General features: G+C 64.0%; 50 protein-coding genes (1 of these 50 only partly in view). 32 read left to right on the top strand and 18 right to left on the bottom strand.

Annotated elements, in window-relative coordinates:
* The first annotated feature begins 60 nt into the window (after positions 1 to 60).
* Together VMF11_08860 and VMF11_08855 are read left to right on the top strand one after the other, a co-directional pair.
* Entirely contained in the window at positions 61 to 324 is a 264-nt protein-coding gene (locus tag VMF11_08860; GenBank protein HTU70422.1) for a type II toxin-antitoxin system Phd/YefM family antitoxin, read from the top strand.
* A complete protein-coding gene (locus VMF11_08855) occupies positions 321 to 761 on the top strand; it encodes a type II toxin-antitoxin system VapC family toxin (protein ID HTU70421.1) in 441 nt (146 codons plus the stop codon). Before VMF11_08860 ends, VMF11_08855 begins: the two co-directional genes overlap by 4 nt.
* On the opposite strand, the gene VMF11_08850 is transcribed toward VMF11_08855, so the two are convergent.
* Genes VMF11_08850 through rocD form a run of 4 tightly spaced genes read right to left on the bottom strand, consistent with a single transcriptional unit; the run spans position 750 to position 4823 of the window.
* Positions 750 to 1406, bottom strand: coding sequence for a hypothetical protein (locus tag VMF11_08850; protein ID HTU70420.1), 657 nt, complete (start codon positions 1404 to 1406; stop codon positions 750 to 752). The two genes, VMF11_08855 and VMF11_08850, sit on opposite strands and share 12 nt — an antisense overlap.
* On the bottom strand, positions 1396 to 1947 hold the full coding sequence (locus tag VMF11_08845) for an RNA polymerase sigma factor (protein HTU70419.1): 552 nt from the start codon (positions 1945 to 1947) through the stop codon (positions 1396 to 1398). Before VMF11_08845 ends, VMF11_08850 begins: the two co-directional genes overlap by 11 nt.
* 45 nt (positions 1948 to 1992) lie before the next feature.
* Positions 1993 to 3609 carry an AMP-binding protein gene (locus tag VMF11_08840; protein ID HTU70418.1) on the bottom strand — a complete coding sequence of 539 codons (1617 nt, stop codon included), beginning with the start codon at positions 3607 to 3609 and terminating at the stop codon, positions 1993 to 1995.
* Positions 3610 to 3614: 5 nt separating this feature from the next.
* A complete protein-coding gene (gene rocD, locus VMF11_08835; GenBank protein HTU70417.1) occupies positions 3615 to 4823 on the bottom strand; it encodes an ornithine--oxo-acid transaminase in 1209 nt (402 codons plus the stop codon).
* Here rocD and VMF11_08830 point away from each other — a divergent pair.
* From VMF11_08830 to VMF11_08780, 11 genes are all read left to right on the top strand, one after another.
* Positions 4822 to 5715 carry an alpha/beta fold hydrolase gene (locus VMF11_08830; GenBank protein HTU70416.1) on the top strand — a complete coding sequence of 298 codons (894 nt, stop codon included), beginning with the start codon at positions 4822 to 4824 and terminating at the stop codon, positions 5713 to 5715. The genes rocD and VMF11_08830 overlap by 2 nt on opposite strands.
* A 35-nt stretch (positions 5716 to 5750) precedes the next feature.
* Positions 5751 to 7259: a CoA-acylating methylmalonate-semialdehyde dehydrogenase gene (locus tag VMF11_08825; GenBank protein ID HTU70415.1), complete on the top strand. Its 1509-nt coding sequence runs from the start codon at positions 5751 to 5753 to the stop codon at positions 7257 to 7259.
* 10 nt (positions 7260 to 7269) lie between these two features.
* Positions 7270 to 8562, top strand: coding sequence for an NAD(P)-dependent oxidoreductase (locus VMF11_08820; GenBank protein HTU70414.1), 1293 nt, complete (start codon positions 7270 to 7272; stop codon positions 8560 to 8562).
* Between the two features lie 2 nt (positions 8563 to 8564).
* On the top strand, positions 8565 to 9830 hold the full coding sequence (gene preA, locus VMF11_08815) for an NAD-dependent dihydropyrimidine dehydrogenase subunit PreA (protein HTU70413.1): 1266 nt from the start codon (positions 8565 to 8567) through the stop codon (positions 9828 to 9830).
* A gap of 81 nt (positions 9831 to 9911) precedes the next feature.
* Positions 9912 to 11303 (top strand): dihydropyrimidinase, encoded by a 1392-nt coding sequence (hydA, locus tag VMF11_08810; protein HTU70412.1) that lies wholly within the window; start codon positions 9912 to 9914, stop codon positions 11301 to 11303.
* Positions 11304 to 11312: 9 nt separating this feature from the next.
* Positions 11313 to 12197, top strand: a complete 885-nt coding sequence (locus VMF11_08805) for a nitrilase-related carbon-nitrogen hydrolase (GenBank protein ID HTU70411.1) — start codon at positions 11313 to 11315, stop codon at positions 12195 to 12197.
* A 22-nt stretch (positions 12198 to 12219) separates the two neighbouring features.
* Complete coding sequence (locus VMF11_08800) at positions 12220 to 13743, top strand: NCS1 family nucleobase:cation symporter-1 (protein ID HTU70410.1); 1524 nt, start codon at positions 12220 to 12222, stop codon at positions 13741 to 13743.
* Positions 13718 to 15016, top strand: a complete 1299-nt coding sequence (locus VMF11_08795; protein HTU70409.1) for an aspartate aminotransferase family protein — start codon at positions 13718 to 13720, stop codon at positions 15014 to 15016. The genes VMF11_08800 and VMF11_08795 overlap by 26 nt, the downstream gene beginning before the upstream one ends.
* Positions 15016 to 16503, top strand: a complete 1488-nt coding sequence (locus VMF11_08790) for an amino acid permease (protein ID HTU70408.1) — start codon at positions 15016 to 15018, stop codon at positions 16501 to 16503. Before VMF11_08795 ends, VMF11_08790 begins: the two co-directional genes overlap by 1 nt.
* A 10-nt stretch (positions 16504 to 16513) precedes the next feature.
* On the top strand, positions 16514 to 17077 hold the full coding sequence (locus VMF11_08785) for a DNA-3-methyladenine glycosylase I (protein ID HTU70407.1): 564 nt from the start codon (positions 16514 to 16516) through the stop codon (positions 17075 to 17077).
* Complete coding sequence (locus VMF11_08780) at positions 17049 to 17981, top strand: alpha/beta hydrolase (GenBank protein HTU70406.1); 933 nt, start codon at positions 17049 to 17051, stop codon at positions 17979 to 17981. The genes VMF11_08785 and VMF11_08780 overlap by 29 nt, the downstream gene beginning before the upstream one ends.
* A 91-nt stretch (positions 17982 to 18072) precedes the next feature.
* On the opposite strand, the gene VMF11_08775 is transcribed toward VMF11_08780, so the two are convergent.
* Genes VMF11_08775 through VMF11_08765 form a run of 3 tightly spaced genes read right to left on the bottom strand, consistent with a single transcriptional unit; the run spans position 18073 to position 21387 of the window.
* Positions 18073 to 19575, bottom strand: coding sequence for a glycosyltransferase family 39 protein (locus VMF11_08775; protein HTU70405.1), 1503 nt, complete (start codon positions 19573 to 19575; stop codon positions 18073 to 18075).
* A 13-nt stretch (positions 19576 to 19588) separates the two neighbouring features.
* The gene (locus VMF11_08770; GenBank protein HTU70404.1) at positions 19589 to 20341 is read right to left on the bottom strand and encodes a LytTR family DNA-binding domain-containing protein; all 753 of its coding nucleotides are present in this window, start codon (positions 20339 to 20341) and stop codon (positions 19589 to 19591) included.
* Positions 20338 to 21387, bottom strand: coding sequence for a histidine kinase (locus tag VMF11_08765; GenBank protein HTU70403.1), 1050 nt, complete (start codon positions 21385 to 21387; stop codon positions 20338 to 20340). The genes VMF11_08770 and VMF11_08765 overlap by 4 nt, the downstream gene beginning before the upstream one ends.
* A 93-nt stretch (positions 21388 to 21480) precedes the next feature.
* On the opposite strand from VMF11_08765, the gene VMF11_08760 reads away from it, so the two are divergent.
* Both VMF11_08760 and VMF11_08755 read left to right on the top strand, forming a co-directional pair.
* Positions 21481 to 22185: a class I SAM-dependent methyltransferase gene (locus VMF11_08760; protein HTU70402.1), complete on the top strand. Its 705-nt coding sequence runs from the start codon at positions 21481 to 21483 to the stop codon at positions 22183 to 22185.
* Positions 22186 to 22225: 40 nt separating this feature from the next.
* Positions 22226 to 22651, top strand: a complete 426-nt coding sequence (locus tag VMF11_08755; GenBank protein ID HTU70401.1) for a DUF6582 domain-containing protein — start codon at positions 22226 to 22228, stop codon at positions 22649 to 22651.
* 5 nt (positions 22652 to 22656) lie between these two features.
* Here the strand turns inward: VMF11_08755 and VMF11_08750 are convergent, their stop codons facing one another.
* Together VMF11_08750 and aceA are read right to left on the bottom strand one after the other, a co-directional pair.
* Entirely contained in the window at positions 22657 to 24126 is a 1470-nt protein-coding gene (locus VMF11_08750; GenBank protein ID HTU70400.1) for a hypothetical protein, read from the bottom strand.
* Between the two features lies 1 nt (position 24127).
* A complete protein-coding gene (gene aceA / locus VMF11_08745; protein HTU70399.1) occupies positions 24128 to 25438 on the bottom strand; it encodes an isocitrate lyase in 1311 nt (436 codons plus the stop codon).
* Between the two features lie 325 nt (positions 25439 to 25763).
* Here aceA and VMF11_08740 point away from each other — a divergent pair, with 325 nt between their 5' ends.
* Complete coding sequence (locus VMF11_08740; protein HTU70398.1) at positions 25764 to 27698, top strand: S9 family peptidase; 1935 nt, start codon at positions 25764 to 25766, stop codon at positions 27696 to 27698.
* 342 nt (positions 27699 to 28040) lie between these two features.
* Here VMF11_08740 and VMF11_08735 read toward each other — a convergent pair whose 3' ends face one another.
* Positions 28041 to 31280: a S41 family peptidase gene (locus VMF11_08735; GenBank protein HTU70397.1), complete on the bottom strand. Its 3240-nt coding sequence runs from the start codon at positions 31278 to 31280 to the stop codon at positions 28041 to 28043.
* A gap of 73 nt (positions 31281 to 31353) precedes the next feature.
* On the opposite strand from VMF11_08735, the gene uppS reads away from it, so the two are divergent.
* Entirely contained in the window at positions 31354 to 32070 is a 717-nt protein-coding gene (gene uppS, locus VMF11_08730; protein ID HTU70396.1) for a polyprenyl diphosphate synthase, read from the top strand.
* Here the strand turns inward: uppS and VMF11_08725 are convergent.
* Together VMF11_08725 and VMF11_08720 are read right to left on the bottom strand one after the other, a co-directional pair.
* Entirely contained in the window at positions 32058 to 33434 is a 1377-nt protein-coding gene (locus VMF11_08725; protein HTU70395.1) for a glycoside hydrolase family 125 protein, read from the bottom strand. The two genes, uppS and VMF11_08725, sit on opposite strands and share 13 nt — an antisense overlap.
* Positions 33435 to 33442: 8 nt before the next feature.
* Positions 33443 to 34765 carry a serine hydrolase domain-containing protein gene (locus VMF11_08720; protein ID HTU70394.1) on the bottom strand — a complete coding sequence of 441 codons (1323 nt, stop codon included), beginning with the start codon at positions 34763 to 34765 and terminating at the stop codon, positions 33443 to 33445.
* Positions 34766 to 34854: 89 nt separating this feature from the next.
* On the opposite strand from VMF11_08720, the gene meaB reads away from it, so the two are divergent.
* The 7 genes from meaB (at position 34855) to glmU (ending at position 41572) form a co-directional block, all read left to right on the top strand.
* Positions 34855 to 35745, top strand: coding sequence for a methylmalonyl Co-A mutase-associated GTPase MeaB (meaB, locus tag VMF11_08715; protein HTU70393.1), 891 nt, complete (start codon positions 34855 to 34857; stop codon positions 35743 to 35745).
* On the top strand, positions 35742 to 36533 hold the full coding sequence (locus tag VMF11_08710; protein ID HTU70392.1) for a hypothetical protein: 792 nt from the start codon (positions 35742 to 35744) through the stop codon (positions 36531 to 36533). Before meaB ends, VMF11_08710 begins: the two co-directional genes overlap by 4 nt.
* An 81-nt stretch (positions 36534 to 36614) precedes the next feature.
* Positions 36615 to 38234 carry a methylmalonyl-CoA mutase family protein gene (locus VMF11_08705; GenBank protein ID HTU70391.1) on the top strand — a complete coding sequence of 540 codons (1620 nt, stop codon included), beginning with the start codon at positions 36615 to 36617 and terminating at the stop codon, positions 38232 to 38234.
* Position 38235: 1 nt separating this feature from the next.
* The gene (locus tag VMF11_08700) at positions 38236 to 38391 is read left to right on the top strand and encodes a hypothetical protein (GenBank protein ID HTU70390.1); all 156 of its coding nucleotides are present in this window, start codon (positions 38236 to 38238) and stop codon (positions 38389 to 38391) included.
* Positions 38357 to 38773: a cobalamin B12-binding domain-containing protein gene (locus VMF11_08695; protein ID HTU70389.1), complete on the top strand. Its 417-nt coding sequence runs from the start codon at positions 38357 to 38359 to the stop codon at positions 38771 to 38773. The genes VMF11_08700 and VMF11_08695 overlap by 35 nt, the downstream gene beginning before the upstream one ends.
* A gap of 10 nt (positions 38774 to 38783) precedes the next feature.
* Positions 38784 to 40214, top strand: a complete 1431-nt coding sequence (gltX, locus tag VMF11_08690; protein ID HTU70388.1) for a glutamate--tRNA ligase — start codon at positions 38784 to 38786, stop codon at positions 40212 to 40214.
* Positions 40211 to 41572 carry a bifunctional UDP-N-acetylglucosamine diphosphorylase/glucosamine-1-phosphate N-acetyltransferase GlmU gene (glmU, locus tag VMF11_08685; protein HTU70387.1) on the top strand — a complete coding sequence of 454 codons (1362 nt, stop codon included), beginning with the start codon at positions 40211 to 40213 and terminating at the stop codon, positions 41570 to 41572. The genes gltX and glmU overlap by 4 nt, the downstream gene beginning before the upstream one ends.
* On the opposite strand, the gene VMF11_08680 is transcribed toward glmU, so the two are convergent.
* Positions 41562 to 42008 carry a hypothetical protein gene (locus tag VMF11_08680; GenBank protein ID HTU70386.1) on the bottom strand — a complete coding sequence of 149 codons (447 nt, stop codon included), beginning with the start codon at positions 42006 to 42008 and terminating at the stop codon, positions 41562 to 41564. The genes glmU and VMF11_08680 overlap by 11 nt on opposite strands.
* A 29-nt stretch (positions 42009 to 42037) precedes the next feature.
* Positions 42038 to 43468 (bottom strand): pyridoxal-dependent decarboxylase, encoded by a 1431-nt coding sequence (locus VMF11_08675; GenBank protein HTU70385.1) that lies wholly within the window; start codon positions 43466 to 43468, stop codon positions 42038 to 42040.
* A 71-nt stretch (positions 43469 to 43539) separates the two neighbouring features.
* Between VMF11_08675 and VMF11_08670 the strand changes: the two genes are divergently transcribed.
* Together VMF11_08670 and VMF11_08665 are read left to right on the top strand one after the other, a co-directional pair.
* A complete protein-coding gene (locus VMF11_08670) occupies positions 43540 to 44667 on the top strand; it encodes a GGDEF domain-containing protein (GenBank protein ID HTU70384.1) in 1128 nt (375 codons plus the stop codon).
* A gap of 17 nt (positions 44668 to 44684) precedes the next feature.
* Positions 44685 to 45863, top strand: coding sequence for a M48 family metalloprotease (locus VMF11_08665; protein ID HTU70383.1), 1179 nt, complete (start codon positions 44685 to 44687; stop codon positions 45861 to 45863).
* Between the two features lie 3 nt (positions 45864 to 45866).
* Here VMF11_08665 and VMF11_08660 read toward each other — a convergent pair whose 3' ends face one another.
* The 4 genes from VMF11_08660 to VMF11_08645 form a co-directional block, all read right to left on the bottom strand.
* The gene (locus VMF11_08660) at positions 45867 to 46466 is read right to left on the bottom strand and encodes a hypothetical protein (protein HTU70382.1); all 600 of its coding nucleotides are present in this window, start codon (positions 46464 to 46466) and stop codon (positions 45867 to 45869) included.
* Positions 46467 to 46577: 111 nt separating this feature from the next.
* Complete coding sequence (pth, locus tag VMF11_08655; GenBank protein ID HTU70381.1) at positions 46578 to 47168, bottom strand: aminoacyl-tRNA hydrolase; 591 nt, start codon at positions 47166 to 47168, stop codon at positions 46578 to 46580.
* Positions 47165 to 47818, bottom strand: a complete 654-nt coding sequence (locus tag VMF11_08650) for a 50S ribosomal protein L25 (protein HTU70380.1) — start codon at positions 47816 to 47818, stop codon at positions 47165 to 47167. The genes pth and VMF11_08650 overlap by 4 nt, the downstream gene beginning before the upstream one ends.
* Positions 47819 to 47838: 20 nt before the next feature.
* A complete protein-coding gene (locus VMF11_08645; protein HTU70379.1) occupies positions 47839 to 48888 on the bottom strand; it encodes a ribose-phosphate pyrophosphokinase in 1050 nt (349 codons plus the stop codon).
* Positions 48889 to 49037: 149 nt separating this feature from the next.
* Between VMF11_08645 and uvrB the strand changes: the two genes are divergently transcribed.
* The 6 genes from uvrB to VMF11_08615 all read left to right on the top strand — a co-directional run.
* The gene (uvrB, locus tag VMF11_08640) at positions 49038 to 51080 is read left to right on the top strand and encodes an excinuclease ABC subunit UvrB (GenBank protein ID HTU70378.1); all 2043 of its coding nucleotides are present in this window, start codon (positions 49038 to 49040) and stop codon (positions 51078 to 51080) included.
* Positions 51080 to 51976, top strand: coding sequence for an MBL fold metallo-hydrolase (locus VMF11_08635; GenBank protein HTU70377.1), 897 nt, complete (start codon positions 51080 to 51082; stop codon positions 51974 to 51976). The genes uvrB and VMF11_08635 overlap by 1 nt, the downstream gene beginning before the upstream one ends.
* A gap of 225 nt (positions 51977 to 52201) precedes the next feature.
* A complete protein-coding gene (locus tag VMF11_08630) occupies positions 52202 to 53902 on the top strand; it encodes a deaminase (protein HTU70376.1) in 1701 nt (566 codons plus the stop codon).
* 259 nt (positions 53903 to 54161) lie between these two features.
* A complete protein-coding gene (locus VMF11_08625; GenBank protein HTU70375.1) occupies positions 54162 to 56612 on the top strand; it encodes a glycoside hydrolase family 38 C-terminal domain-containing protein in 2451 nt (816 codons plus the stop codon).
* 18 nt (positions 56613 to 56630) lie between these two features.
* Positions 56631 to 57350, top strand: coding sequence for an HAD family hydrolase (locus tag VMF11_08620; GenBank protein ID HTU70374.1), 720 nt, complete (start codon positions 56631 to 56633; stop codon positions 57348 to 57350).
* A protein-coding gene (locus VMF11_08615; protein ID HTU70373.1) for a hypothetical protein crosses the window boundary here: on the top strand, positions 57347 to 57671 show its 5' portion. The gene runs 332 nt beyond the window's last position; the window shows 325 of its 657 coding nt (coding positions 1–325); it begins with the start codon at positions 57347 to 57349; its stop codon lies beyond the right edge, outside the window. Before VMF11_08620 ends, VMF11_08615 begins: the two co-directional genes overlap by 4 nt.

Below are 57671 nucleotides of genomic sequence, written 5' to 3'. Positions count from 1 at the left end.
CACGGCTCCCGCGGGGGTGTCAACGTCGCGCAGCAGCTGGCTAGGTGATAAACTAGCTGCATGAAATCCGTCGGAATTTTTGATGCCAAGACGCGCCTCTCGGAGCTCGTCGCAGAGGCGGAGAAGGGTGAGCGGATCACCATCACCCGGAACGGCATCCCTGCCGCGGTACTCATCCCGGTGGAGGCCGAGGAGGCGCGATTGCAGCGTGCCCGGAGAATTTATGCGTCCATTAGGCGGCGCGCGGAGGAAGTCGCGCAACGCAACGGCGGGGGCATCCCCTGGGAAGAGGTCAAGGCCTGGATCGACGAGGGTCGCCCATGATCGTCGTAGACGCCTCGATTGCGGTTGACTGGTATACCGATCCCACTGCCGCGGTACCGAATGCCGCGTTCTATGAGGCGATCGTGAGCGGAGCGGCTGTGCCGGGAAATTTCCACGGCGAGGCGGTGCAGGCGTTGCTGCGCGCCGTGCGGACAGGCCGTATGCGAGAGGTCGAGATGGAAGCCAACGTTGCGGACCTCGACGGACTGGAATTCGAGGTGGAGTTCCCTCCCCTGGGGATGGTCGCTCATATCGCGCAAAAGCACGAACTGAGCGCATACGACGCTGCCTATATTGCGGTCGCGAAATTCCGCGGAATCAAACTCATCACACGCGATGCGAAGCTCGCGAAAGCTGCGAAGGCGGAGGGCTGTTTATGGACGCCGCCGCCCCCGGAGGAAGTCGAGAAGAAGTTTAGTTTGCTTCTAGCGGGCTAGCGCGAGCATCGCGTGCTTTATGTGCGTCAGTTCGGAGGGCGTGAAGTTATTGTTGCCGATGATCACGTCTTCGCCGCCAACTCTCCACCGGATCGGTGACCCGAACGCAGGGACACCTAGCGCGGGCATGCGTAGCCTAATCTTGCCCGCTGGACTCGTCGACGATTCGGAGACGCTGCTTGGATTCGCGAGCAGGATGAACGTGGGGTGACGAGACGCACGCCGCGCGCCCGGAAGAGCGTAGCCGAGAACGATAGCGCCTGGTCCGGCTCTAAAAACGGAGCTCAATCGCGAGCCCGGCGGTAGACCGGCAGGCAGGACGACCGGGAAGTCGGCGCTTCGCGCGGCCGCGAGCGCGTCTGCAGTCGATGCGTTCCGGAACTTGGCCGTCATCCGGTCCGCCGTGACCAGTACTGCGCCGGAATGGGCGAAGGTAACGTGCGTCTCGTGCCACGCGGCAGCACCAGCGGCGATCGCCGCGAGCGACGCGGCGCCGAGCAGTGCCGCAATCCAGCTTCTCCGGAGCGACCTCCCCTTCGCAGCGGCAGGGCGTTGTGCCGCATCGCGTATGGCATCGAGCGGAACCGCCGGGACGACGATGTGTTCGCGCGCGTCGTGGCACCTCGCGGAGAGTTCAGATTCCATTCGGTTGTACCTCGCGATCCGAGCGTAATGTATCGGGGTCCTCGGCTAGCAGCGGTCGTAAGCGCCGCTTGGCGATCATGAGCCGGAAGCGTACCGTGCCCTCGGGTGCGCACAATATCGACGCGATCTCGCGGCTGGTGAGGCCTTCGAAGTAATGGAGCACCACGACATCGCGCAATGTGCGCGGTAGCGCGGCAAGAGCACGCCAAATATCAATCGTGTCGCTACAATCGGCGTCGCTCGCCGGTTCGGCGACGATCGGCTCGCCGCGAGCGCGCCGCCGTTTGAGCTCCGACGCCCGGCGAACCACGATCCGGTAGAACCAGACGCGAAACGCCGCCGCGCTGCGCAGCGACGAGATCGTGCGATAAGCAACAACGCAGGCCTCTTGCGCGACGTCTTCGGCGCCCGTTCGTTCGCCGAGGATCGCATAGGCCAGCCGATAGGCGTCGGGCCATATCGCTTCGATCAGCCGCTCGATTTCCACCGGTCCGCCGCGCTGGGCGCCCTCGATAAGGTCGTGCGGAGGGATGCTCCTCATGCTTCTATAGAGCGCGCGACGAGCCTAAACTGTTTGCTCGGCGGTTTACAGATAGCCGCTGGCGCGGGTCGCGCCTTTGCGCTCGAGTTCGAGCTGGCGCAGTTCGACGCGGCGAATCTTTCCCGAGCGCGTCTTCGGCAATTCCTTGACGAATTCGATCTCGCGCGGATATTTGTAGGGTGCGGTGACGCGTTTGCAGTGTTCCTGCAGCTCGCGAACGAGCGCGTCGTTTCCGTCGTGTCCGGCGCGAAGCACGACGAACGCCTTCACGATGTTGCCGCGATCCGGGTCGGGGCTGCCCACGACCGCCGACTCCGCCACCGCCGGATGTTCGAGCAGCGCGCTCTCCACCTCGAACGGTCCGATGCGATACGCACCCGAGCTGATCACGTCGTCGGCACGTCCGACGAACCAGAAATAACCGTCGTCGTCGACGTATGCGCGATCGCCGGTCAGATAGAATCCGTTGCGATAGCACTTCGCGGTCTCTTCGGGATTCTTCAGATAGCCTTTGAAAAGCGAGGGCGGTGTGCCGCGCAGCGCGATGTCGCCGGTCTCGTCCGTTTTACATTCGCGGCCGTCTTCGTCGATCACCGTCACGTCGTGACCGGGCGTCGGACGGCCCATCGATCCGGGACGCACGCGATCGCCGTACAGATTGGCGACCAGAAGCGTGTTCTCGGTCTGACCGTAGCCGTCGAGAATCTCCAGACCAAATGCATCCTTCCAGCGCGCGATCACTTCGGGGTTGAGCGGTTCGCCGGCGCTCACGCAGTGACGCAGTTTCGGCAGCTTCCATCGCGAGCCCAGATCGGCGAGCTTTGCTTCGAGGCGGTATTCGGTCGGCGCCTGACAGAGGATCGTCACGTCGAGCGACTGCAGAAGATCCATCCGCACCGGCGGATCGAATGCTCCTTCGTGCAACACGATCGTACTGCCGTGCGACCACGGCCCGAGCAGCACGTTCCATAGCGACTTCGCCCAACCGGTCGAGGCGGTGCACCACACCAGATCCGCCGGCGTGCAATCGAGCCAGAACTGCGCCTGCATGCGCTTGGCATAGGTGTACGCGTGATCGTGAATGACACCCTTGGGATCCTTGGTCGTTCCGCTGGTGTAGACGATGTAGGCCCACTCATCGGCGCGCGTTTCCACGCCGGCAAAGGGTTTCGACCCGGCAGCAAGCGCGTCGAGATCGAGCCATCCGTCGACCGCGCCGCGCACGACGAATCCGGTTCGCACCGTCGCCGCCGCGTCGCGCGCGCCCTGTAGTTCGGTGAGATTCGCCGCGTCGCCGATCATGGCGACGGCCTCGGCGTGATTGGCGCGAAACGTCCAATCTTTTGCGCGCAGTTGCTCCGGCCCGGGAATGGAAACGGCACCGAGCCGGTCGAGCGCGAGCATCGTGAAGATCCATTGCGGAATCTTGGGCAGCGCCACGATCACGCGTCCGCCGCGCTCGACGCCGCGATCGAGCAGTGCGGCGGCGTAACGCTGCGATTGCTCCGCGATTTCCGCGAAGGAATACCAGCGTTTCGCACCTTCGGCAGAGATGAAGAGCAGCCCCGGCCGGTTCCCGAGTGCGAGCCGGTCGATCACGTCCCGCGCAAAGTTGAAGCTCTCCGGAACGGCCCAACGAAACGATGCGCGCGGATCAGCCATGTGCCTTACACCGTGCGGACTGCTTCGCGGTAGTTGGTGAGCAAGAAATCGATCGCGGCGTCGTCGATCACCAGCGGCGGTGCGATGCGCAGCACGTTCTCCTGCGTATCCTTGGCTGCGATGCCGCGCTCGAGCAGCGCTTCGACCAATTTCTTCGCCGGTATCGTGAGCTCGATTCCGATCAGCAGGCCGCGCCCGCGCACCTCCTTGATCGCCGGAGAGGCGGCGGCGCGAATCCCTTGCAGCACCTTCGCGCCGGCATAGCGTGCGCGCGAAGCGAGCTTTTCGTCGACGATGACGTCGAGCGCGGCTTCGCCGATTGCGCACGCCAGCGGATTGCCGCCGAACGTGCTGCCGTGATCGCCGGGTCTGAACAGCGACATGATCGTTTTGTTCGCGAGCACCGCCGAGATCGGATAGTAGCCGCCGCCGAGCGCCTTCCCGAGAATGAGCAAGTCGGGTTTGATATTGTCGAAGTCGCAGGCGAACAGATCGCCGGTGCGACCCAGGCCGGTTTGAATCTCGTCGGCGGCAAAGAGCACCTTGTGCTCGCGGCAGAGGGCCCACGCGCGCTTGAGAAAGCCCTCGCGCGGAACGATGACGCCGCCCTCCCCTTGGATCGGTTCGATGAGAATCGCGCACGTATTCGGGGTGATCGCGCGTTCGAGCGCTTCGGCGTTGCCGTACTCCACGAATACGAATCCCGGCGTAAACGGCCCGAAGTGCCGGCGGTAGCCGGGATTGGTGCTGGCGCTGATCGCGGTCATCGTGCGGCCGTGAAAATTGTTAGCGAAAACGATGACCTCGGCAGCGTCGTCGGGGATGCCCTTCTGCTCGTAGCCCCAACGGCGCGCGAGTTTGATCGCCGTTTCGACGGCTTCGACGCCGGTATTCATCAGCAGCGCGCGATCGAAGCCGGTCAAGGCGGTGAGCTTCTTCAAAAAGCGTCCCATGCGCGCGTTGCGCAAGGCGCGTGAGGTCAAGGAGAGTTTCGACGCCTGCGCAACCACGGCAGCGTAGATTCGCGGATGGCAGTGACCTTGGTTCACGGCCGAATACGCGCTGATACAATCGAGGTAGCGCTTCCCGTCGACGTCGTACAGCCACACGCCCTCGGCGTGCTCGACCACCAAGTCGAGCGGGCTGTAGTTTTGAGCGCCGTATTTCTCGTCGAGATCGACGTACGATTGCGTTGCCTCGGAATTGGTGCGCATGATAGTGGTACACTTTTCTGCAATGCACCGGATATCCGCTCCGACACTCGAGGCAATCGAACGATTGCGCTCCCGCGACCACGATCGCGTGAGCGATGCAGGGCGTACGAAGCTCCTGCTCTATGACGAGGTGCGGCCGCTGGCGGTCGTGCTCTTTCACGGGCTCTCGGCAAGTCCGACGCAATTTACGCGTTTCGCCGACGAATTGTATGCGCGCGGCGCAAACGTCATCGTGCCGCGCCTGCCTCGCCACGGACATCGCGATCGCTTGAGCCCCGCGCTCGCGCGACTGAAAGCCGACGACCTGCGGGACATTGCGCGCGAAAGCGCCGAACTCGCGCAAGGTTTGGGCGAGCGCGTCGTCGTCGCCGGCTTTTCGCTCGGCGGTCTACTGGCGACCTGGGTTGCGCAGCGCTATCCGGTCGATCGCGCCGTCGCCATCGCCCCCTTTTTCGGCATGTGGTGGCTGCCGACGATCCTCACCGCGCCGTTCGCCGAGATTTTACTGAAATTGCCCAATATTTTCGCCTGGTGGAACCCGCTGGTGCGCGAGCGCCAGCAGCCCGAGCACGGCTATCCGCGCTATGCGTCGCACGCGATCGCAGAATCGCTCCGGGTGGCCGGCGAGGTCTTTGCGCACGCCGATGAAGCGTTCGCGGCGCACGAACTGATTCTGGTGACGAATGCCGCGGAAACCGGCGTGAACAACCGCGCCGTCCGCCGTTTGCGAGCTCGGCTGCGCGCGCCGAAAACCGGAAGGCTCGAGCACGTCGTGCTGCGCGGAATTCCGCCCTCCCACGACATCATCGAGCCGCTCCGCCATCGCGATGTCGCGAGCCGGGTCCTCCCCGAATTGCTTGATATACTTACCAGATCGCTTGGTAAATGCTAGCGGGGTACGCTCTCCACGCCCGATAATTCCTTCAGATGGTCGCTTCAACCGCCACTCGCGTAATCCATCACTACATCGACGGCGCCCCGGTCGACGCGCCGGCGGCTCGCTACGGCGACGTCTTCGATCCGGCTCGCGGCCGCGTGCAGGCTCGCGTCGCCTTTGCGGATGCGGCGCTCGTCGACCGCGCGGTGCATGCCGCCGTGGCCGCGTTCCCGGGCTGGCGCGACACTCCGCTCGGCAAACGCGCCGAAACGCTCTTTGCGTTCCGCGAACTCCTTCGTGCGAACACGCAGCGCTTCGCGCAGATCGTCTCCTCCGAGCACGGCAAGATCGTCACCGACGCCGCGGGCGAAGTCGCGCGCGCACTCGAGGTCGTGGATTACGCCTGCGCGCTCACCCAGATGACGAAGGGCGAATTCAGCGAAAGCGTTTCGCGCAACGTCGATACGTATTCGATCCGTCAGCCGCTCGGCGTGTGCGCCGGCATCACGCCGTTCAACTTCCCGATGATGGTGCCGGCGTGGATGTTTGCGATTGCGATCGCCTGCGGCAACGCCTTCGTGCTCAAACCCTCCGAGCGCGATCCCTCCGCGGCAAATCTGGTCGCGGAGCTGTGGACGCAAGCCGGCCTGCCCAACGGCGTGTTCAACGTCGTGCACGGCGACAAGGTCGCGGTCGACGCGATCCTCGCGCATCCGCAGATCGCCGCCGTCAGCTTCGTCGGCAGCACGCCGATCGCGCGCTACGTCTATACGACGGCCGCCGCGAACGGCAAGCGCGTGCAGGCGCTGGGCGGAGCGAAGAATCATCTCGTCGTGATGCCGGACGCCGATATGGACGCGGCTGCGGATGCACTGGTCTCCGCTGCGTACGGCTCGGCCGGCCAGCGCTGCATGGCGATCTCGGCCAGCGTCACCGTCGGCGACGCGCACGAAGCGCTCTTGCCGAAGATTCGCGAACGCATCGCGCGACTGAAAGTGGGACCGGGCGAAGACGCGAGCAACGACATGGGGCCGGTCGTCAACGAACAAGCGCGCGAGCGAATCGTCGACTACATCGCGCAGGGCGATCGTGCCGGCGCGAGTTTGGTCGAAGACGGACGCGCGCTGCGGGTGAGCGGCTGCGAGGACGGCTTCTGGATTGGGCCAACGCTCTTCGATCGCGTCACGCCCGAGATGACGATCTACACCGACGAGATCTTCGGGCCGGTGCTGGTCAACGTGCGCGCGCAGAATTTGGACGAAGCGCTCGAGTTGATCAACCGCAACCCGTTCGGCAACGGCACCTCGATTTTTACGCGTGACGGCGGGGCGGCGCACAAATTTCAACGTGAGGTTCAGGTCGGTATGGTCGGCGTCAATGTGCCAATCCCCGTGCCGGTCGGCTACTACAGCTTCGGCGGATGGAAAGCTTCGCTCTTCGGCGATCTGCACATCTACGGCGAAGACGGCTTCCGCTTCTATACGCGCGGCAAGGTCGTGACCGCGCGTTGGGACGAGAGCAACGCCGGCCTCAACCTCGGCTTCCCCACGCACAAGTGACCTGCAGCAGATGCACGATCTCGGCGCCTCGATCCACAAACCGCTCACCGACTTGGAGGTCAAGCTCGAAGCGAACCGCTGCCTCTATTGTTACGATGCGCCGTGCATGAACGCGTGCCCGACGCACATCGACGTCGCCTCGTTCATCGCCAAGATCGCGCAGGGAAACCTGCGCGGCAGCGCGCGCGATATTCTCAGCGCGAATCCGATGGGCGCGAGCTGCGCCCGCGTTTGCCCGACCAGCGAGCTCTGCGAGGGCGCATGCGTGTATACGAAAGACGATTCGCCGATCCGCATCGGCGATCTGCAACGCTACGCCCTCGATGTGCTGATGCGCAGCGGCGAGCAGCTCTTCACGCCGGGCGAGCCGACGGGCAAGCACGTGGCGATCGTCGGCGGCGGCCCGGCCGGCCTCTCGGCCGCACGCGATCTGCGGCTCGCTGGGCATGCGGTCACGATCTTCGAGGCGCGCGAAATGCTGGGCGGCCTCAATACGTTCGGCATCGTGCCGTTTCGTCTCTCGAACGAGGTTGCGCTGTGGGAGGCACAGCAAATCGTGGAGTTGGGCGTGCACGTGCGCTGCGGTACGCGTGTCGGTCCCGATGTCGCGGTCGAGTCGCTGTTGACCGAGTACGACGCGGTGATTTTGGCCGTCGGCATGGGCAGCGTGCCTGCACTCGGCATCGAGGGTGAAGAGCTCGCGTGGGACGCGCTCGATTTCATCGAGCGCGCGAAGCTCGGAGGCGAGGTCGAGGCGCTCGGCGATCACGTGGCGGTGATCGGCGCCGGCAATACCGCGATCGACGCCCTTACCTGTGCCAAGCGGCTCGGTGCGAAGCGCGTGACGATGTTCTACCGGCGCGGCGAGGAGCACATGACCGCGTACGATTTCGAATACGAATTCGCCAAAGCGGAGGGCATCGAGTTTCGCTTCTACTGTACGCCGTTACGGATCACCGGTTCGAATGGACGCGCCGATTCGGTGACGTTCGTGCGCACCGAGTTGCGAGCCGGACGGCTGACGACGGTCGACGACGTCGAGTTCACCGAACCGGTGACGGTGGTGATCAGTGCGATCGGTCAGTCGCGTTTGGAAGCGACGCTGCGCGCCTTCGGCATCCAGACCGACGGCGGCGTGGTGCGCGTCGACGATGCGCTGCGCACGACGCGGGCCGGCGTCTTTGCCGCAGGCGACTGCACCTATTCCAAGGGCGTGCGCGAAGCGATGGTGGTCGAAGCCGCCGAACAGGGGAAGCTCGCGGCGCGCAGCGTCGATCGCTACCTGCGCGAAAAGGCGGCGTAGCGATGGCCGATCTGCGCAGTACGCTTGCCGGGATTCGAAGCCCGAATCCGTTCTGGCTTGCCTCGGCGCCGCCGACGAACAGCGGGTATCAGGTGATGCGCGCGTTCGAAGCCGGCTGGGGCGGCGTGGTCTGGAAGACGCTCGGAGATCCGATCGTCAACGTCACCTCGCGCTTTGCCGGCCTCGACTACAAGCAGAACAAGATGATCGCGATGAACAACATCGAGCTCATCACCGATCGCCCGTTGGATGAAAATCTGCGTGAGATCCGTCAGTGCAAGACGGCTTTCCCGGATCGTGCGATCGTCGTTTCGCTGATGGAAGCCTGCGAGCAGCATGCTTGGCACGAACTGGTCAAGCGGGCACAAGAAGAAGACATCGACGGCTTCGAGCTCAACTTCGGCTGTCCGCACGGGATGAGCGAACGCGGCATGGGTGCCGCCGTCGGACAGCATCCCGATCTGATCGAGGCGGTGACCGCCTGGGTCAAAGAGGTGGCGCGCGTTCCGGTGATCGTCAAGCTGACGCCCAACATCACCGACGTGCGCGTGCCCGCGCGCGCGGCGGCGGCGGGCGGGGCCGACGCGGTCAGCATGATCAACACGATCAACAGTCTGATGGGCGTCGATATCGATTCCTGGAATCCGGTTCCTCACGTCGACGGCAAGAGTTCGCACGGCGGCTATTGCGGGCCGGCGGTCAAGCCGATCGCGCTCAACATGGTCAACGAATGCGCCCGTGATCCGCAAGTGAACCTGCCGATATCGGGGATCGGCGGTGTGGAGTTCTGGCAGGACGCGGTCGAGTTCTTGCTGCTCGGCGCGAGCAACGTGCAGGTATGCACGGCGGTGATGCACCACGGCTTTCGCATCATCGAGCAGCTCTGCGACGGGCTGAACACCTATCTCGACGATCGCGGGCTCGCGAGCGTCGAACAGCTCGTGGGCGCGGCCAAGAACCGCATCACGACCTGGGAGAATCTCAACCTCAACTATGCGATCGTTGCGCAGATCGATCAAGACACGTGCATCCATTGCAGCAAATGCTACATTGCCTGCGAGGACGCAGCGCACCAGTGCATCGATCGCACCGTCGTCGACGGCACCGCGATCCTCACCGTCGATCAAGATCACTGCGTCGGCTGTAACCTCTGCATGATGGTCTGCCCGGTCGACGAGTGCATTACGATGGTGCGCGTCGAAAACGGCCTCCCGCCGGAAACCTGGAAGGAACGCAGCAGCAAGATCGGCGCCGCTTTGTCATCCTGAGCTGTCGTCATCCTGAGCTGTTGTCATCCTGAGCTGTTGTCATCCTGAGCTTGTCGAAGGACGAAGGACGAAGGAGAATCTTTGGGAACGGTCATCCGCGGCGGTACCGTCGTAACCGCCACCGATACGCAGCGTGCGGACGTCCTCATCGAGGGCGAGCGCATCACCATGCTCGCCGAATCGATCCCGAGCGGCGGTCATGAGGTGATCGACGCGAGCGGCGCCTACGTTTTTCCGGGCGGCGTCGATCCGCACACGCATCTCGACATGCCGTTCGGCGGAACGATCACGGCCGACGATTTCGAGAGCGGCACGCGCGCGGCACTGCTGGGCGGGACGACGACGGTCGTCGATTTCGCGCTGCATACCCGCGGCGATTCGCTCCACAATGCTCTGAAGACGTGGCATGGCAAGGCCGGCGGCAAGGCGTGCGGCGACTACGCGTTTCATCTCACGATCGCGGACGGCCGAGACGAGACGATGAACGAGATTTCCAAAATCATCAACGAGCAGGGCGTGAACTCGTTCAAGGTGTTCATGGCGTACAAGCACGTGCTCTACGTCGACGACGAGACGATCTTCAAAACGTTGCAAGCCTGCCGTGATGCCGGCGGCCTCGTACAGGTGCACGCCGAGAACGGCGATGTGATCGAGGTGATCACGAAGCAGGCGTTGGCCGAAGGCAAGACCGATCCGGTCTGGCACGCGCGCACCCGCCCGGTCGAATGCGAAGGCGAGGCGACGCATCGCGCGATTCGCTTGGCCGAGATCGCCGGCGCGCCGCTCTACGTCGTTCACGTCTCGAGCGCCATGGCGGCCGACATGATTAGCGACGGGCGCAAGCGCGGCCTGCCGATCTACGGCGAGACGTGTCCGCAATACCTCGTATGCGACACCGAGGATTATTTGCGTCCGGATTTCGAGGGCGCGAAGTACGTGCTCTCGCCGCCGATTCGCGATAAGTGGAATCAAAGCGTATTGCTGCGCAAGCTCAAGAACCTCGAGTTGCATGCCTTCGGCTCCGACCACTGCAGCTTCAACCTCTGCGGTCAAAAGGACCTCGGCCGTCACGACTTCTCGAAGATTCCCAACGGCGCGCCGACGATCGAGGACCGTCTCGCAATCCTCTATCATGTCGGCGTCAACGGCGGCGTGATCAGCCCGAATCAGTTCGTCGCGCTCGGCTCGACCAATCCCGCCAAGCTCTTCGGGCTCTTCCCGCGCAAGGGTGCGATCGCGGTGGGCAGCGACGCCGACGTCGTGGTGTGGGATCCGAGCGCCGAGCGCACGATCTCGGCCAAGACCCATCACATGAAGGTCGACAACAGCGTCTTCGAGGGCATGCGGGTGAAGGGCCGTCCGCGCTACGTGTTCTCGCGCGGGCTCAAGGTCGCGCAAAACGACGAATTTACCGGCCGCAAGGGCCACGGAAGATTCGTACCGAGCGAAAAATTCTATCCGGTGGCGGTGTAAGGAGCGTTCGTGGATTCGAGAATTACGATCGGTCTGATTCAGGCTCGTAACGATGTCGACGGCAGCGAGCCGGTCGAGCGGCACAAGAAGGCAGCGATCGACAAACACGTGCGCCTGATCCGCGAGGCCAAGCAGCGCGGCGCGCAGATCGTCTGCCTGCAAGAGATCTTTTACGGTCCGTACTTTTGTACCGAGCAGACGACGAAGTGGTACGATGCCGTCGAACCCATTCCCGACGGGCCCACGACGCAGCTCATGTGCGCCCTCGCTAGGGAATTGGGTATCGTGCTGGTCGTACCGATCTACGAAGAAGAATTCTCCGGCGTCTACTACAACACGGCGGCGGTGATCGACGCAGGCGGTGAATATCTTGGTAAATACCGCAAGCATCACATCCCGCAGGTGCAGGCGGGACCGGCGGGCTGCGGGTTTTGGGAGAAATATTATTTCAGGCCGGGAAATCTCGGCTATCCGGTCTTCGAGACGGCCTTTGCGAAGGTCGGCGTCTACATCTGTTACGACCGGCATTTTCCGGAAGGCGCGCGCGCGCTCGGGTTGGGCGGTGCGGAGATCGTCTTCAATCCGTCGGCGACGGTGGCCGGCCTCTCCGAGTATCTTTGGAAGCTCGAGCAGCCCGCGCACGCGGTGGCAAATGGATATTACGTCGGCGCGATCAACCGCGTCGGCGTCGAGGCGCCCTGGAACATGGGCGAGTTCTACGGGCAGTCGTATCTGGTCGATCCGCGCGGTGAATTCGTTGCGATGGGGAGCCGCGACCGCGACGAGGTCGTGATCGGCGTCATGGATCGGGAGGTGATCCGGACGGTGCGCAACACCTGGCAATTTTTCCGCGACCGCCGTCCCGATAGCTACGAAGCGCTGGTGGCCGAGTAGTGCCCTGCGTTAGGGGCCGCTAGTGCCGTTCACGCAAGAACGCGACGGCGACGTCGTGGTGCTCACGCCTGCGGCGCAGGCGCAGCTCGAACGTAACCACACGATGTGGAACGAGGATCTGCGTCCGTGTACGCTGGCCGAACACTCGTGGCCGGGAACGAAGTTCGCGTCGCTGTGGATCGGCATGTGTCTGTGTTTGCCGACGTACTCGCTGGCCAGCGGGATGATCGCGCTCGGCATGAATTGGTGGGAGTCGGTGCTCACGATCTTGACCGGCTCGACGATCGTCATGAGCGCGATTTTGCTCGTCTCGCACGCCGGTACGAAGTTCGGCATTCCCTACCCGGTGTTTGCGCGGCTCTGGTTCGGAACGCGCGGCGCACATCTGCCCGCGCTTGCCCGCGCGGTGATCGCCGCCGGCTGGTTCGGCATCAACTCGTGGTTCGGCGGCGAGGCGCTCGACGCGATTCTCTCCCGTATCGTGCCGCCGTGGAGCGGCATCGGCGCGCATCTGGCGCTCGCGTTCGCGATCTTCTGGGCGATCAATGTGCTGATCGCGATGCGTGGGCCGCAAGCGATCGGGCGTCTTGCGCAGCTCTCCGCACCGGCGCTGGCGCTCGGCGCGATCGCGCTGCTGGTCTGGGCGCTTCGGCGCGAAGGAGGCTTCGGGCCGATGCTCGCCGCGCCGGCCACGATCCACGGTGCCGCATTTTGGGCCGCGTTCTATCCCTCGGTCGTCGGTGTAATCGCGTTTTGGGCGACGCTTGCGCTCAACATCCCCGACTACACGCGGTACGCGCGCACGCAGCGCGGTCAGATGCTCGGGCAGGCGCTCTCGATGCCGATCACGATGGCGGCATTTTCCTTCGTGGGCATCGCGGTAACGTCGACGACCGTGCTGCTCTTCGGGAAAGCACTGTGGAACCCGGTCGAATTGATCGTGACCTTCCCGACGCCGGTGGTGATCGTCGCCGGCATCTTGGTCATCCTCTCGTCGGTGACGATCAACGTCGGCGCGAACGTGATGGCGCCCGCGCGCGCGTTCCAGAATCTCTGGCCGCAGCGCATCGGCTTTGCGACCGGCGCGGTGCTGACCGGCATCCTGAGCCTGGCGATGCAGCCGTGGTACGTGCTCTCGACCTTCGCCACGTATATTTTCACGTGGCTGGGGACCTACGGCGCGATGCTCGGCTCGTTCGATGGAATTGCGATCGCCGATTATTGGTTGGTTCGCAAAGCGCGGCTCGATCTGGCGCAACTCTACACGCCCGGCGGCCGCTACTCGTATGCCGGCGGCATCAACCCGCGCGCTCTGGTCGCGGTTCTCGTCGGCTGGGGGCTGGCGCTGCTCGGATTTTTCGTGCCGCCGCTGCACTTTCTGTGGAGCGGCGGCTGGATCTTCAGCTTGCTCGGCGGCCTCGTCGCGTACTGGCTGTTGATGCGCACGGAGGCTTCCGTGCTTTCCGAAGCGGAATACGATGCGATAACTGACGGCGAGAGCTCGCACGAGGTGGAACAGCATGGATACGGCTACCAAAAAGTCTAACGCGGAGCGCGCCAAGGCGCATCTCTTCGCCGCCCAGCAGACGTATTACGAGGAACCGCTCACGCTGGTGGACGGCGAGGGAACGCATCTGCGCGACGACCGCGGGCGCGAATATCTCGACGCCTTTGCCGGGATTGCGACCAATACGCTCGGCTACGGCGATACCGAAGTGGCGCAAGCCGTTGCCGATCAGGCGAAGAAGTTGATTCACGCCTCGACGCTCTATCTCACCGAGCAGCAACTCGATTTCGCCGAGAAGATCGCCGCGATCGCGCCGCCGGGCATGACCAAATCGTTCGTGAGCAACTCCGGTTCGGAAGCGAACGAAACCGCGGCACTGGTCGCCCGAACGGCGAAGAACTCGGCGGACTTTCTCGCGCTCGAACACGCCTATCACGGACGTACCGTCTTTACGGTCGCGCTGACCGGGCTCTCGAATTGGCGCAACTACGGTCCCCAAATGCCGCACGTTGCGTTCGTACCGAATCCGTACTGCTATCGCTGTCCGCTCAACCTAACCTATCCTTCGTGCGAGATCGCCTGCGCCCGCTCGGCGAAGCGCGTGATCGAAACGGCGACGAACGGTGCACCGGCGGCGATGATCACCGAAACGATCGAAGGGGTCGCGGGCATCGTCACGCCGCCGCCCGAATATTACAAAGTGCTCAAAGAGACGCTCGAACCGTTCGGCACGCTGCTGATCGCCGACGAAGTACAGGCCGGATGGGGGCGTTTGGGTGACGGGATCTTCGGCATGGTGTCGAGTTACGGCGTCGTGCCGGACATCATCACGTCGGCGAAGGGCCTGGCCAGCGGGTTGCCGATCGGCATCACGATCACGCGCCCGGAGTTGGCGGATGCGTTCAAAGGGCCGCACATCAACACGTTCGGCGGCAATCCGCTCTCGACGCGCGCCGCGAGCGTGACGCTCGAGATGATCGAGAAGAAACATCTCGTCGCCAACGCCAAGCGTCAGGGCGACGCGCTGCTGGCGGGACTGCGCGATCTTCAGAAGCGCTTCCCGATCATCGGGGAGGTGCGCGGGCGCGGGTTGATGATCGGCGTCGAGCTGGTCAAGGACGCCAAGAGCAAAGCCTACGACGCGGTCGCGACGAATCGCATGCTCGAAGCGATGCGCGAGCGCGGCGTGCTGATCGGCAAAGGCGGGCGGTTCGGCAACGTGCTGCGCATCCAGCCGCCGCTGATCTTCAGCAGCGACGACGTCGCGGAGTTTTTGAAGTCGTTCGAATCCTCGCTGAAGACCCTCGGCTGATGCGGGTCAAGCCGCTCGCCCGAATTCTCGCGGAAGGTTCCGACCACGAACACGGGCTGAAACGCTCGCTTGGACCGTGGGCGCTGACGGCAATGGGAATCGGCGCGATCATCGGCACCGGAATCTTCGTCTTGACCGGCGTGGCATCCGCGACGCGCGCCGGCCCCTCGCTCACGATCTCGTTCGTGCTCGCCGGCATCGTGAGCGCACTTGCCGCATTGTGTTATGCCGAGGTGTCGAGCAAGATCCCGATCTCCGGCAGCGCGTACACGTACACGTACGCGACGATGGGTGAGTTTCTCGCCTGGATCGTCGGCTGGGGGTTGGTTTTCGAGTACGCGCTCGGCGCGGCCACCGTCAGCGTCGGCTGGTCGGGCTATTTCACGTTCATTTTGCACACGCTCTTCAACCTGAACATCCCGCAGATGTGGCAGCACAGCCATTGGGACGCTATGCCTGGGATCGCGAATCTGCCGGCCGCCGCGATCATCTTGCTGATCACCGCGCTGCTGGTTCGCGGCACGAAGGAATCCGGTACCGTCAACGCGGTGATCGTGACGATCAAGGTTCTCGTCGTGCTGTTCTTCATCGTGATCGGCGTGCAGCACATCAACCCGGCAAACTACCATCTGCCGCCGGGACCGCAAAGCGGGCTTGGCGGTTACTTTCCGTTCGGCTGGGCCGGCACGTTGGGCGGTGCGGCGTTCATGTTCTTCGCCTACATCGGCTTCGACGCGGTGTCGACGACGGCCGAAGAAGCGCGCAACCCGGCCCGGGATCTGCCGTTCGGCATCATCATGAGCCTGGTGATCTGCACGGTTCTGTACATCGTCGTCGCGGCGATTCTCGACGGTATGGTGCCGTTCTATACGCTCAACGTCGCCTTCCCGGTCGCATTCGCGGCCGATTCCGTCGGCCTCGCATGGGCGGGTGTCATCATCTCGTTCGGTGCGATCGCCGGGTTGACGACGGTGCTGCTCGTCATGATGTACGGCCAAACGCGAATCTTTTACGCGATGTCACGCGATGGGCTCATTCCGCCCAGCTTCACGAAACTGCATCCGGTGTGGCGGACGCCGGTCTTTTCGCAGATCTTTTTCGGCGTGCTCATCGCGGCGGCAGGCGCGTTCTTTCCGATCAGCATCCTGGGGTCTGCCACCAACATGGGCACGCTCACGGCGTTCGTGCTGGTGGCCGTTGCCGTGCCCGTGCTGCGCAAGCGTCATCCCAATCTGACCGGCGCGTTCACGCTGCCCTTCGGGCCGTACCTCATTCCGGTATTCTCGGCTCTCTCGGCGCTCGTCTTGATCTATTTCCTGAAGGTCGGCAACCCGCTGGTGTGGGGGTTCTTCCCGCTGGTGTGGCTCGCGTTTTTGACCTGGCTCGTCATCGGGCTCATCTTTTATTTTTCGTACGGACGCAACAAGAGCACGGTCGCGCTCGAGGAGGTCGAAGGCCTCGCACCTGCGCAGCCTCGCGTGAATTGAACGCAGTCCGATGAGCAAACGCTGTTCGTGGGCGACGACGGAACTCTCGATCGCCTATCACGACACGGAGTGGGGACGTCCGGTGCATGACGACCGGACGTTCTTCGAATTCCTTACCCTCGAAGGCGCGCAGGCGGGTCTGAGCTGGGAGACGATCCTGCGCAAACGCGATCGCTATCGCGAGGTCTTCTACGATTTCGACCCGGCGCGCGTGGCCCGAATGACGCCGGCGCGGATCGAGAAAGTTCTTACCGATCCCGGTATCGTGCGCAATCGCGCCAAGGTCGCGTCGACGGTGAGCAACGCCAAGGCGTTTCTGAAAATTCAGAAGGAGTTCGGGTCGTTCGATGCCTACGTGTGGCGTTTCGTCGGCGGAAAGCCGATCGACCACCGCGTGAAACGGCTCGAGGATCTTCCCGCCGAGAGCGACGAATCGCGTGCGCTCAGCAAGGACCTGATCGCGCGCGGCTTCCGATTCGTCGGGCCGACGATCATGTACGCGTTCATGCAGGCGACCGGTCTGGTCGACGATCACGTCATCGGCTGTGCGCGGCATACTCCTGCCTCCCGCTAGTTCGCCCGCTGCGTCCTACGATGAGGGCCGCTCGCGCGCGCACGCGATCATGGCGTTGGATGACGCATCGATTGCACCGACCGCGCGCACGGTGTTGCTCGAAGGCGGAAGCCGTACGCCGTGGTGCGTCGTGCTCTTGCACGGCCTCACCAATCACCCGGGTCAGTTCGTCGAATTCGCTCCGCAGGTCCACGCCTTGGGCGCGAACGTGTTCGTACCGCGCATGCCGTTCCACGGATACGCGGATCGCATGACCAATTCGATCGCCGGGTTGACCGCCGAAATGCTGCTGGAGAGCACGTACGGTGCCGTCGACGCTGCCGCCGGGCTCGGCGAGCGCGTTGCAGTGCTCGGCATCTCGATGGGCGGTCTGCTCTGCGCGCATCTTGCGCAATATCGCGCCGACGTTACGACTAGCGTGCCGGTCGCGCCGGACTTCGGACTGCTGGAATTCTCGCGGACGATAACCGATCTGCTCACGACGCTCCTGCTGCATCTGCCGAATGTTTTTCTCTGGTGGGATCCGCGGATCAAAGCCGCGCAGCGGCCGGCCACGGCATATCCGCGCTTTGCGACCCACGCGTTGATGCAAACCTTGCGCATCGGCAACGCGGTGTATACGGCGGCGCGCACGATGCCGCCGGTCGCGGCCCGCATCGCAACCATCGTGAACGCGGCCGACCCGGCGGTGAACAACGCCGAAACCTTGGAGACGGTGACGCGCTGGAGAGCGCGGCGCGCCGACGGCATCGACTACCTCGAGCTGACGAATCTCCCCGAGAATCACGACATCATCGATCCCGATAACCCGCTCGCCCGCACCGATCTCGTCTACCCGAAACTGATCGAGATACTCGCTTTGTCGTCCTTCGACTCCGGCGCTTCGCGCCTACGCTCAGGATGACGAGGTTCGACTCCGGCGCTTCGCGCCTACGCTCAGGATGACGAGGTTCGACTCCGGCGCTTCGCGCCTACGCTCAGGATGACAAGGTCCGTCACTCATAATTCTTCGACTCGGCCCAGAGCTGCGCGACCGGGATCTTCAAACCGCGGCAGATGTTGACCGGAATGTGATTCTCGTAGGCGATCGCCCATCGCGAATCGATCGCGGCCGCGATCGTGCGCGACGCGAAGTAGTGCTCCTTGGCCCAGCACGTTCCGTTCACTTGGACCATCACGCGGCCGTCGTACGCGCCGGGTCCCCACAGCCAATACTGGTTGTGCGTACTGATCACCGGAATGCCCGGCGCGAAGAATTGCACCGCCGCGGCTTCGCCGTAGTTGCCGGCGAAGACGACGGCGACGGCGCGATCGCCCGGCGGAAGCGAATCGTAGACCCGCTTCACGGTCGCGGCCATCTCGGGCCAGCCGTGCATATCTGCCCAATCGCCCGGCAGCACCGAGGTCTCGCGATTGTACTCGGTCGCCAGCACGCGGTTCGAGGTGTGGAATAGCGCGTCGATCCGCGATTGGTAAGCAACGAACGACGGTTCCGAGAGAATCGGCAGCGAGAACGGAACGAAGACCGGGCCGAGCACGAGCGTGTACACGAGCATCGCGGCACGCGCCGGCCATACCGTGCGCGTCCAGGCCTCGAGCTGCACGCCCCCCGCCGCGATCAGGATCGGATAGACGTCGGCCGGGTAGTAGTGCTTGCCGTGAAAGAGCATCATCTCCGCGATGAGGATCACGTAGGCGTAGCCCAAGAAACGATACGCGCTGTTGCGCAAAAGCCAGTAGAGCCCGATCACCCACACCGGAAACAGAAACACATTCGTGATCAGGATTTCCTGGAGCAGATAGACCAGCGGCCCGACGATCACGTTCTTACCGTTTTGACCGTTGCGCAGCAGCTGCCACATCGGAAAGTCGTAATGCGCCTGCCAGAGAAAGTTCGGCAGCGCGATCAGCAGCATCAGCGCCGCGCCGACGACGAACCACCGGTCGGCGAGCACGCGGCGCTGCGGCGTGAAGAGCAGCCCGATGAACAGCGCGGCGAGGAAGAACAGCACCGCGTACTTGCTCTCGATCGCGACGCCGCCGACGAATCCGGCAGCGAGCCAGAGCCGTGGATCACCGCCGCGGACGATGCGCGCGACCAGCAGCGCGATCAGCGGCCAGGCCCACAATCCGATCTCGTCGGGACCGACCTTTTCACCGAAGCTCAACAGGACGCCCGCGAAGAGAAACGCCAGCGACGCCATCACCTGCGCGAAGACGCCGCCGCCGAATTCCAACACGAGCAGGCACGTCACGTACACGCCGGCCGCGGCGCAGAGCGCCGGCACGAGGCGAAGCAAAAAGAGCGAGTGTCCACCGAGTTGCGTGAACGCCGCCAACAACGGCACGACCGGTGGCTGATCGACGTAGCCCCACTGCGGGTGGAAGCCGCAGATGATGAAATAGAGTTCGTCGCGGAAGAATCCGTAGTGCGCGTTGCCGAGCGCGTGCACGAAGAAAACGACCGCGGCCGCAAGCCACGCGATGCGTTTGGTCACGTTGGTAATTCCTTTACTTGAGCAGGTCGGGCCGTTGCGATGCGTAGCGGCGGCTCCAAGCGATCTCGGTGCCGTCGCGCATGAGAATCTTGTAATCACCGTGGAACCAGGGATGGATCTCCGCGATCTCGTCGATGTTGACGACGTGGGCGCGATGCACGCGCGCGAAGTGCGCCGGATCGAGCCGGCCTTCGAGCGACTCCAGCGTCGCGCGCAAGCTATGCGCCCCGCGCGGCGTGTGCACGGCGACGTTATTTCCGTCGGCCTCGAGCCGCGCGATCTCACGCGTGGCGACGAAGAACGAGCGGCCGTCGTTGGGTATCAGCAGCCGGCGTACGTAGCGCTCCTCGTTGCGGATGTGCGCCAGCATATCGGCGAGTTTCTCATTATCGGGTTTGGTCTCGAACGAAGACCGCGCTTTGGCCAACGCTCGCTCGAAACGCTCGCGATCGTAGGGTTTGAGCAGATAATCGAGAGCGCTGACCTCGAACGCCTTGACCGCATAGTGATCGTACGCCGTCACGAAGACGATCGACGGGGGCGCATCGCTGCGAACCAGCGTCTCGGCGACGCCCAAGCCGTCCAGATCCGGCATGTGGATGTCGAGGAAGACGAGTTGCGGTTTGGTCATCGCGATGAGATCGACCGCGTCGATACCGTTGGCGGCCTCGGCGACCAGTTGCACGTCCTCGTGTTCACTGAGGAAGCGCGCCAGCTTGCGCCGCGCCGGCGTCTCGTCGTCGGCGATCATGACCGTCAAGCTCATGCGCCGCTCGTCTCGCGTGCGGGCAGGTTCAACGTAACCAGCGTGCCGCCGCCGTCGCGTGCGCGAATCGCGAGCGACGCGTCCGTACCGTACAGGTGCTGCAAGCGCGCGGCGACGTTGGTAAGGCCGATGCCGCGCGGCGCCAAGGGGTCGAAGCCGATGCCGTTATCGCTCACCTCGATCACCGTCGAGCCGTTGCGGCGGACGACGCCGATGCCGAGCGCAAGCGCAACGCGCGCCGAGCCCATGCCGTGGCGTATGCTGTTCTCGAGCAGCGGCTGCAGCAGCATGAACGGAACGCTCATGCCGCGCGCGTCATCCGCCACGGCGACCTCCAGCGCCAGATTCCGTTCCAGCCGGGTCTTCATGATATCGACGTACATCCGTTCCATCCGCAGCTCCTCATCGAGCGGAATCTCCTCGACGCCGCCGGAGGCGAGAACCAAGCGCATGAAATCGCTCAGCTGCGCCAGCATCCGGTCGGCTTTGACCACGTCCTCGTACATCACCGCCGAGATCGCGTTGAGCGTGTTGAAGAGAAAGTGCGGCTGCAGCTGCAGACGCAAGTTCTCGAGCTGCGCCTTCGCAAGCTTGGCCTCGAGGTCGCGCGCCGCGAGCGCATGCCCGATGAGATAGAGCGGTACGGCGATGAAGCAATAGTAGACCAGATCGCTCGGCGCCTCGGAGATGTACGTTGTCCGCGCCATGACGGCGAGGGAGTGGTGCAAGCCGACCATGGCCTGGAGAGGAAAGCGGAGCAGCAACTCGACGCTGCTGTGCAGCAGCGTGTAAATCGCGGCGCCGGCCAGGTTGGCTGCCAGGGCGCGAGCGATCGTCGCGCGCGTAAACGGAGCGGCGCGCGTGAGCCACGCAATCGCGGGCACCCACACCATCGCGGCGTACGCGCCGGTCATTTCGTAATAGAAGTGCTGTGAAAGCGATGCACCCGATCCATCGCTGAGATACGCGTGAAGCGAGAAGAAGATCCCGATCGCCGTAAAAATGACGAAAAGCCAGAACCATGCCACCGGACGCCGAAAGGTCATAGTCCCCTCATACCGCGCGGCGGCCGAGCGGGTCAACCGTCCGGTGACGAGCGGGACCAATTCATAGACCAGCGGACCGGAGGGCCGCGAGGTATGTCCCTCGAGAACGACCTCTACACCGATCCGAAGCTCGCCCGGGTCTACGCGTCGGTGAGCGCCGGGAACGTCTGTAACGCCGAGTACGAACGGCCGGCGATGCGTGGCGCGGTCGGTGACCCGCGCGGGCTGGCCGTGCTCGATGCCGGCTGCGCAGCCGGCGAGCACGCCGCGTGGCTGGTCGGGAACGGCGCGCAAGTGACCGCCGTCGACGCCAGCCCGGCGATGGTCGCGCTGGCGCGCGAGCGGCTCGGTGACCGCGGCCGCGTCCTCCAAGCCGATCTGGCCCAACCGCTGCCCTTCGAGAACGCCAGTTTCGATACGATCTTCTCCTCGATGACCTTGCACTATCTTGCATCGTGGACGAACGCGCTCGCCGAGTTCGCGCGCATCCTGCGCCCCCGCGGGCGGCTCGTCTTTTCGACGCACCACCCGTACCTCACCATCGACCCGGAAGCCGACTATCACGCGGTGCGGCTCGTTCGTGACCGCTGGACCGGCTTCGGTCCCGACCCGATCGAGGTGCAGTTCTATCACCGCCCGCTCGAACGGATACTGAGCGACGTGGTCGCGGCGGGTTTCTCGATCGTACGTCTCATCGAACCGCTGCCGACCGCCGACGCGCCGAATCGTGAATCCGATTTGGGCCGGCGCTTGCGTACGCAGCCATGGTTCCTCATCGTCGACGCGGTATTGCAATAGGCAGATTTGGGAATTAGTATCGTCGAGCGAGGTATTTTCGATGCGAGCTACGTGGAAGCCACATGAGAAACACGGCGAGCTGACCGAGCGGGGCGATCTACCCGACAGCGTCTTCGCCTACCCCAAGGAACGCAAAGAGCCGCTGACCGACGAAAAGCACGTGCGCAATGCGATCGCGCGCTTCGATCAAACGACCGGCGTATCAGCGAGCGAGCGCGAACTGGCCTTCGCCAACATCAAGAAGGCAGCCGAGTACTATGGCGTCCATATGAACGAATCGTCGGTGAGCGACCTAGGCACGCGACCGAAGACCGGCCGCACCGCCGCCGACCGCAAGCGTTCGGCAAAGAAAGCCGCGGCGACACGGAAGAAACGCGGGACCGGCACCGGATCGACGCCCGCGCGTAAGCGCGGTGCAAAGCGAGCCGCCGCGACGCGGAAAAAGAAGGCCGCCCAGAAGCGCTGAACCGTCTATTTCGGATCGAACGCTCCGGTCAGAATCATCTGCTCGGAGAGTTCGCGCGCGTGCCGGTACTCCGGCCCGAGCCGTTCCAATTCTTCATCGAAGATCGCGCTGAGCGATGCCGGCGTGTACGGCCCGGGGTGGCGCATGCGTTGCGCGATCATCAGGCGATAGATCCGGTCGGTCGCGAGATCTTCCATGTAGCCGTCGAGTAGGCTCGCGCCGCGGCCCTCGAGCACGCCTTGACGATAGCGAATGACGGTGCGCACCGCGGCGCGCGTGCCCTCGAGCGTCGTCGTCCCGACGCCCTTCGGCGCGGGCCGCAGATCCGGGTGCGGGGTCGCCAGCTTCGGCCGCTTCTCCACTTGATTCGGAAAGGGAAATTGCGCGACCGCGATCGTGTTTTGATCGGGGTGGCCGGTCCAGGCGCCGTCCATGAGGCAGCTCGCCTCGTTTTTTTTGTCCCGCTCGAGCACATCGAGCGCGCGCGCGTTGAGCTCCGGGTTTTCGCGATCCGGAAAGAGCGCGGTCATGCCGCCGATCGCGAGCGCGCCGTGCTTGTGCGTGATCTCGGGCATCAGGTTGCGCAAATTCTGGAAGAACGGGACGTCGATGGGGATCGTGTTGCGATCGGGCAAGACCCAGTTTGGATCTTCCAGATTGAAATGGATCAGGCTCGCCATGTAGTCCCAGCGCCCGAGATTCAACCCGAGGATGTACTCGCGTAAATTGAAGAGGAACTCTTCCATCTCGTAGGCGACCGGAAAGGCTTCGATCAGCGCCATCGCCTTGATCGACCCCGGCTTCCACCGCTTCGCCGCCACGATCGCGTCGAAGAGGTCGTTCCACCAGAGCGCTTCCTCGGCCGATTCGGACTTTGGAATGTAGATGCACAGCGGATGTTTGAGGCGGTCGTACTCGAGGCGGTACGTGAGCAGCGCGGCGTCGAAGAGCGAGGCGCTGGTCACTTCGCCCGGCACGATCCCGGCCTGCGACATATGCAGACCGCGCACGCGATTCCAGACGACCGTCGTGCTCGGAGCGATGCCGATCGTCGCGCCGCGTTTGCGATCGTCGTACGTGAGCTCGCCGTAGAGCGCGGCGATGAGATTCGCATGGCCGAGCATCAGGTGCTCCCAGGTGTTGGCCATCGAATCTTCGAGATCGAGCATCACGCCGGGCGCGCCGGAGTTGAGCATCTTCACGACCAGTTCCGCATCGTCGGCGGGACCGGTCATTTGGTTACGCTGATCTTGGCACCACGCGGGCAGCTCGATCCGCCACGGCGTCGTCGTGGCCTGCGAGGGCGCGCGATATCCCGGCCGCTCGCCTTGGTGCGCGCGCGCAAGGCGTTCGGCGCGCACCGCGGTCAGCCGCTGCTGCGCCGGCGTAAAGCGCTGGTGGAGCGGGAGAAAGAACTCCGCGAATCCCGGCGGCAGGTCTTGCTCGAGCGCGAACCCTGCCGGGGCTTCGTTCATACTAGGCACGCAGGACTTGTTCGACGTGCCCGTTACCGTAGAACTGCTCGGCCTCGGTCGAGCCTTCGAGCGCGGTCGTCGAGGATCGACCCTCACTGATCGTCTGCGTCACTTCGTCGAAGTACCCCGTTCCGACTTCGCGCTGGTGGCGGGTGGCCGTGTAGCCGAACTTCTCGGCGGCGAATTCCGCCTGTTGGAATTCGGCGTACGCGCTCATCCCGCGCTTCTTGAAATCGCGGGCCAGCTCGAAGAAGCTGAAGTTGAGCGCGTGGAAGCCCGCGAGCGTGATGAACTGGAACTTATAGCCGAGCGCGTTGAGCTCGTCGCGGAATGCCGCAATCGAGGCGTCGTCGAGCTTCTTCTTCCAGTTGAACGAGGGCGAGCAGTTGTAGGCGAGCAGCTTGCCGGGGAACTTCGCGTGAATTGCGTGGGCGAATCTGCGCGCTTCTTCGATGCTCGGTTCTGAGGTCTCCATCCAGATCAGATCGGCGTAGGGCGCGTACGCAAGTCCGCGGGCGATGCAGACCTCCACGCCTTCGCGCGTGCGGAAAAAGCCTTCGGCGGTACGTTCGCCGGTGATGAATTGACGATCGATCGGATCGATGTCGCTGGTGATCAGCGTGGCGGCGTTGGCGTCGGTGCGGGCGACGATGATCGTCGGCACGTCGAGCACGTCGGCGGCAAGCCGCGCGGCGATCAGATGGCGCACGGCCTGTTGCGTGGGGATCAGCACCTTGCCGCCGAGGTGACCGCACTTTTTCTCGGAGCTGAGTTGATCTTCCAGGTGCACGCCGGCGGCGCCGGCTTCGATCATCGCCTTGGTCAATTCGAAGACGTTCAGCGGACCGCCGAAGCCGGCTTCGGCGTCGGCGACGATCGGCAGATAGTTCCGCGGGCCGCCGCGTCCTTCGACCGTTTCGATTTGATCGAGACGCTGCAAGGCGGCGTTGATGCGCTTGACGAGTTGTGGAACGCTGTTGACCGGATAGAGACTTTGATCCGGATAGATGTTGCCCGACGTGTTTGCGTCGGCGGCGACTTGCCAACCGCTGCAGTAGATCGCCTCGAGTCCGGCCTTGGCGGCCTGCACGGCTTGACCGCCGGTCATCACGCCGAGCGTCGCGGTGGCCTGCGGCTCGTGCAGCAGCGACCAGAGCCGCTCGGCGCCCAAGCGCGCGAGCGTTTGCTCGACGATCACGCTGCCTTGCAGCTTCACGACGTCCTCGGCGGAATAGCGGCGCTCGATTGCGCTCCAGCGGGCATCGCTCTTCCACGAATCGGTCAGGGCGGTGGCGCGGCCGTTGCTGTTCAACTCAGGCTCCTTTGTGATTGGATCGCTCAGATTGCTCATTGGACCGGGTCAATTGGATCGCTCGTAGGCGATCATTGGACTGCCATCTTACCCTTATACTCGGTTAACCAAGCACTGTCAATCGGTTTACGGATCGGCTTTCGGAGGCAACAGCCGTTCACGCGTGCATCAAGAACGCGTGTATCCCGGATTCCCTTGGTCTCCTCGTTTGGTATAGATCGGTTGCGCGGCGGCCGATCTTCTTCCGTTTTTCGAACACTTAACCGGATCGCGCGCGCCGCTGATCCACAATGAGAAGACCCGCGATACTCGAAAGACCGCTGCCATGTCTGCCTGCATTCGATTCGCTGCAATCCTTGCCGCGCTGATTCTCTCGTGCGCGCAGATCGCGCAAGCCGCTCCATCGATGCGCGACGTGTTGCGCATCACCGACGGCTTGCGCGATTTCAGCAACGTCACGATCTCGCCCGACGGATCGCATGTCGCTTGGCAACAGAGCCTGCACCACCTCGACTCGGTCTGGATCGACGACCTTAGCACGGGTCGCACGGTGCGCCTGAGCGCCGGCCGCAGCGGAACCAATGCGACCTACCCGGCTTGGTCGCCCGACGGCTTGCACGTCGCGTTTCTCGCGGATGCGCGCACGAAGGGAAGACCCTCGCTCTACGTCGCCGACGCGAACGGATCGCACCTTCGTCTCCTCGCGGCGCTGGGAGGCTTGCCGCAACGCCTGACCTGGTCGCCCGACGGCAAGCGCCTCGCCTTTCTGTACATCGCGCACCCGCACCGGCTCGCCGGCGCGCTCGCCCCCGGCGCGCGTGACGTCGGCGTGATCGGCACGGTGAACGACGAACAGCAGATTGCGACGGTCGATGTCTCGACCGGCGCGCTCACACTGGTGAGCCCCGCGCCGGACTACGTCTACGAGTACGCCTGGTCGCCGGATTCGTCGCGTTTCGCGTGTACCTACGCGCGCGGCAACGGTGACAACAACTGGTGGATCGCGAAGCTCGCGACCATTCCCGCCAGCGGCGGCACGTTCCACGATCTGCTGGCGCCGAGGTTTCAGATAAACGATCCGCAATGGTCGCCCGACGGCACGCACGTCGCGATCGTCGGCGGATTGATGAGCGACTTCGGGCCGGTGGGCGGCGACGTGTACGTGGTCGATGCGCAAACCGGTGTGTACCGCGACGCAACGCCGCAGGCGCGTTTCAACGTGGCGGATCTCCATTGGACGCGCAGTTCGCGCATCGTGCTGGTCGCGCACGTCCTCGGCGCGCTGCACATCCTCTACCTCGACCCGCGCACCGGGGTCACCACGACCGTGCTCGGCGGCGAGGAGACCCTGCGCAATCTCTCCCTCGCGGCGCGTGCGCCGCAGGTCGCGCTGGTGCGAACCTCGTTTACGCTGCCGCCCGAAGTATGGGCCGGGACGCCGGGAAATCTGCAGCCGGTCACGCACGCGAACGCAAACGTGCCCAAACTCTACGGTAAAGTGGTCTCGCTGAGGTGGAAGAGCGCGCCCTTCACGGTGCAGGGCTGGCTGATCTATCCGCTCGGATTCGATCCGCACAAGAAGTACCCGATGCTGACCTACATTCACGGCGGCCCGTCGTCGGAATGGACGCCGATGTATGATTATCGCTATGTCGCCGCGGCAACCGCGCGCGGCTACTTCGTGCTCGAACCCAACCCGCGCGGCAGCTACGGGCAAGGCGAGGCGTTCACCCGCGCCAACGTCAAGGATTTCGGCTACGGCGACTGGCGTGACGATCTGGCCGGCGTCGACCAAGCGATCGCGTCGGCGCCGGTCGATCCGCACCGGCTCGGCCTCTTCGGTTGGAGCTACGGCGGCTATATGGCGATGTGGGCCGAAACGCAGACGCGGCGCTTCAAGGCAATCGTCGCCGGCGCCGGCATCGTCAACTGGCAGTCATACTACGGCCAGAACAAGATCGATCAGTGGATGATCCCGTTCTTCGGTGCATCAGTCTACGATGATCCGGCCGTGTACGCCAAGAGTTCTCCGATCACGTTCATCAAGAATTCGCACACGCCGGTCTTGATTCTGCAAGGCGAGCGCGACGAAGAGGTTCCGGCGCCGCAGGCGTTCGAGTTCTATCACGCGATGCAAGCGTTGGGCGTGCCGTCACAACTCGTCGTCTATGCGGGCGAGGGGCACGGTCCGCGCCAGCCAAAAAACCAAATCGACATCCTCGAACGCATGGTCGGCTGGTTCGACAAATACTTGCGCTAAAGTGTCATCCCGAGCGGAGCGAAGCGTAGTCGAGGGAAGCTTCACCCGTGTGTTGCCCGCGAAGACGCTCCTCGCGTCCTTCGAGGCACTCGCCGCTGCGCGCTCGTGCACCTCAGGATGACCGTTGCTCCGTCACCCTGATGACCGTTGCTCCGTCACCCTGATGACCGTTGCTCCGTCACCCTGAGGTGCGAGCCGAAGGCGAGCCTCGAAGGGTCGCATCCTGCGAATGGCGCAAAACTTCGAGCCTTCGCTTAGCAACACACGGATCGCGCTTCCCTCGACTCCGCGGAGTCGAAGGGCTCGGGATGACAACATAGCCGCACGAGGCGGCCGAACCGTCTATACCAGCGTTGGTAACGGCAACGACGGGCGAGTCGAAAGATCCGGGCGCAGTTCGGTCGTGTATTCGAGCGCGCGGTCCATCATGCGCAGGGCGAAATCCATCTGCGGATCGCGGCCGTCGCGGTAGTCTTGAGGCGCGTAGTCGACGTCGTAATCCGGATCGGTGCCGTAGTTCTCGACCTTCCAGCCGACGTCGGAGAACCAGAACGAGTACTCCGGCTGCGTCGTCACCGTGCCGTCGACCAGATGGTGATACGGATTGATGCCGATCACGCCGCCCCAGGTGCGTTTGCCGACCAGCGGGCCGAGCTTGTAGAGCTTGAAGCAGTGACTGAAGATGTCGCCGTCCGAGCCGGCAAATTGATTCGTGATCGCAATCATCGGCCCGGCGACCGACTCCGGTGGATACGGAATCGGCGTACCGTAACGCGGAACGTCGTAGCCGACGCGCTTGCGCGCGAGCTTCTCGAGCAGCAGCGGGGAGACGTGGCCGCCGCGGTTGTAACGCACGTCGACGACCAGCCCCTTGCGATCGAACTCGTTCAAGTACCCGCGATGGAACTCGGCAAACCCCCATGGTCCCATGTCGGGAATGTGCACGTAACCGACGCGTCCGTTCGTTTTCTCGTGCACGTAACCGCGGTTGGCTTCGACCCACGCGCGGTAGCGCAGAAGCGATTCACTCGCCAGCGCTTTGACCAACACGGTTCGCTCTTCATCGCGCCGCGTGCGCAGCGTGACCGAGAGATCCTTGCTGGCGCTGTTGACCAGGAGACGATCCGGAGCAACATCGCGCGAAAGGCGTTTGCCGCCGAGCGCGACCAGGACGTCGCCTTCGTGGATGTCGAGGCCGGGTTCGGCCAGCGGTGAATCTTCGCCGCGGTTCCACGAGTCGCCGCGATAGATCCGCACGATCCGGTATCCGCCACGCTCTTCGTCCCAGGCGAGATCCGCGCCGAGGAAACCGCGCTGATATTGCGGCGGTACGCGATGATCGCCGCCGAACTCGTAGGCGTGCGAGGTGCCCAGCTCACCTTGCATCTCCCAGATCACGTCCGAGAGCTCGGTACGCGTTCGCACGCGCGGCAGCACGCTCTTGTAGCGGTCGTAGACGCGATCCCAGTCGATGTCGCTCATGTCCTCGACCCAGAAATGTTCGGTTTGCAGACGCCAGGCTTCCCGATACATTTGCGCCCATTCGTCGCGCGGCTCGATCTCGACGCTTGCGCGGTTCAGATCGATCCAGCCGCTCTTGCGTCCCGGCTCGGGCGCAGGTTTCTCCGGTTCTTCCTCGCCCAGATCCGCGGTCGCGTCGATGGCGCGCAAGCGGTCGTGCGAGCGGTAGATCAGCGTGCGCCCGTCGTTGCCGAGCCGCATCTCGCCGACGTCGGTCGCGACCGTCGCCTGGCGCAGGTTTTCGAAGTCGTACGCGAGCAGTGTGCCCGAGCCGGTCTCCTCTTCGTCCTCGTCGTTCTCCGCGTTCTTGATCCCCTTGACCGGAAAGCGCGTGTAAAGCACGCGTCCCTTCACCGCGACGATCTGTTCGTAGTCGCCTTCGTCGACCGGGAAACCGAGTACGCGGCCAGCGATATCGTCGAAGTCGACCTCGATCCGCACCTCGTCGTGTTTTTCGTTCGCGTGCTTCCCGTCGGGGTGATCGTGATCGTGGTCGTGATCGCGATGAACCGGGCGCGGTTGGGGAATGAAGGGCGAGGGAACATCGTTGCGCAGCGTCACGACGAAGGGGCGCTGTGCCTGCGGAAAGCTCAGGTCGAACTGCAGCGCGTCGTAAACCGGGTGAAAGTCGCGCGTCGAAATGAAGTAGAGATAGTTGCCCTGCGGGTCCCACGCCGGCGAATGATCGATCCGCAGCGGCGAGGTTACGTCGTGAACCTTACCCGAGCGCACCTTTGCCACCCGAATGATCGAGGCGCCGCGCGTCGGCGACCACACGTAGGCGATGTAGCGGCCGTCGGGTGAGAAGGCGAGGTCGGTGATGCGTTGGGCGGGGCTCTGGTCGAGCAGACGGATCTTGCCGTCGTCCAAATCGATCACGCACAGTTCGTGACGATGATTGGCGAAGGCAAGCACGTCGCTCGCGGGCGAGACGGCCAGATCGGTCACCCGCCCGATGTCGCCCGAGGTAACCATCTTGGGCTCGTCCGAAACGTCGGCGCGCTGTACCGCGATCTGTTCGAAGCCGTTCGGATCGGTAACGCAGGCAAAGCGCTTGCGGTCCGCGAGCCATTCGGTCAAGCGCGTCCGCACGCGGCTGGTGCCGCCGTGCGAAATCACCGCGCCCTCGAAGAGCGGCATCGTGAACGCCTGTCCGCGTGCGACGAACGCCAGGCGCGTGCCGTCGGGATGCGGCGCGAAATGCTCGAGACCGTGCGAAGCGCCCTCGAAGCGGCGCGTGGTTTGCGGTTCGGCCGAGGGCGCGTCGATTTCGAGTTGGACCGCCGTATCGGTCGCGAGGTCGATCAAACTGATCGCTCCGCCGCTCGAATAGACGATGCGCGTTCCGTCGGTCGACGGAAAGCGGGCGTAATACTCGGCTTCGTTCGAGTGGCGCGTCACGTCGCTGCCGTCGATGGCGCACGAATAGATGTTGCCGATCCCCTCGTGATCGGAGAGGAAGTAGATGCGCTCGCCGATCCACATCGGCCAGGCCGGGTTGCCGTCGGGCAATTTCATCTTTTCGAAATCACCGCGCGCGCCGGCGTCGATCCAGACTTCGCCGGCGGTGCCGCCGCGGTACCGCTTCCAGCGCGCGGGGTCGATGGCGTTGCGACCGAGCGCGAGCGCGCCGCCGGGTCCATAGGAAAACGAACGCGCGTGTCCGACGTGCAGTTCGCGCGGTTCGCCGCCGCCGGCCGCGACCGCGAACGGGCGCGTCTCACCTTCGTACCACGCGCGCGCGTTGGCGACAAAGTGAATCTCTCGGCCGTCGCCGCTCCAACCGATGCAGTACGCGCTGGTCGAACCCAAGAAGGTCAGCCGCCGCGGTTTGCCGCCGCCCGCCGGCATCACGTACACTTCCGGATTGCCGTCGTCGGTCGAAATGAACGCGACCATCGTCGCATCGGGCGAGAGCCGTGGCGTGGAGCAGGTGCCGAAACTGGCGGTAAGCCGCGTCGCGCTGCCCCCGCCGGACCCAACGCTCCACAAATCATCCTCACACACGAAGATGATGCGATCGCCCGCAATCGTCGGGTACCGGTAATAGCCTTGGCTCATGGTCTGCGGTGAGTTGGCGAAGCCGCGCGCACGCTCTTGCGGGGCGGCGTTACTTTGTGCTACAAAGTAAAATATGCTGCACGCCCACGCTCCCGCCAGCGCCCCCGAACACGTCGCCGTCATCATGGACGGCAATCGCCGGTGGGCTCGGGAACGGGGCCTGCCGATCGCCGAAGGCTACCGGCGCGGCGTGGCCGCGCTTCGAGCGGCCGTCCGGGCGGCGGCCCGGGCCGGCGTCGGGCGCATCACCGCGTACGGCTTCTCCACCGAGAACTGGCAGCGCGAATCGCAGGAAGTGAGCCTGCTCATGAGCCTGTACGCAGCGTGCGCGCGCAGTGAGAAACCCGATCTGATTCGCCAAGGCGTGCGCGTCGAAATCATCGGCGAGCTCGATGCGTTCGCGCTGCCCGCGCGAGCGGCGCTCCGCGATCTGGTCGAGGGAACCAAGGGCGGCACGCGCATCACGCTCGCGCTTGCGCTCAATTACAGCGGTCGCAGCGAGATCGTGCGCGCGGTGCAGGCGGTTGCCGCCGACGTTGCCGCGGGCGCGCTCGCGCCCGGCGACATCGACGAATCGCTGTTGCGGGCAAAGATGTACGCGCCCCACGCCCCCGATCCCGATCTCTTGATCCGTACCGGTTCGGAACACCGCGTCTCCAATTTCTTGCTCTATCAGCTCGCATATACCGAACTGCTCACGCTGCCGGTGATGTGGCCCGATTTCGATGAAACGACCTTCGTCGAGGCGGTGCGTGTCTATGCCGAGCGCCAGCGCCGTTACGGCGCCTGATTGATCGCGGCGTCGCGCCCTTCGTAGAGCAGACGGCCCAGCGTCCCGACCAAATCGGCCGTGTTGTCGAGTTGATCGACGCGCGAAACGAGAACCGGCGTCTGCGTGCGCAGTTCGAACGGAACCATCGTCCCGTCACCGTTCGCGAAGAGTTCGGCGCGGTAGCCGGCCAGCGTGCGGAAGAGCAATTCCGCATAGAGTGCGTTGGCCCAGCCGAACTCCTGACGCGTGTAGCGCCAGTAGCCGTCGGGGTAGAAGCTCTCGTGAATGAGTCCATCTTCGCTGTCGGTCTCGGCCAGCGTGGTGATGCTGTTTTCGATCTCGAGGTCGTCGGTCGAGGTCAGCGCGCGCCCGATGATCCCGAGCGGCCAGACGAAGCCGTACGGCGTGTGCGGGCTGCCAAGTCCCTGCGCGTAGCGGCCGCTGAAATACCACGGGTTGTCCATGCTAAGCACGAACGCGCGTGTGTTGAGGTAGATGGGATCGTAGGAAGAGCACCAGTCGATGCCCGGCAGCTCGGTCAAGTTGGGGACATTGGCGTCGTCCATGAGATTGTAATTCCCGTAGCCGTCGGTCTCGTAGGCGTACATCCATACGCCGCGCTGCGCGTCGTAGAAGATGCCGTAGCGCAGGATCCCGATCATGACGCGAGCTTCGAGCTGCTGCGCCTCGCGGCTGAGCTGCACGTCGCCGTAACCGGTGCGCGCGAGCGAGGCGATGTCGCGCAGGGCGACTGCGGCAATGGCGTTCTGGGGAATGTTGAAACGGTATTCCACCGGGTCGTCGGAAGGGCGAAAGGCGCCCCAGATCAGCCCGGTGCCCTCGTCGAACTCGTCTTTGGTCGGTACGTGATAGGGATAAACGTAGTGACTGCACTCACGATGATGCTCTTCGCAGTTATAGGTGAAGACGATCTGTTTGAGCGCCACGTGGAAATTCGGCGTGAAGATCGTGCGGTCGCCGGTCGCTCGCAGATAGACTTCCGCCAAAATCACCGGCCAGGCGATCGAGTCGACTTCCCATTTGCGTTCCCAGGTGTGGTAGTCTTCCTGAAACGCATTCGCGTAGACGTCTTTGTCGATCGCGCGCGCGTCGCGTTCGATGACGCCGGCGAACCGTACGCGGAGCAGCGGGTAGTTAGCCTGAAAACGCACGTACGGAATCGTTTGCGCCGAGGAATCGCGCAGCCACATCGCCGGAATGTCGCCGGTCTGCACGTACGTGGTTCCGTCGTCTTCCAGAAAAAAATCGTGAAAGAGCGTGTGGAAGAGCGTGTCGGTTTGGATGTTCCGCGTGCGCGCGCCGGTCAACGGTACGATGAGGGTTTGCGCGATCAGCAGCGATGCAACGATCGCGTGGAGCATGTGTGCCGCTATCGAACCGCGTCGAGTGCGAGGTCGTCGACCTTGCCATCGCGCAAATCGAGATGCAGCATCAGCCGACCGTGCGCGAAGACCAGGGTGTACGTTTCGCTGGTGACCTCGCCCACGATCGTCGATTCGTTGAAGAAGGCTTGTTCGAGCTTGCCGAGCGGCGCCAGCGTTTGCGCGTAGCTGCGTGCGCGCCGGTCATCCAAGGAGAGCGAAAGATTCTCCGAGAGCAGCGAGCGATCGATGGTTCCGGCGGTGAGCTCCGCGATCAAGTTGCGCACGAGCGCCGTAATCCGCGGATCTTCGAAGATCGCCGGCTGTGAAATTGTCGCGACCAGCGCGTGATCTTTGAGCGGCTCCACGATTTCGACCAGGCTCTTGGCAAGCGGAACGAGCGGAACCTGATCGGCGTTGGAAAGAATCGCGATCGCCGTGCCGTCGTTGAGGACGAGCGCGTCCTCGGCGCTGAAACCGTCGACGTAGCCGGGGTGCTGCGCGACGGGCAGCCCGTACCACCGGTCGGTGAAGAACCCGAAGCCGTAGTTGGTCGGCGTTCCGTCGGCAAGCGTCCACGAACGGGTCATTTGATCGAAACTGTCTTGGGCGATGATCGTACCATCGTACAGATTCCAAAGCCACGTCAGCAGATCGGGCACGTTGCTGCTCATTCCGCTCGCGCTAAAAGCCAGCGCGGGCGAATCGTTGGGGCCTTCGGCTGCGAGCTCCCATTGCGATCCGTCCCAGGCGCAACCGCGCGCGACGTTCTCGGCCAGCGGCACACCCAACATCGTCGAGGCGAGGTTCAGCGGTTTGGTGATGCGGTCGGCGAGCAACGTGGAGAAACTCAATTTCGTTACCGATTGGAGTGCAGTGCCCAGCAAATAATAGTTGCTGTTGCTGTATTGCCAACGTGTGCCCGGTGTAAACTGAGTCGGCGCGTCGAGCGCGCGATCGAGCGTCTCGCCGGGGTCGGTGTAAGAGAGCAGGCCGCTGGTTTGCGAGAGCAATTCTGCGATCGTGATCCCGTCGACTTCGGCATTGAGCGGCAGCGCGCTGCGATCGGCTTCTTCGAGCACCAGCGCCGCTGTGAATTGCTTGGTAACGGAGCCGACGCGAAAAACCGTGTAGCCGTCGACCGGTGCGTTCGTCATGCAGCGGCGCATACCGTAGCCCCGTAGAAAGACGACGTGTCCTTTACGGGATACGCCGAGCGATAGCCCTCGAATGTGGCTGCTTTGCATCACTTGCGCGACCACCGCATCGATCTTCGCCGATTGCGCGGGCGTCAACGCCAGCGACGCAGCCAGGAGCGCCGCGGGCAACATTGAGATCCTTCTTCCACGGCGGGGAGGGTGATCCCGGGTATTCACCGCAATTCAACCGTACTTTGGCACCGTTGCTGGATTTAGATGCGTTGCTGCGTGACTTCGACGCCGGGCGCGCGCGCGGTCTCGCGCGCGCGATCTCCTGGGCCGAGAGCGGGCGCGGCGCCGAGCTCGTCCGCAGGTTGTACGCGCGCTCGGGCCGCGCGCTCACGATCGGGCTCACCGGACCACCCGGCGTCGGGAAATCGACGCTCAGCTCGGCGCTCGTTCGCAAAGCGCGTTCGCTGGAAAAGAGCGTCGGCGTCGTTTCCGTCGATCCCAGCTCGCCGTTTTCGCGCGGTGCGCTGCTCGGCGACCGTATCCGCCTAACCGAGCATTTCGTCGATCCGCATGTCTTCATCCGGTCGATGGCCAGTCGCGGACACCTCGGCGGCGTCGCCGGTGCAACGGCCGACGCGGTGCTGTTGATGGACGCGTTCGGTCTGGACGTCGTGCTCGTCGAAACGGTCGGCGTCGGTCAAAGCGAGATCGAAATTGCCGGACTCGCGCAAACGACGGTGGTCGCGCTGCAGCCGGGCAGCGGCGATTCGATACAGGTGCTCAAAGCGGGCATCATGGAGATCGCCGACGTCTTCGTGGTCAACAAAGCCGATCACCCGATGGCCAATCAGTTGCGGCGTGAAATTCGAGGCATGATGGAGATGCTCGAGTTCAAAGGCTGGGTGCCGGAGCTGGTGATGACGCAGGCGCTCTCGGGCGAGGGTGTCGACGACCTTTGGCGCGCGATCGAAGCGCACCGCGTCTTTTTGAACGAGACCGGCGAGATCGTCACGCGGCGGCGCGAGGCCTTTGCTCATCAAGTTCGGCAGCTCGCGCTGGGCAAACTCGAAGCGCGCCTCGATCGCGATCTCGACTCGCGGCTCGCGACCGATCTCGACCCGTATGCCGCGGCCGACGCGCTGCTCCAAGGTTGGGGTTGATCTCGCCGAGTCCGCCCGTCACCGTCATGCCGCCGGCGCGCGCGATCGTCGAGCGCGCGTTCGACAAACTGCGTTCCTACGGCACGCCGCCGTACGTCGTGTACCTGGCCGATGCGGACGGAAACCTACGGCGTATCGCCTTTCGCGCGTCCGATGAGATGATGAACGACGTCAGCTATCCCATCGGCGACCGGCTGCCGCTAGCGAACATTTACCGCGCGTTCGTCGGCCCGCTCTCGCTCGCGGTCCACGAAGCGGTGATGCCGCCGAACGCGCAAAGCTCGCCGTCGCCGCGGAGTTCGAACGCCCCGAGCGGTTTGGAGTCGGATTTGAAAACGATCGTCACGGTCACGGCGAACGCGCCGCCGGCCTACCGGCTCGACGTGCGCGGCATCGAGACGATCGGCGGCCACCAGGTCTATCACATCGATCTTGCGCCCCGGCTCGACCCCGAACGCTTCGCGCTGCGCGCGCTCTGGATCGACACCAGCACCTACAACATCCGGCGCGCGAGCTACGTCACGCACCCCGATATCGTTCCGATCGGCGAGGCGGATCTCACGGTCGAATTCAGCCAGGTCGGCCCGTACTGGATCGCGGCGCGCTGGATCGTGCTCTATCACAGTCCCGACCTGCCGCACCCCGGCTATCGCGAGCTGGAAGTGAAGCAGATGACCTTCCCAACCAAGCTGCCCGACTGGCTCTTCGACGAGCGGGCCTACGAGCAGCACCGCAGGGACCACGACGTGGATTACCTGCACCACATCTTTCCGGGCGGGGCGCCCTGACTTCGGCGCTTGCGGGGCGGCCCGGCGTTTGGGAGAATACCTTGCGATACCACCCTTAAAGAGGAAGCCAGCTTGGCCAGAATGATCGAGCGCCCGGCGGCCGCAGGCCGCAGCGGGCCCGGCTCGGGCGCGACCGACCGCACGATCTCGGATATCCCGCTTCGCCCGGTCTACGAGCCCGCCGACGTTCAGCGCGTCGAGCCGCTCCCGGGCGTGTATCCGTACACCCGCGGCATCCATCCGAACGGCTACCGTGACCGGCTGTGGACGATGCGCCAATTCGCCGGCTTCGGAAACGCCAAGCAAACGAACGAACGCTATCATTTTTTGCTCGCGCAGGGCCAGCACGGCCTTTCGGTCGCTTTCGACATGCCGACCCTGATGGGCTACGATTCCGACGCACCGCAGGCGCGCGGCGAGGTCGGCAAATGCGGCGTCGCCATCGACTCGCTGCGCGACATGGAAGTGCTCTTCGACGGCATCGACATGGCCGATATCACGACCTCGATGACGATCAACGGGCCGGCCGCGATCGCGGTCGCGCAATACGTCGCCGCCGCCGAGAAGAAGGGTATTTCGCGCAAGGTGCTCGGCGGAACGATTCAAGCCGACATCCTCAAAGAGTACATCGCGCAGAAAGAGTGGATCTTTCCGCCGCGCCCGCACATGCGCATCATCGTCGACATGATCGAGTTCTGTACCGCCGAGATGCCGAGGTGGAACACGATCTCGATCTCGGGTTATCACATTCGCGAGGCGGGCTCGACCGCCGCGCAAGAACTCGCGTTCACGCTGGCCGACGGCTTTGCGTATGTGGAAGCGGCGATGGACCGCGGGCTCGACGTCGATGCTTTCGCACCGCGCCTCTCCTTCTTTTTCAACTCGCACATCGATTTCTTCGAGGAGATCGCGAAGTTCCGCGCAGCCCGGCGCATCTACGCGCGCCGCATGCGCGAGCGCTATCGCGCCAAGAACCCGAAGTCGTGGCAATTGCGGTTCCACACCCAGACGGCCGGCTGCAGCGCAACCGCGCAGCAACCGGAGAACAACATCGTGCGCGTTGCGTACGAAGCGATGGCGGCGGTGCTCGGCGGCACGCAATCGCTGCACACCAACTCGATGGACGAAGTGCTCGCGCTGCCGACCGAGAAATCGGTCGAGATCGCGCTGCGCACGCAGCAAGTTCTAGCTTACGAAACCAACGTTACCAACGTCACCGATCCGCTCGGCGGATCGTACTTCATCGAAGCCCTGACCGACGAGATGGAACGGCAGGCCGAAGCCTACTTCGACCAGATCGAAAACTACGGCGGCGTGATCGAAGCGATCGAAGCCGGATTTTTTCAAAAGGAGATCGCCGAAGCGAGCTATCGCTATCAGCGCTCGATCGAATCGAAAGACCGGATCATCGTCGGCGTCAACTATTTCGAACGCGACGAGGAGCGGGTCGAGATCGATTTGCTCAAGGTTACCGAGGAAGTCGCCCGCGGCCAGGCGCGTGCCCTTGCCGAGTTGCGTGCGAGCCGTGACGGCGGGCGCGTGCAGGCGACGCTCGATCGCTTGCAGCAGGCCTGCCGGAACGAGGGCGACAACGTGATGCCCCATCTGATCGACTGCGTCAATGCGTATTGTACCGAGGGCGAGATCGTGGAAGCGATGGCTGCCGTCTACGGGCGATACACGGAACGATCGGTATTTTGATATGTTGAAAATCAGCAACGAAGTGGACCGGCGCCGCGTACGGCGTACGCTCACCGAAGTCAAGGACAAGCTCGAAGAGGCGCTGCGCCTGAGCGAGCAATTGCAACAGCACAAAGGAAAGCATGGCGAATCGACCCCTGCGGATCATCGTCGCTAAGGCCGGCCTCGACGGTCACGACCGCGGGGCCAAGGTGATCGCGCGCGCATTGCGCGACGCCGGAATGGAGGTGATCTACACGGGTCTCTTCCAGACGCCCGAGCAGATCGTGCAGACGGCCATTCAAGAGGACGCCGACGGCATCGGCCTTTCGATCCTCTCGGGCGCGCACATGACGCTCTTTCCGCTCGTGCTCGAGCAGCTGCGTGCGCAAGGCGCCGAAGACGTCGTCTTTTTCGGCGGCGGAACGATTCCGCCGGAAGACGCGGATGAATTGCGCCGCCTGGGCGTCAAGGCGATCTTTACGCCGGGCGCGCCGTTGCAGGAGATCATCGACTTCGTCGAAGCCGAGTGCGGCAAACGCCGCGAACTCGTAGGATAAATCCTTGAGCGTGAGGACTCGGATCGCGCCGTCGCCGACGGGCGACCCTCACGTGGGCACGGCATACGTCGCGCTCATCAACTACGCGTTCGCCAAACACCACGGCGGCGCGTTCATTTTGCGCATCGAGGACACCGATCAGGCGCGCAGCACGCCCGAGAGCGAGGGCGCGATCTTGGATTCGCTGCACTGGCTCGGCCTTTCATGGGACGAGGGCCCCGACGTCGGCGGTCCCCACGGTCCGTATCGTCAGAGCGAGCGATCGGGAATCTATCAGCGCTACGCGCGCGAGCTGCTGGAGAAGGGCGACGCGTTCAAGTGCTTTTGCACGCCGCAGCGCCTCGAGGAGATGCGCGTCGCGCAGCGTGCCGCCGGCGTGCCGTCGCGCTACGACGGCCTGTGCCTGACCTATTCGAAGGAAGAAGCGGCGCGCCGCGAAGCGGCGGGCGAGCCGTTCGTCGTGCGCATGAAAGTTCCGGGCGCCGGGATCGCCGTCGTCGACGATCTGCGCCGCGGCAAGATCGAAATCGAGTGGAAGACCGTCGACATGCAGGTCTTGATGAAGTCCGACGGGTTGCCGACCTACCATTTGGCCAACGTCGTCGACGATCATCTGATGGAGATCACACACGTCATTCGCGGCGAAGAGTGGGTCTCGAGCGCCCCCAAACATCTTTTACTCTACCGGTACTTCGGCTGGGAACCGCCGAAGCTGATGCACGTTCCGCTGCTGCGCAATCCGGACAAGTCGAAACTCTCGAAACGCAAAAACCCGACCGGTATTCTGTTTTATCAGGCGATGGGATATCTGCCCGAGGCGTTGCTCAACTTTTTGGGGTTGCTCTCCAACGCGGCGAGCGAAGAGCAAGACGAGCTGATGTCGCTCGCGCAAATGGTCGAACGCTTCAACCTCGAGCACGTGCCGCTCGGCGGCCCGGTCTTCGACGTGCGCAAGCTCGACTGGCTCAACGGCCGGTACTTGCGCGAAGCCTTCGACGCGCAGGCCTTCGCGCAGCGCTTCTTCGCGTGGGCGCGCCGGAAAGAGCCTGAGCGCATCCTCACGCTGGCGCAGTCACGCGTCGAACGGCTGAGCGACGTGGCGCCTCTCGTCGCTTTTCTGTTTGCGGGACGGCTGCCGATGACGCTCGAGCAACTGCGTGCGAGCAAGCTCGACGACCCGGCGATGCGTCAAGCATTTTCGCTTGCGATACAAGAGTTCGACGGGCTCGCAAGCTGGGACATGGCCGCGATCGAGAGCGTGCTCCGCCGCGTCGCCGAGTCGATCGGCGTAAAGTTTCGCGACGCCGTCCGCGCGTTCTACATCGCGATGAGCGGCAGCTCCACCTCGATTCCGCTCTTCGATTCGATGGAGATGCTGGGGCGCGATCTGGTGCGCGAGCGCCTTCGCGGTGCACTCGATCTCCTGGGAGGGGCGAAATGAGCGTGCGCGCGATCGTGTTGGCGGCGGGCAAGGGAACGCGGATGAAGAGCCGCATGCCCAAGGTATTGCACGAGCTTTGCGGGCGCCCGATGCTGTGGTACACGTTGCGCGCGCTGCACGTCGCCGGGATCGACGACGTGATCGTCGTGACCAGCGGCGAGCTGCAAGAGGAGATCGCGCGCTTCGGCGTGCCCGGCGTCGTGCAGAGCGAGCAGCTCGGTACCGGGCACGCGGTCAAGATCGCGCTCGAGAACATCGGCGAGCGCGCGGACGGAAAAATCGTCGTCGCCTACGGCGACATGCCGCTTGTCCCGGCGGAGATCTTCGGGCGGATCGTCGGCGCGCTCGATGACGGCAAGGCGACGGTGATGTCGCTCGTCACCGTGAAGATGCCGCTGCCCTCGAACTTCGGACGCGTCGTGCGCCGTGGAAAGAACGTGAAGCGCATCGTCGAGGTGCGCGACGCCTCGGCCGACGAACTCGAGATCGAGGAGATGAACGCCGGCGTCTACGCGTTCGGCGAGCGCGAACTGCGCGAAGCGGTCGCGGCGCTCGAGAACGACAACGCGCAGAAAGAATATTATCTCACCGACGTGGTCGAGCACTTCGTTCGCAGCGGCAAACGTGTCCGGCCGATCCTAGTCGAGGATCACGTGCACGCGCTCGGGATCAACGACCGCGTCGAACTCGCGATCGCGCGGCGCGAGATGAACGCGCGGATTTGCGCGCAGCACATGCGCGACGGCGTGACCATTCTCGACCCCGCGACGACCTATCTCGAGCCCGAACTCGAGATCGGCCGCGACACCGTGATCTATCCCAATACCGCCATCTCGCTGCTCACGACGATCGGTGAGAATTGCACGATCGGGCCGAACGCGCGCCTTTCCGAAGCGCGCATCGGCGACCGGGTCGAGATCCGCGAGAGCGTGGTGGTGCGCAGCGAAATCGGCAGTGATTCGCTGATCGGGCCGTTCGCGCACATCCGCGGCCGCGCGAAGCTCGCCGGGCACAATCGGGTCGGCAATTTCGTCGAGATCAAGAATTCGGAGTATGCGCGCGGGGCGAAGTCCGCGCACCTCGCCTATCTCGGCGACAGTTCGATCGGCGAGGAAACGAACATCGGCGCCGGGACGATCACGTGCAATTTCGACGGTCAGCGCAAGAACCGCACGACCATCGGAAAGAATGTCTCGATCGGGTCCAACACCTCGATCGTTGCGCCGCGCACGATCGGGGACGGTGCGCTCACCGGCGCGGGCTCGGTCGTCACCAAGGACGTTGCGCCGGGCGAGCGCGTCGCCGGGAATCCTGCCAAGCCGCTGCCGCAGAAGGAAGCGGAGCCGTCTAAAGGCTGAATTTCAAGCCGACGAAACCGGCCGCCGCGCCGTAGGCTCCCATCGTCCGGTAAGCGCGAAGTTCGAGCGAGGTCAGCGGGCCGATCTTGTGATCCAAGAACGCCGTCGCCGTGCCGCCGGAATGTCCGGCGCCGAACTGCCCGATGCCGTAGCCGATCCCGATCGCGTTGTTGACGAAGGAAAACGTCCCGTCGACGGTCGCCGCGTACCCGCCGCCGCGCGCGAGCGGAAGGAAGCCGGTCAGGCCGATCGTGGCCGGAAGCAACGGCATCGCGCTCGTCGTGCCGAGCATGATGCCGGGGCCGGTGGCCGATGCACCGTTGCCGGTCTCGGTATAGAGTCCGCCGGCGACCGATCCTCCGGCGAATGCGGGAGCGCTCGTCGCGAGGCAGAGGCCGAGCGTCACGAACGCGGTGCGAGCAACCGATAGTTTCATATTGCAGAATGTACCCGTAGCGACTGGACCTATTCTGATAGCGAGGCGGCCGCTCGTTTGATCGCGTCGAGGCTCTCGACGAGGTCGGCGTCGGTCGTGCGCTGATTGACGATGCAGATGCGAATTGCGCGATGTCCTCCCACCAGCGTCGACGATGCGACCGCCTCGCCGCTCTCCTGGAGACGGATCACGAGTTCGTCGTTGAAACGATCGATCGCGTCGGCTGCGAGATCGCGGCGATAACGGAAACAGACGACGTTGAGCTGCACCGGGGCGAGCAGTTCGAGATCGTGATCCGCATCGACCAAATCGCCGAGCAGTCGCGCCTGCCGAACGTTCTCGGCCATCGCCGCACCGAGTTTGGCCGAGCCGTGCTCCTTGATCGTGAACCAGACCTTGAGCGCGCGAAACCCGCGTGAGAGATCGATCGTGAAATCCGTGAACCACGGTTGCCCGCTGGCCAAGCCGCGCTGCATGCGCGTGAGATACTGCGGCGCGGCGGCGAACGTCTCGCGATGAACCTCGGCTTCACGCACCAAGAGGCAACCCGCGTCGTACGGCACTTGCAGCCACTTATGAAAGTCGAACGCAATCGAATCGGCCCGCTCGATGCCGCGAAAACGGGGCGCGAGCGAGGGCGCCATCATCGCCGGCGCCCCGAGCGCTCCATCGACGTGATACCAAAGACCGTGGCGCTGCGCGACCTCGGCGAGTTCGTCGAGCGGATCGATCGCGCCGACGTCCACCGTGCCGGCGTTGGCGATCAGCATGAACGGGCGATTCCCGGCTGCGCGGTCTTCCGCGATCGCGCGCGCGACCACACCGGGTTCCATGCGCTGCAACGAATTCGCCGGCAGCACGCGCAGCGAACCGCTTCCCAAACCGGCGACCTCGAAGGCGCGGCGGATGCAGCTATGCGTTGCGGTGGAGGCATAGCCGATCAGACGGCCGCCCTCGCGCGTGATGCCGTGCTCGCGCACCGCCGGCCCGAGCGCGCGCGTGCGCGCGACCAGAACCGCGATCAAATTGGCGGCGGATGCACCCAGGGTCAGCACGCCGCTTGCACTCGGCGGTAGACCGAAGAGTTCACGGAACCACTGCAGCACCGCGCGTTCGACGTAGACGGCGCCGTGGTTGCGGCCGCCGAGGTTCGAATTCATCGTCGCGGCCAGCAGGTCGGCCAATGCACCGGTCGGCGTGCCTGCCCCTTGTACCCATCCGAAGAAGCGCGGGTGAATGTTCCCGCTGTTGTACGGCAAAATCGTTTCGACGAACTGGCGGTAGACGGAATCGAGCGGCGTCGGTTCGCGGGGCAGCGGCTCTTGCAGTCCGGCTGCAACCGCATCGGGCATCGCGCGCCACGCGGGACGTTGACGAACCTCCTCGAGATAATCGAGCGCGTCGTCGAGCGCGGCATGACTCAACTGCCGAAAGGCCGGCCAATCCGTAGGATCCAGCACGTTGCGGAACCTTCGACACGCGCGAGGGTCCTCTTCTCGCGCGTGACGGGCACTGGAACCAAGTGAGCCACATGAGCACCGCGCTACTCGTCGCGTTCCTCCTCAGCGCGGTCTTCGGCGCAGCGGCGCTGCGGTCGCAGGCGCGGCTGCGCGCGCAGAACGCGATCATTCGCGTGTTCCAGGCGCGCGAAGACTTCGTGTTGGATGCGGTTCGTGCGCTGCTCGACGCCTCGCGCCGCTCGAGCGCTGCGGTGGTCGAAACCCTCGCTCTGGCGATCCGGCGGCGCGATCCGGCGATCGACGCGGTGCTCGTCTTCGCGCCGAACGGCGAGGAGCTCGAATGCGTGTTTGCCGACGGACCGCGGGTCGAGCACTACGCGAGCATTCGGTTGCGGCGCGACGCCGATCACTTTCTGCCGGCGCGCGCGGCGCTCATCGGTCATCGTGCGAGCGGATGCGACGGCGTGCTGGTTCCGACCGATCGCCAAGCGCTGGCCGTACCGATGAGCGATTCGAACGGACTGCGCGCCGTCATCTACGTTTCGTCCTGCTCGGCCGATTCGATCGACGGCGAGGAAACGATCGTGCGCACGATCCAGCACGCAGCCTCGCCCTATGCGCTCGCGCTCGAACGCGAGCTTGCGCAAGCCGACGCCACCTACGACGGACTGACCGGGCTGCTCACGCCGCGCGCGTTTCGCACGCGGCTGCGCGACGAGATTGCGCGCACGCGATTCGGTGCGGCCGCGGTGTTGACGCTGTGGTTCGTCGATACCGATCGTTTCAAGTCGGTGAACGACACCTATGGCCACGCGGCGGGAGACGCCGTGCTGCAGGGCATGGCGGAACTGCTGCGCGCGCACGCCGTTCCCGAGATCGATCTGGTCGCACGCAACGGCGGCGACGAGTTCTGCGTGCTCATCCATGACGCGCAAAAGACGCTCGCGATCGAGCGTGCCCAAGCGTTCTGCGAGACGGTTCGCCGGAACGACTTTTCGCTGCCGATGCGGATCACGGCCAGCGTCGGCGTCGCCAGCTTTCCGCATGATGCGCGCGATGCCAATGAATTGCTCGAGGTGGCGGACGCAGCGATGTATCACAGCAAACGCACAGGCCGCGACCGCGTTTCGTTTGCCGTCAACGCAGGCGCGTTCGCCGTTTTCCGCGAGGGGAGCGTCGGAAGCGATCCGGCCGTGTAGGGGCGAACAGCCATCGGGTGACCCTGCGACCCAACGCGATCGATTATCGCCTCGATGCCCTCTCCTCCCATATGCTGCTCTCGCACTCGGCCGCGCAATTGGCCGATCCCGCGCGCCAGGCCGCGGCGCTGCGCCTCGTGCACTGGTACCTGCCCGGTTGGTTCCTGAGCGTACTTCTGCCGGTCTTTGGGCTGGCGTATTTCTGGCGCTCGGGACATGCGGCGGCATTACGCGACGCGCTGCGCCGGCGATTCGACGACGAAAACTTCGTCCGCTTCGTGTTCGGCGCCGTGCTCGGCGCGATCGTGCGGATCGCCGCGTTGCTGCCTAGCCTCTACCTGTATCGCCTCGAACGCCTGATGAGCCAGAGCGATCAGCTGCTGCGTTCGTGGAGCATCGATTGGATTTTGATCACCTTGCTTTGGATGCTGGTGGTAGGCGTGGTCACGGCCGGCGTGTTGTGGCTGGTCGATCGGACGCATCAGTGGTATCTCTACACGATCGGCATCATTCTCGCGCTCAGCTTCGCGGTTGCGTATCTTTCGCCGGTCGTAGCGGCGCCGTTCGAGCAAATCGTGCCGATGCCGCCGCGGACGCTGGCGGCCATCCGCGCGATCGAAACGCGGGCTCATATGGCAATCCCCGTGGTCGAACAAATCCGCGTGCGCTCGCACGTTGGAACCGCATACGTTGCCGGATTGGGCGCAACCCAGCGGATCGTGATCGGCAACGCGATCGTGGAGGTCACCAGCGCGCGCGAACTCCAATATGTCATCGCTCGCCAACTGGGATTCATCGCCAACGGCGCCCCTTGGAAGGTCGCGTTGATCGACGCGCTGCTGCTGATCGTCGGCGCAGCGATCGCGGTCGCCATCGCGGACCGGTTCGGTTTTCGGCGCGACGACGACCCGGTCTCGCGCTTCGCGCTGCTCGGCGCCTTTTTCGGGGTGCTCTATCTGTTCGCGGTACCCGGCGGCAACGCGCTCCTGCGCGGCATCTCGCTCGGCGCGGACGGGTACGCGCTCTCCCTCCACGTGAATCGCGCCGCCGCGGTGCGAAACGTGGTGCGCGCAACCGACGAATCCTTGACCGAGGTCTGTCCCGATATCCTGGCGCGCGTCTTCCTGCAGCGCGCGCCGGATCCCGCCGTGCGCGTGCACGACATCAACAACGTCGTCTCTACCTGCCCGCCGTAGCCTCTACGCGGCGAGGATGATGCCGCCGGTGACCTGCGTGCCCAGGTGCTGCGCGGTGAGCATCTCGACCAGGGCCGCGTGCGCGACGCGTCCGTCGACGATCTGCGCGGCCGGGACGCCGCCGCGCACGCCGATTGCCGCGGCGCGGATCGCGCTGCGCAGTTCACCGTCGACGCGCGGATCGTCGGCCAGAGCGAGCGCTTCAGCCGGCGTGAGCTCGTCGATCAGCCGATGCGTTTGCGGGTCGGAGACACCGCCCTCGCGATGAAAGAAGATCGCGCGCGCGGCCTCGGTCGCAGCCGCAATCGCCGCCGCGACGTCGTCGGCCAGCACCAATTCGTCGTCGCCGAACGGGGCGAATGCGGTCGGTTCGACGACCGGAATGAATCCCGCGCCGATGAGCGTGTGCAGAATTCGCGTTTGCACGCGCCCGATGCCGCTCGCGGTTCGCGGCAGCAGAGCCGCATCCGAGCCGCCCAGCGTCACGGCCACGTTGGCGCTGCGATTGATTGCGCGCACGAGGCTGCGCGCAGCGAGCGGGTCGGGAGCCACGATGATCGGGCGAATGGCTTCGGCGGCGAGCACGCGCAGATCTTCGATCAACGTCGCGCCGTCATCGCGCGCGGTTGCGTCGTCGACTCGTACTACAAACGTTTTTCCGCTAAATGAGCTCGCTGTCCCGTACCTCGCTTTGCAGAGTTATCGGCACGTTGCCTACTCTACATTTAGTACCCAGTTGTTGACGAATTGCATCGCCGGCTCGAGACCCTGCTCGAACCAGAGTATTGCACCTTCGGCTGCCGCATCGATCACGCGCGATAGCAGAGCCGCTTCTTCTTTGCTAAAAGGGCTCAAGACGTGGTCGATCGAGTCGAGCGTAGGGCGTCCGACGCCGACGCGAAGGCGGGGAAAGCGGTCGCCGATCGTCGCGATGATCGAACGCAGCCCGTTGTGCCCGCCATGTCCGCCGAACGGGCGCATGCGCAGCGTTCCGAACGGCAGATCCATGTCGTCGACGATGACGAGAACGTTCTCCGGCGGCGTCCGGTACCACGAGGAGATCAGCCGCACCGGCGTGCCGCTCAGGTTCATGTACGAGGCCGGCTCGACGAGCACCAGACCACGGCGCGAATCGAAGAGCTGACGCGCCGAGTCTTTCTTCTTCCACGAAGTCAGATCGAAGCGCCGCGCGATCTCGTCGACAACCATGAACCCGGCGTTGTGCCGGGTTCGTTCGTATTCTTTGCCCGGATTGCCGAGACCGACGATGAGTCGTGGGGGCCCCTTTGGGGTCCCCAAACTCATTCTTGAGTTTGGGGCGTCGCGCCGATGACTTCGGGCGCGAGCTGCTCGGTGGTCGCACCGGCCGCCGCTTCTTCCAGATGCTGCGCCGTCTTCGACGACTCGACCGAAACCACGATCGTGTCGGGCGGCGTGAGCAGCTTGAATCCGTTCGGCAACGCAATGTCGGACGCACCGGCGTGTTGGTGGATGCCCAAATCCGAAACGTCGATCTCGAGATGATCGGGCAGTTGGTCGACCGGCCCCTCGACCTCCAGTTCGTGCACGAGCACGTCCATCACCCCGCCGAACTCACGCACGCCGCGTGCGGTGCCGATGGTGACGATCGGTACTCTCGCGCGCACTTCCTCGTGCTCCGACACGCGCTGCAGGTCGACGTGCTCGATCTTGCGCGTCACCGGATTGCGCGCGACCTCGCGCACCAGCACCGTGTCGGCCTTTTTCCCGTCCAGCGTCAGCGTGAGCAGCCCGTTGCGGGCGCCGCGATGGAGCAGGTCGTCGAAGAGTTTGGCTTCGAAGGCGAGATGCAGCGGCGCGGTGCCGTGACCGTAGAGCACGCCGGGAATTTTTCCGTCTCGGCGCAGCGCCTGCGCGCTGGTGGTGCCGGTCTTGGTCCGTCGTTCGACCGGCAGGGTAAGTTCTTTCTGTGCCAAGGTATTGTGTTCTCCAGAGATTAGCCGCTTGCGGCTTGAATGAGCGCGGCGGATTCGGCGGCAGCCGAGCCCGGCACCGGCGGCATCTCGACCGCCGGCGGCTCCTCGCCGTCGAAGAGGGCCGAGACCGAGCGATTGGTCGTGATGCGGCTGATCGTGTCCGCAAAGGTCTGCGCGATCGAGAGCTGCACGAATTTGGTGTGCGACCCTCCGGCCGCGAAGGGAATCGTGTTGGTGACGATGACCCGCTCGATCTGCGAATCTTCGAGCACGCGCATCGCGTCGCCGGCGAAGATGCCGTGCGTCGCGACCGTGTACACCGCCGTCGCGCCGCGGGCTTTGATCGCCTCGGCGGCTTTGGCGAGCGTGCCGCCGGTCGAGATCATGTCGTCGACGACGACCGCGATTTTGCCCGAAACGTCGCCGACGATGTCCGTCACCTCCGAGACGTCGGGCTCGGGCCGGCGCTTGAAAACGATCGCAAGCGAACTCTCCAGACGTTTGGCGAAGAGCTCGGCGCGGTGTACCCCGCCCGCGTCGGGCGAAACGACCACGACGCGATCCTTCGAGAGCTGCTCGCGCTTGAGGTAGTCGCAGAGCACCGGCATCGCCATCAAATTGTCGACCGGAAGGTCGAAGAACCCCTGGATCTGCGCCGCGTGCAAATCCATCGTCACCAGGCGCTTGGCGCCGGTAACCTTGATCAGGTTGGCCACCACCTTGGCCGAGATCGGCTCACGCCCTTTGGTCTTCTTGTCTTGTTTGGCGTAACCGTAGTACGGGATGACCGCGGTGATCCGGGCCGCTGAGGCGCGCCGCAGCGCGTCGATCATCAGCAGCAGCTCCATCAGCGCGTCGTTGACGCCGATGCGGCCGTCTTCCGACTTACAGATCGACTGAATGACGAAGACTTCCGAGCCGCGGACGTTCTCGCCGATCTCGATTCGCGTCTCTTCGTTCTTGAATTTGTCGACCAGCGATTTGCCCACGTGCAATTTGAGCCGCTTGGCGATTTCTTCGGCCAGCGCACGGTTCGAGTTGCCGCTAAAGAGCAAAGGATTGTGGCTCAACGGGTTGATTTCTCCAGGGGACCTGTGCTCCGAACCTTCAGCCGCATCGTGCGGCTAGGGTGGTGGGCAAGTTCCGCGGAGGCGGTGCACCCTCCCCTCATCGCGCGCGGTGCAACGGCGCCGCCGAAGCCCGGGTTGAAGGATTGCCTATGCCCGCGCACCGTTTTCAGCTCGTTGCCCCCTACGCGCTCGCCGGCGATCAGCCCGAGGCGACCGATGCCTTGGCCGAGGGGATTCGCCGCGGCGATCGCGCCCAAACGCTCTTGGGCGTGACCGGCAGCGGGAAGACCATGGCGATGGCGCGCGTCATCGAACTGGTACAGAAGCCCACGCTCGTGCTCTGCCACAACAAGACACTGGCGGCGCAGCTCTGCGCGGAATTCCGCGATTTCTTTCCGAACAACGCGGTCGAGTACTTCGTTTCGTACTTCGATTACTACCAGCCCGAGGCATACGTCCCCTCGACGGACACGTACATCGAGAAGGATTCCTCGATCAACGACGAGATCGAGCGCCTGCGCCATTCCGCCACGCAATCGTTGCTCACCCGGCCGGATACGCTGATCGTCGCCTCGGTCTCGTGTATCTACGGCCTGGGTTCGCCCTCCGATTACGTCGAGATGTCGGCGAAGATCCGGGTGGGCGACGAGATCGATCGCGATCTCCTCCTGCGCAAGCTGGTCGACATGCAGTACCGGCGCAACGACCTCAACCTGGTCCGCGGTACGTTCCGAGTTCGCGGCGACGTGCTCGAGTTCGTCGGCGTCGACGACGAGCTGGTGCACCGGATCGAGTTCTTCGGCGATACGATCGAGGCGATCAACGTGGTCAACATGCTGACCGGCGAGTACGTCGAGAGTAAGGACGAACTGCTGATCTTTCCGGCCAAGCACTTCATCACACCCGATGAAAAGCTGCGCCGCGCGATCGCCTCGATCGAAGTCGAGCTGGACGAGCGGCTGCGCTTTTTCAAAGAGCACGGGAAGCTGCTCGAAGCCCAGCGGCTCGAGATGCGCACACGTTACGATCTCGACATGCTGCGCGAGGTCGGCTACTGCAACGGCATCGAGAACTACTCGCGCCACCTCACCGGCCGCGAGTCCGGTTCGACGCCGTGGTGTCTGCTCGATTTTTTCCCGAAGGACCACCTCTATTTCATCGATGAGTCCCACGTGACGCTGCCGCAGGTGCACGCGATGTATGCCGGCGACCGTTCGCGCAAGCAGGTTCTGGCCGACCACGGCTTCCGCTTGCCGAGCGCGCTCGACAACCGTCCGCTCACGTACGAGGAGTTCGAGGATCACGTCGATCAGATCGTCTACGTGTCGGCGACGCCGAGCACGTACGAGACCGGACGCAGTGCGCAGACGGTCGAGATGATCATCCGGCCGACCGGTCTGGTCGACCCCGAGGTCGAGGTGCGCCCGACCCGCAACCAAGTCGACGATCTGATGGAAGAAGTTCGCCTGCGCGCCCAGCGCGGTGAGCGCGTGCTGGTGACGACGCTGACCAAGAAGATGGCCGAGGACCTCACCGATTTCTTGCTCGAGAACGGGCTGCGCGTACGCTATCTGCACAGCGAGGTCGACACGCTCGAACGGGTGGCGATCCTGCGCGACCTGCGTCTGGGCGTCTTCGACGTGCTGGTCGGCATCAATCTCTTGCGCGAGGGACTCGATCTACCCGAGGTCTCGCTGGTCGGCATTCTGGATGCCGACAAGGAAGGCTATCTGCGCAGCGCCACCTCGCTGATCCAAACGATCGGACGCGCCGCGCGCAACGTCGAAGGCAAGGTGATCATGTACGCCGACAACGTGACCGAGTCGATGGCCCGCGCGCTCGGTGAGACCAAACGGCGTCGCGAGCTCCAGCTGGCGTTCAACCAAGAACATGGGATCGAGCCGCGCTCGGTGCGCAAGGAGATTCGCGACATCCTGAGCATGGTCGGCGCGAATGAGGAGACGGCCGAAAAGGTCAAACTGGACAAGATTCCCCGCGACGTCGCGATGAAGATGGCCGCCGAGCTCGAGAAGAAGATGCGCGAATACGCTGCCAACCTCGAGTTCGAGAAGGCCGCCGCGCTGCGTGACGAATTGATCCAATTGCGCAAGCAGATCGGCGGCAACGAGTCGTTGCTCTTCCAGGGCAAGGCGCCGAAGATCTTCGATACCGCGCTCAAGGAGCTCGTGTAATGGTCTCTCGTGGCGATTTTCTGCAAGCCGGCGCCGTAGCCGGTGCCCTCGGCGTCGCGGCTGCGGGCGAAGCCTCGCCGGCCGCGGCCGCGGGCGGCCGGATCAAGATGCGCTGGTTCGGCGGCGGGGTCTACGAGCTGGCGAGCCTCGACGATTCCGCGATCGTCTTGGTCGACGCGTGGATCTGGAACAACACCGGGTGGACCGCGTTCGGGATCGAGAAACCGCCCGAGCTGCGCAGCGCGGCAGCCTACGCGGCGCATTTGAAATCGCGCAATCCGGGCGCCGTGCTGGTCGCGCTCACCCACGATCACGGCGACCATATCGGCGACTACTTCGAATTGCTGGCGGCGCTGGTGAGTGCCGGCTTACCGGTGATGACGACGGGTCAGAGCGATCTGATGCGCGTGGGTCTCGTGCCGAAATTCAAGGCGGCCAACCTCGACATGCCGACGCTCGTTGCGAATAAAGGGGCGGGCATGAATTTCGGCGGTGAGACGGTACATGGTCCGATTCGCGCGTGGCTCGTTCCCGCAATCCATTCGACCGCGCTCGCCTATCCGTCGGCCGGATTCATGCTCGATTTCGCGGGCACGCGCGTCTACGCTTCCGGTGACACCGACTACTTCGGCGACATGCACGAGCTCGGCAAACGCTACCAGCCGAAGATCGGCGTCGTGTGCTGCGGCAACGGCGCCTTCACGATGGGGCCGGCTGAAGCAGCGATGACGTGCAAGGCCGTCGGTGTCGCGCACGCCGTGCCGGTGCACTACGCTCACAACCCGCTCGTGCTGGGGCCGCACGCCGGCGAACAGTTCGCACGCGAGGTCGCCAAGATTTCGTCGCAGATCGCGGTGACGGTGATGCACCCCGGCGAATCCGTGACCATTTCCTGAAATTTTACCGCGAGCTCATGAGCTGCTTAACAAAAATAGGCGTCGCCCCTCGAGCGTTACTAACAGCTAGTACACAGGACGATGGACGCACAATAAACGTCGTGCCCACAGTTTCCCCATTTTCCACATTGTAACACAAGCGGTCGTGGCGTACAAGTGTTCGCCCGCGATATATAGGGAATAATCGGAGGAGACGAAAAACCTCGGTGTGGAGGTGCGATACGGATGGCGTATCGGGGGCGGACAACTTCGCGTCGGAAGGCTATACCAAAAGCCGCGAGGCGCGTCGGCCGTGCGGGTCGAGCAGCGCAAAAGCCAAATGCTCAAGTCGAAGACAGTTCGCGGCGCGAGCTGGTTTTCGGTGTGGTTGTCCCTCTGGGCGTCGACAAAGATATCATCGAAAAATCCCTCCGCAAAGCACTCAGTCTCGCAAACTACAAGCTAACCAGAATCAAGATAAGTGAATGGCTTGAGCAATTCTCCGAATCCGCTTCGGAGATTGCCGAGGCGACCGTAATCGAGCGCAAACGCCTCCTTATGGATGCCGGAGATCATGTTCGGGAGCGGTGGAGCGAATTTACGAACTCCACTCGGGGTGACGCCGCAGCATTGGCAGCTATCGCCGCAATCCAGAAAGAACGCGACAAGACAAATCGCAAGAATAAGATCAACTTGGTAGGTGACGAACATTATGCGACGGTTCCATTAGACAGTCGCGCGTATTTCATCGACTCGCTTAAGCATCCTGACGAACTGGAACGCTTGAGGCGGGTCTACGGACCAGCTTTCATTAGCATCGGTGTGTACGCACCCATCATTTCACGTCTCGCGTCTCTCGAGCTCGATGCAGTATCGGATTCGGAGCGTGCGATGATTCCCGACCTAATGCGCCGTGATGAGAACGCTGACGAGAGCCTTGGGCAAAAAGTCGGCGATGCGTTCTTTGCGACCGACTACATCATTGATGCGACGGACGATCCTACCGATGTTCTAAAAAATCTCGAAAGGCTAGTCCATCTAATATTCGGTGATGCTTTCTTGACGCCGAGCAGAAACGAACTTGGTATGTTTCTGGCAAGGGCCGCACAGGTTCGTTCCGGTTCCATGGCGCGGCAGATCGGCGCCGCTATACTTCGGTCCGATGGCTCCGCGGTTAGCGTCGGAACAAACGAGGTTGCAAAACCTATGATTGGTGGCCAGTATTGGCCCCCTGACGACTCTCTATACAGTGGCCGCGATATGGTCTACAAGAACAGCGACGGGAAAATCCGCGACACAAGTGACGCTTTTCGCGAGTTGATGGTTCGCGACATATTGGACAGGCTCGCCAAAGCGGGCGCACTGACCAACGAGCTGGCGAACATCGACTCCTCGAAGCGTGTTGAGAAGTTATTTTACGACGCTGACGGCCCGCTACGAAAAGCTAAGGTTCGAGAGAATATTGATTACGTTCGCGCAGTCCATGCTGAGGCATCAGCGTTACTTGACTGCGCGCGACACGGCGTTGCCGTCCAGGGAACAACCATGTACACGACGACTTTTCCTTGCCACGAGTGCGCTAAGCACATCGTAGATGCTGGCATTTCCGAAGTCGTGTATTTGGAGCCATATCCTAAAAGCGGGACGTCTTTACTCTACCGTGATTCCGTATCTGTTGATCCTCCCGGAAAGGAAAAGGGCATTCGCGTGCCTTTCCGTACGTTCGTCGGCGTTGCGCCCCCGCGCTATCTAGAGTTCTTTTCTATTGCTTCGAACCGAAGGAAGGACTCTCGGGGCAACAAGCTGTCGTTCGATATACGCACCGAGTCCCCGTCATTGCCGTATTACACGCCCACCGCAAAAGCTGCTACCACAGCAGAGTCACTCGAGTTGAAGCCATTTAGCGACTTCACTGAAATGTTTATTTTACAGGGAAAGGAAACATGAAAGTTCATGCGCGATCGAAATTTGCTATCGGAGTTCGTTGAGAGGCAAAAGAAAATATCAGCCGGGATACCCGACTGGATGTTCGAAAAGCCGGCTGTGAAAAGCGATAGGCAGACGGAACCGAAAGAACAGAAGCGGGATAAGTAGAAAAAGTGAGGCGCAAGAGCATCTGCGCCTCACTTTAGTCCGGGGGCTCGCCCCGCGCTATGCCGGGCAGCACGGGCGGAACGAATTGGCTGCCTAGATAAGAAGTCTCCATATGCGCATCCCGCTACGCGAAGTCGAAGGGACGGCGGCACTCGCGTGCTTTGAGGCGACGCTGCCGCCGAGCGCGGACGCGGCGACGCTGCGCTATGCGACGCGAACCGGCGCGATCGCCTACCTCGACCAGCGCATCGCGGGCGCCTACGACCGCGAACATCACGGTGTCGCAATCGGCGCTTCGGCGCGCGAACGCACGCTTCGGCTCGAGGTCGAACGGCGCTCCCTTCCGACCAACGGGTTACCCTCCGGTGACGGGCTGCGCTGGTCGTGGATGCTTCGCAATGCCGCGCCGCGTCCGCAGACCTACGTCGAAGTCGAACCGGCGCAGCGCAACGGCCGTACGAACGCGCCGGGACCGGCGATTCTGTGGGGCCACTCGCATCTCGACGTGGCGTGGCTGTGGAATTATTCGCAGGCGCGGCGCAAGGCGGTGCGCACCTTCGCGAACGCGGTAGCGTTGGCGCAGAGCGATCCCACCTTCGTCTTCATGCAGAGCCAGCCGCAGCTCTACGAGTTCGTGCGCGACGATGCGCCGGAACTCTTTGCGCGCGTGCGCGAAATCGTGCAGGCGGGCCGCTTCGATCCCGACGTTGCCGCACTCTGGGTCGAACCCGATGCGAATATTCCCTCGGGTGAATCCCTGCTGCGCCAGATGCTCGAGGCGCAGCGCTACTGTAACGAGCACTTTGGAATCGATCCGGCGATCGCGTGGCTTCCCGACACGTTCGGATTCGCGAACACGCTGCCGACGCTGCTCGCGCACGCCGGCATTCCCTATTTCGCGACGACCAAGTTGCAGTGGAACGACACGACGCGCTTCCCGCATCCGCAGTTTCGCTGGCGCGGTCCGGACGGAAGCGAGGTGGTGGCGGCGGTGCTGGCCTCGTACGAAGGCGCGCCGGACGCGGGGCGCCTGGCGCTCGCGCGCGAGCGGGCCGAGCCCGTGGTCGTCGGATACGGCGACGGCGGCGGCGGTCCGACGAGCGAGCAACTGGCGCAAGCGCGGGAAGCCGGGCATTGGGAACGGCCGCGAACGTGGTTCGATTCGCTCGCAGCCCGTCCTGACGCGCTGCCGATCCACCAGGACGAACTCTATCTCGAGTATCACCGCGGCACGTATACGACGCATCACGACGTGAAGGCGGCGAACGCGCAGTTCGAGCGCGCGCTCTCGGCGATCGAAGAGCAGCTCGCGTGGTGCATCGCGGTCCATGCGCCGCGCGAGGGGATCGAGCGTGCGCGCACCGCGCTCGATCACGTGTGGCGCGCGGTGCTCTGCAATCAGTTTCACGACGTGCTTGCCGGCGCCGCGATTCGCGAGGCCTACGAGGAAGCGTTTGCGCTCTACGACCGTGCGCGCGAATTGTTGGGCGCGCTCGAAAGCGCGGCGGTAGCGATGTTGCCGCGCATGAGCGCGAGCGAGCCGTCGATCGAGCCGTGCCGGCCGGTGCGTGACGGCAGCGACATCCACTTCGATAACGGCCTCGTACGCGCGACCTTTACCCAGAGCGGCACGCTGCTCGAGCTGGAGTCGCCGCGGGTTCGCGCGCCGGTCGCGCAGGCGAATCTGCTCGCCGCGTATCGCGACCGGCCGAAGAAATGGGATGCCTGGAACCTCGACCGGGACTACGAACGGCATCGCGTGCGCGTGCGACCGGCAGGGTGCGAGGTGAACGAGGAATCCGCCCAGCTGCGCTTTCGCATCGGCGCTTCGCCGGCGACGATGGCGATCGAGCTGCGGCGCGGCGAGCCATTCGTTCGCGTGAGCCTCGCCGTGGACTGGAACGAGGCGCACACGATCCTGCGCCTCGAGAATTGGCTCGCGATCCAGGACGACGGCGTGCTCTACGGCGCACCGCACGGAACGATCCGGCGCAGCGCGCGCGCCGAAACGCCGCCCGAGCGCGCGCGCTTCGAAGTTCCCGGGCAGCGTTTCGCCGCGGCAGCAGACGCGCGCGCCGGATTTGCCCTGTTCGTCCTCGATACCTATGGTTGGTGCGCGCGCGTACTCGAGCGCGGCGGCATGCGGCTGGGAGCGTCGCTGCTGCGCGGGCCGCGTTGGCCCGATGCATCGGCCGACCGCGGACAGGCGAACCTCGCGTGGGCGTTCGCACCGTACGAGCCGGGCGTCTCGATCGGCGCGATCGAAGCTGCGTGGGAGCGTTTCGCCGCGCCGCCGCGCGTGCGGCTGTTTCAATGCAGCGAGCCGGCAACTGTCGTCGCGGCGTGTAAGCCCGCCGCCGACGGGGACGGCGTGATCGTACGCGCGCGCGAGTGCGACGGCGCCGCGCGCGAGCTGCACTTACGGTGCGGGGCGCGTATGCGCGAAGTTCTTGCGGTCGACGGGATGGAACGGCCCAGCGGCGGCGATGCGGCGATCGAGGGCGAGGAGATCCGCTCGCGGATCGGTGCGTTCGGGCTGCGCAGTTTTCGGGTACGGTTTTAGCGGGTATGGCTTGAAGAATTGAAGCGAGATTTTGAAGTCGTCCTCTTCGATTTGGACGACACGCTGCACGACGACACCTTTGCGTTTACGAGCGCGGCGGAAGAAGTCGCGCGCGAGATCGCGCTCGAGCATGGCGTCGATGCGCTCGCACTCAAGCGCGCCTACGTTGCCGAAGCCGAGGGTTTTTGGCATCGCCTGACGCCGGAGCAGCTCAAAACGCGTCTGGTCGGGATTCGCCACGCGATGTGGAATGCGGCGCTGGAACGCGTCGGCATCAGCGATCGCGCGATCGCCGCCAAGAGCGCGTCGCGGTATCACGAATACCGCAAAAAATACTTCACGATGTTTCCCGGTGCGATCGAGGTGCTGCGCATGCTGCGCGCGCGGGGAATGAGGCTCGGCATTTTGACCAATGGATTTTCCGAGACGCACCGCGAGAAGATCGCGATGCTGCAGATCGGCGAGTTCTTCGATGCGATCTTCATCGCCGACGAGGTCGGCATGATCAAGCCGGATCCGTTGCTCTTCGCGCACGCGTGCACGACGCTCGGCTCGGCGCCCTCGCGCAGTGCGATGGTCGGCGACCGCTACGAGCGCGACGTGCAGGGCGCGCTCGAGGCCGGGCTCTACGCGATCTGGCTCAACGTGCGCGGCGAGCGTTTGCCGCCCGGCGTCCCGCCGCCGGATGCCATCTGCTCGACGATCGGCGAGGTACCGGGATTGCTGGAGAACGCATGATCGGGCGCGCATGGGTGCTGCTCGTGCGCAACCCGGTCATCCTCGTACCCGGCATCGTGATCGGCGGGATTTCGGCCGGCGCCGAATTCGGATTGGACGCGCTCCCGATGGACCGCTGGGTCGCGGACTTCGCGCTTTTCATCGTGACGCTGGCGCTGGCGCTCGCGCAGATGGCGTACGTGACCGGCATGGCGGGTGCCGCGTGGCGAGGCGGGATTGCAACACTGCGCGACGGATGGGAGGCGCTCAAAGCGCGCACGGCTTCGGTTGCCGGTGCGGCGGCGCTCCTGCTGATCATCGGTTTTTGCGCGGCGACGCTTG

Source organism: Candidatus Baltobacteraceae bacterium, assembly GCA_035502855.1.
GTDB lineage: Bacteria > Vulcanimicrobiota > Vulcanimicrobiia > Vulcanimicrobiales > Vulcanimicrobiaceae > Aquilonibacter.
Note: the sequence above shows the minus strand (reverse complement) of the source record. Positions and strands in the feature narration are given on the sequence as shown.

Excerpts from the sequence above, each read along its gene's own strand:
- VMF11_08860 (HTU70422.1), top strand. The coding sequence starts at position 61 with ATGAAATCCGTCGGAATTTTTGATGCCAAGACGCGCCTCTCGGAGCTC.
- VMF11_08855 (HTU70421.1), top strand. The coding sequence starts at position 321 with ATGATCGTCGTAGACGCCTCGATTGCGGTTGACTGGTATACCGATCCC.
- VMF11_08850 (HTU70420.1), bottom strand. The coding sequence starts at position 1,406 with ATGGAATCTGAACTCTCCGCGAGGTGCCACGACGCGCGCGAACACATC.
- VMF11_08845 (HTU70419.1), bottom strand. The coding sequence starts at position 1,947 with ATGAGGAGCATCCCTCCGCACGACCTTATCGAGGGCGCCCAGCGCGGC.
- VMF11_08840 (HTU70418.1), bottom strand. The coding sequence starts at position 3,609 with ATGGCTGATCCGCGCGCATCGTTTCGTTGGGCCGTTCCGGAGAGCTTC.
- VMF11_08830 (HTU70416.1), top strand. The coding sequence starts at position 4,822 with ATGATAGTGGTACACTTTTCTGCAATGCACCGGATATCCGCTCCGACA.
- rocD (HTU70417.1), bottom strand. The coding sequence starts at position 4,823 with ATGCGCACCAATTCCGAGGCAACGCAATCGTACGTCGATCTCGACGAG.
- VMF11_08825 (HTU70415.1), top strand. The coding sequence starts at position 5,751 with ATGGTCGCTTCAACCGCCACTCGCGTAATCCATCACTACATCGACGGC.
- VMF11_08820 (HTU70414.1), top strand. The coding sequence starts at position 7,270 with ATGCACGATCTCGGCGCCTCGATCCACAAACCGCTCACCGACTTGGAG.
- preA (HTU70413.1), top strand. The coding sequence starts at position 8,565 with ATGGCCGATCTGCGCAGTACGCTTGCCGGGATTCGAAGCCCGAATCCG.
- VMF11_08795 (HTU70409.1), top strand. The coding sequence starts at position 13,718 with ATGGATACGGCTACCAAAAAGTCTAACGCGGAGCGCGCCAAGGCGCAT.
- VMF11_08790 (HTU70408.1), top strand. The coding sequence starts at position 15,016 with ATGCGGGTCAAGCCGCTCGCCCGAATTCTCGCGGAAGGTTCCGACCAC.
- VMF11_08785 (HTU70407.1), top strand. The coding sequence starts at position 16,514 with ATGAGCAAACGCTGTTCGTGGGCGACGACGGAACTCTCGATCGCCTAT.
- VMF11_08770 (HTU70404.1), bottom strand. The coding sequence starts at position 20,341 with ATGAGCTTGACGGTCATGATCGCCGACGACGAGACGCCGGCGCGGCGC.
- VMF11_08765 (HTU70403.1), bottom strand. The coding sequence starts at position 21,387 with ATGACCTTTCGGCGTCCGGTGGCATGGTTCTGGCTTTTCGTCATTTTT.
- VMF11_08760 (HTU70402.1), top strand. The coding sequence starts at position 21,481 with ATGTCCCTCGAGAACGACCTCTACACCGATCCGAAGCTCGCCCGGGTC.
- VMF11_08755 (HTU70401.1), top strand. The coding sequence starts at position 22,226 with ATGCGAGCTACGTGGAAGCCACATGAGAAACACGGCGAGCTGACCGAG.
- VMF11_08750 (HTU70400.1), bottom strand. The coding sequence starts at position 24,126 with ATGAACGAAGCCCCGGCAGGGTTCGCGCTCGAGCAAGACCTGCCGCCG.
- VMF11_08740 (HTU70398.1), top strand. The coding sequence starts at position 25,764 with ATGTCTGCCTGCATTCGATTCGCTGCAATCCTTGCCGCGCTGATTCTC.
- VMF11_08735 (HTU70397.1), bottom strand. The coding sequence starts at position 31,280 with ATGAGCCAAGGCTATTACCGGTACCCGACGATTGCGGGCGATCGCATC.
- uppS (HTU70396.1), top strand. The coding sequence starts at position 31,354 with ATGCTGCACGCCCACGCTCCCGCCAGCGCCCCCGAACACGTCGCCGTC.
- VMF11_08725 (HTU70395.1), bottom strand. The coding sequence starts at position 33,434 with ATGCTCCACGCGATCGTTGCATCGCTGCTGATCGCGCAAACCCTCATC.
- VMF11_08720 (HTU70394.1), bottom strand. The coding sequence starts at position 34,765 with ATGTTGCCCGCGGCGCTCCTGGCTGCGTCGCTGGCGTTGACGCCCGCG.
- VMF11_08705 (HTU70391.1), top strand. The coding sequence starts at position 36,615 with ATGATCGAGCGCCCGGCGGCCGCAGGCCGCAGCGGGCCCGGCTCGGGC.
- VMF11_08700 (HTU70390.1), top strand. The coding sequence starts at position 38,236 with ATGTTGAAAATCAGCAACGAAGTGGACCGGCGCCGCGTACGGCGTACG.
- VMF11_08695 (HTU70389.1), top strand. The coding sequence starts at position 38,357 with ATGGCGAATCGACCCCTGCGGATCATCGTCGCTAAGGCCGGCCTCGAC.
- glmU (HTU70387.1), top strand. The coding sequence starts at position 40,211 with ATGAGCGTGCGCGCGATCGTGTTGGCGGCGGGCAAGGGAACGCGGATG.
- VMF11_08680 (HTU70386.1), bottom strand. The coding sequence starts at position 42,008 with ATGAAACTATCGGTTGCTCGCACCGCGTTCGTGACGCTCGGCCTCTGC.
- VMF11_08670 (HTU70384.1), top strand. The coding sequence starts at position 43,540 with ATGAGCACCGCGCTACTCGTCGCGTTCCTCCTCAGCGCGGTCTTCGGC.
- pth (HTU70381.1), bottom strand. The coding sequence starts at position 47,168 with ATGAGTTTGGGGACCCCAAAGGGGCCCCCACGACTCATCGTCGGTCTC.
- uvrB (HTU70378.1), top strand. The coding sequence starts at position 49,038 with ATGCCCGCGCACCGTTTTCAGCTCGTTGCCCCCTACGCGCTCGCCGGC.
- VMF11_08635 (HTU70377.1), top strand. The coding sequence starts at position 51,080 with ATGGTCTCTCGTGGCGATTTTCTGCAAGCCGGCGCCGTAGCCGGTGCC.
- VMF11_08630 (HTU70376.1), top strand. The coding sequence starts at position 52,202 with ATGGCGTATCGGGGGCGGACAACTTCGCGTCGGAAGGCTATACCAAAA.
- VMF11_08625 (HTU70375.1), top strand. The coding sequence starts at position 54,162 with ATGCGCATCCCGCTACGCGAAGTCGAAGGGACGGCGGCACTCGCGTGC.